Origin of the sequence: Marinobacterium ramblicola (assembly GCF_019084545.1) — a bacterium.
GTDB lineage: Bacteria > Pseudomonadota > Gammaproteobacteria > Pseudomonadales > Balneatricaceae > Marinobacterium_D > Marinobacterium_D ramblicola.
Genome location: NZ_JAHREP010000001.1, coordinates 257729 through 315399 on the forward strand (window position 1 = coordinate 257729; position 57671 = coordinate 315399).

The following is a 57671-nucleotide window of genomic DNA, read 5'->3' on the forward strand; positions in this document are numbered from 1 at the left end:
GACAAAGGCACCCATCTTGAACGGCATCAGTCCGGGGCTCTCCTGCAGGGTGCCTTCGGGAAAGAACAGCAGGCGGTGCCCCTTTTGTGCCAGGTTGGTGGCTTCGCGGGCGCCGTTCAGGCTCTGTTGTGGATCCTGGCGGTTGATGTAGCGCACCGCCAGCCGGTCCAGCAGGGTGCGCGGTAGCGGCTGGGTGCGCAGTTCTGCCTTGGCGACGAAGTGCACGGGGTGGGGCAGTGTCGCGATCAGCACGAAGGCATCCAGGTAGCTGGCGTGGTTGACGACCAGCACGCAGGGGGCGTCTGCCGAAATGTTCTCCAGGCCTCTGATGTGGAGCGGGGTGCGGGTCAGCCAGGCCCAGCATCGCGAGATCCGGTGCAGGGCGTACCAGCGCCGCTTCAGGTTGGGCAGCAGCAGTACGGCGATGAATGCCGCCGTGGTCAGTGTCAGCCCGGTCAGCAACGCATAACCCGCGAACAGGTGGCGGCCGAGGCTGCGGCGCAGGCGCTGCAGTTGCGGTGTGGTGGCTTTCAGCAGCATCCGGAGCAGCTGAAGGCCGGGCGTGCGGATGCGGTAGTCGCCGCGGATGTAGCGTTCGCGGCAGTCAGAGCGGCGCAGCTTTCCGCTGGAGGTCTTGAGCAGAATCCCAGGCGGAGTCAGTACCACCTCGTCGGGTGGTTCGCCGATCAGGCGGCTGACGGCGTTGGCCGCTTGGTGTCTGAGACGTTCGCGCTCGCCTTCGTCGTCGGCGCGTGTCTCGGCCATGACGATCAGCCGCTCGCTACCGCTGGCCTGGTCGCTCACGCCGAAGGCGGCGACGCGTCCGCGGCGTAGGCCGTCGATGGTGCCTACAGCCGACTCCAGCTCTTCGGGATAGAGGTTGCGGCCGCTACGGATGATCAGATCCTTGCTGCGCCCGGTAATATAGAGGCCCTCTTCGGCCAGGTAGCCCAGGTCGCCGCTGTCGAGCCAATCGCCGTCGAACAGGCGGGCGGTTGCCGAACTGTTGCGGTAATAGCCGCTGCACGCCGACGGACCCTGGAACTGCAGTCGGCCCTGAAATCGTGACGGCAGTTCACGGCCGCCTTCGTCGCAGATGCGGATCCGATGCGCCGGTAGTGGCTGACCGCAACAGACGAATTCGACGACCTCGGTGTCGGTATCCGATGCGGGCAGGGCGTGGCCGTCACGCATCAGGGGCGCGCGCTGCACACGATCGATGTGGGGTTTGCTGTCGGGCGCGGGAAAGGCCAGAGCCAGGCTGCACTCGGCCAAGCCGTAGACGGGATACATCGCCTTGGCGTCGAAGCCGCATTTGGCGAAGCGTCGGCAGAATCTGCGCAGGGTATGGGCATTGACCGCTTCGGCGCCGTTCATGGCGAGGCGCCAGTGGCTCAGGTCGAGTTCGTCCAGCAGGCTGTCGGGCACCTTGTTGAGGCAGAGTTCGTAGGCGAAGTTCGGTGCCGCCGAGAGGGTGCCGCCATGGCGGCTCAGCGCCTGCAGCCAGCGCGCCGGGCGGCCGAGGAAGGACTCGGGCGGCAGGCTTATCAGCAGTGCGGCATGGTAGAGACTGCCAAGCCAGGCGCCGATCAGGCCCATGTCGTGATAGAGCGGCAGCCAACTGACGCACACGTCGCGGCTGGAGGCGTCGATCGCCTTGCCGGCGGTACGGATGTTGGCCAGCAGATTGGCGTGGCTCAGGATCACCCCCTTGGGGCTACCGGTACTGCCGGATGTGTATTGCAGCAGGGCGATATCGTCGCGTTTCGGCATGACCGGCTTTTCGATCGGCTCTTGAGCGGGAGCCGCGTGCGCTGGCGACTGTGGGGCCATCACGTCCGCAAGGCTTGGCACCTGCGCCTTGAGTAGTCGGGAGAGTGCATTCGCTTCGGGCGGTGCGATCAACAGCCGGGCCTGACAGTTGTCGAGAATCGATGCCTGGCGGTTGAGGTGGTCCTCAAGCTGGCTGGGGCGCATCGGCGGGTAGATCGGGACAGGTATGGCACCGCTCATCAGAATGCCGAAGAAGCTGACGAAGTAGTCGCGCCCGGTCGGCAGCATCAGCGCCACGCTCTGGTCAGGCGCGAGGCCGTGCTGTAGCAGCCTTGCGGCGACGGAGCGGGCCTCCTGCCAGAGTTGGCCATAGGTCAGTTCCGGGCCGTTGCCCTGGTCATTGTAGAAATGGATATGGGGCCGGTCGGGATGACGCTCGACATGCCAGGCCAGTACCTCGACCAGGCTGAGGGCCTGGCTCGGCACGCCTTCGGTGGCCTCCAGTGGTGTCGCAGGGGCGGGGACCTGCGTTGGCGCGGTCGGGGAGGCCCGCTCCAGCAGACGCAGCAGATCGCGGGGTGTTTCGGCCTCGGCAAAGGTTCGCTCCGGCAGAGCGACCTGGAAGCAACTCTCGATGCGGGAGAGCAGCTCCGCACGGCTCAGGCTGTCGAACCCGAGATCGCCGTCGAGGGTGCTGTCCAACGTTATCGGATCGGCCGGTCGGTGGGAGCGTAGCTCCGCCCCCAGCTCTTCGATCAACTGCAGCAGTACCGCCTTTTGTTCCGGCACGTTGGTGCGCTCCGTCAGCATCACCGACCCCGGTGTTTTCTCACGTTATCTCTAGCATAGGCGATAGGGCGGCACGTCGGGTGCGAAGCGGAGCGTGTCGGCTATCCTTCAAAGCGTGCCACTGCTGTTTAGGCAGCAATAAACAGGGGAGTTCAACACCATGAAACACAAGGGAAGCTGCCATTGCGGCAGAATTGCCTTCGAGATCGAAGGCGAGATCGAGAGCGCAATGTCATGCAACTGTTCGATCTGCTCGCGCAAGGGGTCACTACTGTGGTTCGCCCCTCGGGAGAAGCTGAAGCTGCTTACTCCGGAGGATGATATGAGTACTTACATGTTCAACAAACATGTGATCAAGCATCGCTTCTGCCCGGTTTGCGGTATCCACCCCTTCGGCGAGGGTGTGGATCACGAGGGCAATGCGATGGCGGCGATCAACATCCGCTGTATCGAAGGGATCGATCTGTCGGATATTCCTGTACAGGAGTTTGACGGTCGGTCGTTGTGATGCTGCTCGATACGTGAAAGGTGCGTCATGCGGTTTATGACGCCAGAGCCAGAGGAGCCATCTAAGGCAGCAGCCGGTCATACTCCTGCTTGACCACGGCGTAGCATTCGCAGGTGCGAGCCTCCAGGCCCTGCCGGTCAAGCACTCTGATGTGCCCTCGGTGATACTGGATCAGGCCGTCCTCCTGCAACTGGTGGGCAACGGTGGTTACGCCTTCCCGCCGCACGCCGAGCATATTGGCCATCAGCTCCTGGGTCATGAACAGCTCGTCCGAGGGTAGTCGATCGTGGCTTAACAGCAGCCAGCGGCAGAGCTGCTGATCCAGCGAATGATGCCGATTGCAGACCGCGGTTTGTGACATCTGGGTCAGCAGTGCCTGGGTGTAACGCAAAAGCAGACGTTGCAGCGTGGTGTTGGCCTGAAACTCAGCTTTCAGGATCTGCTCGGGGAGACGGTAGGCGGTGCCCTCGCTCTGCACGACGGCGCGATTGGGCATGGTGTCGCCACCCATGAACAGCGCTATGCCGAGCACGCCCTCGTTGCCGACGACCGATACTTCGGCCGAGTCGCCGTTAAGTGTTACATAGAGCAGGGAGATGATGGAGTCGGTCGGGAAGTAGGCGTGGTGTAGTTCGCTGCCCGACTCGTGCAAGGTGGCGCCGAGTGACAGTTCTATCTCTTCCAGATGGGGCGCAAGACGACCGTATTCAGGAGCCGGCAAGGCTGCTAACAGGCGGTTTTGCTGCGGATTTGAAACTGTTTCCATAATCGTGCTCCAACGCTGTCTCCATACAAGGCCGCCGCCCGGTCAATGCTGTGGCAGGCTGGTTTTTAAAAGCAGTATAGGAAAGCAGGCGTGAAAACACTTACGGGAGCTGGTATCCGCACAGGCAAGTGCGTAAAGGGGAGGGCGGCGCTTATGAGCGCCGCCAAGGAGTGCATAGCTCAAAGTGACGATGAGGCGGTACAGGCGCTAACTGCGCCTGCACCCGAACCGGTTTAGCGTTTGATCAGGGAGATCTTGGTACCCTCGATCGTGATGCCGGCCATCAAGCCCTGTTGGTCGAATATGAACGCGTAGGCGTCCTCCTTCAGGGTCGTAGTCGAAAGGTTTCTGGCGATGCCTTCGTCCACCAGAACGACTGTAGGGCCTACGCCGAGCTCCCAGCCTTTCGATTTGTCGAGATAACTTACAGCGTCGTCGCTCATCAGGAATATGGCATAGCCATAGGACTGAGCACCGATCTGAAGTCCCCAGGAACCGCTGACCGAATTGTAATAATCGACCACGGTGGAACCCCTCATCAGAGCGCCTTCGCCGTAGGAACCGCCAAAGACCAGACCTGCCTTGATCATGTTGGGGAACACCAGAATGGCCTTCGCGTTATGTGAGAGGGTCTCGGCTACCGGTTGGACTCGATAGAGTATCTGCAGTGCCTGGCGGCAGTCCTCATTCAGATCCTCGGCCGTTGCCGCCTGTGCCGAACTGATCATGCCGATCGGCATTATGGAAACCATTACCAGCACGAACGCGAGTAAAAAACGTTGAATTATCAGCATTTCTTATCCTCCCGAATTGGGAGCAGTAACGGCAACGAGATAATGGATTAATAAGGGGTGCACTTCTCGCGAAGGCAACAGGTTATCGTTGCCATTGACTGCATCCAGTTTATCGTTACGCCTGCGTCACTCCAGGGTCTTGAAAGGACCAAGGTGCTCGACGCAACGGATGCTGATATCAGGGTGGGCCTTTTAGTCATCCTCCGTCTGTGCGGTAGCGAACATAGCCGCAGGGATCTGGTATAGCGCAGGAACGAAGTCAGCTGCTTCAGGGCATCCACGCGTCCGCGGCATACCGTAGATCCTGTACAGAAAAAAGCCGGTGGAGATCGTGCAATTCCACCGGCTTCTTTTAGCGTTGGCGCGGTCGCTCGCGCTGAGCTTATTGCTTAACCCTGCTCCGGCTCATACCCCAAATTGGGTGCCAGCCAGCGCTCCGCTTCCTCCATGCTCATCCCCTTGCGCTTGGCGTAGCTCTCCACCTGGTCTTCGCTGATCTTGGCCACGCCGAAGTACTGTGACTCGGGGTGGCTGAAGTACCAGCCGCTGACCGCGGCGGTGGGCAGCATGGCGTAGCTGTCGGTGATGGTCATGCCGGCGTTGTGCTCCACGTCGAGCAGTTCCCAGAGCAGGCCCTTCTCGGTGTGATCGGGGCAGGCGGGGTAACCGGGAGCAGGGCGGATGCCGGTGTACTGCTCCTTGATCAGTGCTTCGTTGTCCAGACTCTCGTCGGCTGCATAGCCCCAGAACTCCTTGCGTACCCGCTCGTGCATCCGCTCGGCGAACGCTTCGGCGAGGCGGTCGGCCAGCGCCTTGATCATGATGCTGTGGTAGTCGTCGTGGTCCGCTTCGTATTGAGCGACGATCTCGTCGATGCCGATACCGGCGGTGACGGCGAAGGCGCCGATCCAGTCCTCCTTGCCGCTCTCCTTGGGTGCGACAAAGTCGGTCAGGCAGAGGTTCGCCTTGTCGTTCACCTTCTGCATCTGCTGTCGGAGGTGGTGCAGGCGCATCAGTCGCTTGCCGCGGCTGTCATCGGTGTACAGTTCGATATCGTCATGGCCCACGGAGTTGGCCGGGAACAGGCCGATCACGGCGCGCGCCTTGAGCTTCTTGTTGGCGATGATATCGGCCAGCATCGCCTTGGCATCGGCGTAGAGCTTGCGGGCTTCCTCGCCGACGATCTCGTCATCGAGGATACGCGGGAAACGGCCGGCCAGCTCCCAGGACTGGAAGAAGGGGGTCCAGTCGATGTAGTGGCTCAGCTCCTCCAGATCGTAGTCGTCGAACACGTGGATGCCGGGCTGGATCGGCTGGGGCGGGGTGTAGCTGTCCCAGTCGATCTTGAAGCGGTTCTCGCGGGCGGCTTCCAGGGTGACACGGCGCTGGTCGTTCTGACGCGCGGCGTGACGCTCGCGTACCGCCTGGTAGTCAGCCTTGATCTCCGCGCAAAAAGTGTCGTGACGCTCCTTGGAGAGCAGGTTCGAGGCGACGCCGACCGAGCGCGAGGCGTTGGTGACGTGCACCACCTGGTTGTTCTTGTAGTTGGGCTCGATCTTCACCGCCGTGTGCGCCTTGGAGGTGGTGGCGCCGCCGATCATCAGCGGGATATCGAAGCCCTGACGCTGCATCTCCTTGGCCACATGGACCATCTCGTCCAGCGACGGGGTGATCAGGCCCGAGAGGCCGATGATATCGGCGTTCTCTTCACGGGCGGTCTTGAGAATCTTCTCCGCGGGCACCATGACGCCGAGGTCGATGATCTCGAAGTTGTTGCACTGCAGGACCACGCCGACGATGTTCTTGCCGATATCGTGCACATCGCCCTTGACCGTGGCTATCACCACCTTGCCGGCGGAGCTGCTGGCACTGCCGGCTTTCTCCTCCTCGATGAACGGCATCAGGTAGGCCACCGCCTTCTTCATCACGCGGGCGGATTTTACCACCTGGGGCAGGAACATCTTGCCGGAGCCGAACAGATCGCCGACCACGCCCATGCCGTCCATCAGCGGGCCTTCGATCACCTGCAGCGGACGTTCGTAGTTGTGGCGGCACTCCTCCACATCCTCGTCGATGTAGTCGGCGACACCCTTGACCAGGGCGTGGGACAGACGCTCGTTTACCGGCCAGTCGCGCCAGGCCATATCCTGCTGTACCGAGGAGGCGGAGGCGCCGCCGCGATACTTCTCGGCCAACTCCAGCATCCGCTCGGTGGCATCCTCGCGGCGGTTGAGCACGATATCCTCGACGTGCTCGCGCAGATCCTGCGGCAGGTCGTCGTAGATCGCCAGCTGGCCGGCGTTGACGATACCCATATCCATGCCCTGTTGGATGGCGTGGTAGAGGAAGACGCAGTGGATCGCTTCGCGCACCTTGTCGTTGCCGCGGAAGGAGAACGACACGTTGGAGACACCGCCGGAGATCTTGGCGTAGGGCAGGTGCTGCTTGATCCAGCCGGTGGCCTGGATGAAGTCGACGGCGTAGTTGTTGTGCTCGTCGATACCGGTGGCGATGGCGAAAATGTTGGGGTCGAAGATGATATCTTCCGGCGGGAAGCCGACCTTGTCGACCAGCACCCGGTAGGAGCGCTCGCAGATCTCGATCTTGCGCTTATAAGTATCGGCCTGACCGGTCTCGTCGAACGCCATGATAACGACGGCGGCACCGTAACGGCGGATCTTGCGCGCCTGGTCGATAAACTTCTCTTCACCCTCCTTGAGGCTGATCGAGTTGACCACGCCCTTGCCCTGGATCCGTTTCAAGCCCTCTTCGATTACCTCCCACTTGGAGGAGTCGAGCATGATCGGCACGCGGGAGATATCCGGCTCGGAGGCGATCAGGTTGAGGAAACGGCTCATCGCAGCGATGGCGTCGAGCATCCCCTCATCCATGTTGATGTCGATGATCTGGGCGCCGTTCTCCACCTGTTGGCGCGCCACATCCAGCGCGGTCTCGTAGTCGCCCTCCTTGATCAGGCGGCGGAACTTGGCCGAACCGGTGACGTTGGTGCGCTCGCCGACGTTGACGAACAGCGTCTCGGCGCCAATGTTCATCGGCTCCAGGCCGGACAGGCGGCACTCGACGGCGATCTCCGGGATCTGGCGCGGGGCCTGGTCGAGAAGACCTTCGCGAATGACGCGGATATGCTCCGGCGTAGTACCGCAGCAGCCGCCGACGATATTGACGAAGCCGGACTGCGCCCACTCGCGGATCTCGTCGCGCATCTGCTCCGGGGTCTCGTCGTACTCGCCGAAGGCGTTGGGCAGGCCGGCGTTGGGGTGCACGGAGACGAAGGTATCGGCGACGCGGGAGAGCTCCTCCACGTACTGTCTGAGCTCCTTCGGGCCGAGGGCACAGTTCAAACCGATGCTGATCGGGTTGGCGTGGCGCACCGAGTTCCAAAACGCCTCGGTTGTCTGGCCCGACAGGGTGCGACCGGAGGCATCGGTGATGGTGCCGGAGATCATCACCGGAAGGCGGATGCCGTGATCGTCGAAATACTGCTCCACGGCGTAGATCGCCGCCTTGGCGTTCAGCGTATCGAAGATGGTCTCGATCAGGATCAGATCGGCGCCGCCCTCGACCAGGCCGTCGACCGACTCGGTATAGGACTCCACCAACTGATCGAAGGTGATATTACGGAAACCGGGGTCGTTTACATCCGGCGAGATGGTCGCGGTACGGTTGGTCGGGCCGAGCACCCCGGCCACATAGCGGGGGCGATCCGGCGTCTGTGCCGTCATCTCGGCGCAGGCTTCTTTCGCCAGACGGGCAGCGGCGACGTTGATCTCGCGGCTCAGCGACTCCATCTCGTAGTCCGCCATCGCGATCTGCGTGGCGTTGAAGGTGTTGGTCTCGATGATATCGGCACCGGCCTTCAGGTACTCCAGATGGATATCGCGGATCAGCGTGGGCTGGGTGAGCACCAGCAGATCGTTGTTGCCCTTCACGTCCAGATGCCAGTCGGCGAAGCGCTTGCCGCGGTAGTCCGCCTCCTCGAGGCGGTGAGACTGGATCATGGTGCCCATGCCGCCATCGAGAATCAGGATACGGTCGGTCAGGGCTTTTTGTAGGGTGGTGGCCAGGGAGTTCAGCAAAGTGGTGTCGCTCACGTGTCGCTTTCCATCCGATTCTGTAAAAAGAGCATCAAAAGGGGGCTATTGTACTGCAATTGGGTTCGGCTAGCCCTGAGGGTGGCTCATCTTTCTTTGAATCCGGCTCATCTGTATCAGGTAGAGCTTCAGGTTATCTTTATTGAATAAAGACTGAAGTTGCCGCCAAAACTTGAACCAATCCGTCAGGATCGGCGATTTTCTGGAAATTTATACCGCATCCGCCTAACATACCGCCGGTTTGATTAAACCAAAGCGCGTGACAGCGCGAGCGTGCCATTACAACAGATCAGGGGGTAATAAGATGTTGCAGACCTTCCTCAAGGCCAAGTTGCACCGTGTCACCGTCACTCATGCCGAACTCCATTACGAAGGCTCCTGTGCCATCGATGGCGACCTGTTAGACGCTTCCGGCATCCGCGAATATGAGATGGTGCACATCTACAACATCAACAACGGTGAGCGTTTTACCACCTATGCCATCCGCGCCGAAAAGGGCAGCGGTGTCATCTCCGTCAACGGTGCCGCCGCGCACAAGGCGAGCAAGGGCGACCTGCTGATCATCGGTGCCTACGTGCAGCTGACCGAGAAGGAGGTTGATACTTTCCAACCGACGCTGTGCTATTTCGAGTACGCGCAGAACGACTGTGGTGTCGGGATCAACGATGACGAGTTGCGTGCCCGCAACAAGATGACCGGCATGAAATCCGCGATTCCGGTGCAGACGGCGGATATGTAAGGATCGTTACGCTGCCACTGGTTCCGGAAGCGTGCTCGGAAACATCCGTCTACCCCGACATAAAGGGGCAAGTGCGTCTTGGCCAACCATGCGTTGGGTGCCACCCGCCTGTCGCTTTGACACCACCTCATGCCCGTCTATGCTGATAACCATTGATAAAATGCGGTTAAAGCAGGGTCGGCGGCGATGGCATCCAGCATGCAAGAGAATGGCGGATTCGGGGTTGTCCAGGATAACTATCCGACCATACACAAGAGCCCTGGCGAGGGTGGTCCGACACCCAATTTGGCCGACTATGAAGCGACACGAGCCGCCTTTAGCTGGGATAAAATCCGTGAGGAACTTGATGGCCTACCCGATAACCAGGGCCTCAATATTGCCTATGAAGCGGTAGACCGCCACGTTGCCAAGGGGCAGGGCGACAAGATCGCGCTACGTTGGCTTGGTAAAATGGGCGAGAGCCGCGAGTTCAGCTTCGACGATCTGCGCCGCCAAACCAACCGTTTTGCCAATCTTCTGCAGACACTTCGCATCGCCGAGGGCGACAGAGTCTTTGTACTCTGTACCCGTATCCCCGAACTCTATATCGCGGCGCTCGGGACGTTGAAACACCGCGCCGTGTTCTGTCCACTGTTCTCCGCTTTCGGCCCCGAGCCCATCTCCGAGCGCGTCAATTCCGGGGATGGCCGAGTGCTGGTCACCACCCGACGGCTGTATGAGAAGAAGGTCGCGCCCTACCGCGACATCCTGCCCAATCTGGAGTTCGTGCTGCTGGTGGACGAAGAGGGCGGGGCGATCGATCTGCCCGGAACCCTGGATCTGGTGCGGCTGATGCAGGCGCAGAGCGATGAATACACCATCGGCCCCACCGACCCGGAGTCGATGGCGCTGCTGCATTTCACCAGCGGCACCACCGGCAAGCCCAAGGGCGCGATCCATGTACACCAGGCGGTGCTGATGCACTACATGACCGGCAAGTACGCGCTGGACCTGCATGACGAGGATATCTTCTGGTGCACCGCCGATCCCGGCTGGGTCACCGGCACCTCCTACGGCATCATCGCGCCTTTGCTACACGGCGTGACCATGCTGGTGGACGAGCCCGATTTTGACGGTCCGCGCTGGTACAGCATTCTGCAGGAGCAGCATGTGACGGTCTGGTACACAGCGCCCACGGCGATCCGCATGCTGATGAAACTGGGGCGCGATCTGGCCAAGCAGTACAACCATCCGCAGCTGCGTTTCGTGGCCAGTGTGGGCGAACCGCTCAACCCCGAAGCGGTGGTCTGGGGCCAGAAGGCATTGGGGCTGCCGATCCACGACAACTGGTGGCAGACCGAGACCGGCGGCATCATGATCGCCAACCTACCGGCGCTGGATATCCGACCTGGTTCAATGGGGCGCCCGCTGCCGGGTGTCACCGCCACCATCGTGCGTCGCCTGGAGGGTGGAGGGATCGAGGAGGTCACCGCACCCGATGAGGAGGGCGAGCTGGCGTTGAAACCGGGCTGGCCCTCCATGTTCCGTGGCTACCTGCATAACGAGGCGCGCTACAACCGCTGCTTTGTCGACGGCTGGTATCTGACCGAAGATCTGGCGAAGCGCGATGCCGACGGTTACTTCTGGTTCGTCGGTCGTGCCGACGACGTGATCAAGTCCGCCGGGCATCTTATCGGTCCGTTCGAGGTGGAAAGCGCACTGATCGAACATCCTGCAGTGGCCGAGGCCGGGGTGATCGGTGTGCCGGAACCGACGCTGGGGCAGATGGTCAAGGCCTTTGTCAGTCTCAATCCCGGCTATGAACCCAGCGAGGCGCTCAAGCGCGAGCTGCTCGGACATGCACGTAAACGTCTGGGGGCCGCCGTGGCGCCGAAAGAGATCGCCTTCGAGGAGAAGCTGCCGAAGACGCGCAGTGGCAAGATCATGCGCCGCTTGCTGAAGGCGCGTGAAACCGGCGAAACCCTGCGTGATACCTCAACCCTGGAAGACTGAATCCGTTTCTGCGAAATTGGAGAGCCGAGTCATGATCACAGCAGCCGAACCGCTACCCGATACTGTCGACGGCGAACACGCGCTGGTGCTGTTTACCCAGATGCTGCGGGTACGTCGGTTCGAGGAGAAAAGCGCCGAGATGTACAGCAAGGGCAACATCCGTGGCTTTCTGCACCTGTATATCGGCGAAGAGGCGGTCGGTACCGGTATCATGCAATCCGTGGCGCCGCAGGATGCGGTAGTGGCCACCTACCGCGAGCATGGCCATGCCCTGCTGCGCGGTATCCCGATGAACGCGGTGATGGCGGAGATGTTCGGTAAACAGGAGGGGTGCAGTCGCGGTCGAGGTGGCTCGATGCACCTGTTCGACAAGGCGACGCGGTTCATTGGAGGTAACGCGATTGTCGGTGGTGGACTGCCGGTAGCGGTCGGGTATGCGCTCGCCGCCAAGATGCGCGGAACCGATGCCGTCGCCTGGTGCATCTTCGGTGAGGGGGCAATGGCGGAGGGCGAGTTTCACGAATCCCTGAACCTGGCCGAACTGTGGCAGTTGCCGGTGGTGTTCTGCTGCGAGAACAACTTCTACGCCATGGGCACGGCGCTGGATCGCTCGGAGTCGGAAACCAGGCTGGTGGAGAAGGCGCGCAGCTACAGGTTGGATGCTGAAGTGGTCGACGGCATGGACGTGCTGGCTACCGAAGCGGCGGCACGCCGGGCGGCGGACAGCGCCCGATCCGGCAACGGCCCCTACTTCATTGAGTTCCAAACCTACCGCTTCAAGGCACACTCCATGTTCGACGCCGAACGTTACCGCAGCAAGGAGGAGGTGCACGAGCATGAACTGCATGGCCCACTGCGCACCTTCGCCGCCCGTTTGAGTGCATCCGGTCTGCTCGATGACGACAAGCGCGCCACGCTGGAGGCGGAGATCGCCGCCGAGATCGAGGCAGCGGTCGCCTTTGCTGAGGCCGGAACCCCGGAGCCGGTCGATGATCTGACCCGCTTCGTCTATTCGGAGGTGCAGCCATGAACAGCAGCGAGCCGACGGCCATGCGCGAGATCACCTACCGCGAAGCGGCACGGGAAGCGCTGCACGAAGCGTTGACTAACGACGAACGTGTGTTTTTGATGGGGGAGGACGTGGGACGTTATGGCGGATCCTACGCGGTGAGTCTCGGCTTTCTCGAGGAGTTCGGGCCAGAGAGGATCCGCGATACGCCGCTGTCCGAATCCGCTTTCGTCGGTGCCGGTATCGGTGCGGCCATCGGGGGCATGCGCCCAATCGTCGAGGTGATGACGGTCAATTTCAGCTTGCTGGCGGCGGATCAGATCATCAACACCGCCGCCACCTATCTGCATATGTCCGGCGGCCAGATCAACGTACCGCTGGTGATCCGCATGGCGACCGGCGGTGGATTGCAACTGGCGGCGCAACACTCGCACAGCCTGGAGAACCTCTACGCCCACATTCCCGGGTTGAAGGTGCTCACCCCGGCGACCGTGGAGGATGTTCGCGGCATGCTCGCCACCGCATTGGCCGACCCGGATCCGGTGCTGATCTTCGAGCATATCCTGCTCTACAACCGCAAGGGTCTGCTTGCTGAACAGGCCGGTGCCGTCGATATCGACCGTGCACGCGTGCGTCGCGAGGGTACGCATGTGAGCCTGATTACCTACGGCGGTTCTCTGTGGAAGTGCATGGAGGCTGCCGAGCTGTTGGCGCAGCAGGGGATCGAGGCCGAGGTGCTGGACCTGCGCATTCTGCGCCCCCTGGATGATGAAAGCATCATAGCGACGGTGAGCAAGACACATCGGGCGGTAATCGTCGACGAAGGCTGGCGCAGCGGCGGTATCTCGGCGGAGATCACCGCGCGGATCCATGAACAGGCGTTCTACGAGCTGGATCTGCCGGTACAACGCGTCTGCGCGGTGGAGGTGCCGATCCCCTATGCCAAACATCTGGAGGACGCCGCCTTGCCCCAGGTGGAGGAGATAGTCGCCGCAGCGAAAAAAGTGGTGAATGGCCATGACTGATTTCACCATGCCTGCGTTGGGTGCCGATATGGAGGAGGGCACGCTGGTCGAGTGGATGGTCAAGCCCGGCGACAAGGTGAAGAGCGGCGATGTGGTGGCCGTGATCGAAACGGTCAAGGGCGCGATCGAAACCGAGATCTTCGAAGAGGGCACCGTCGGTGAACTGCGGGTGAAGGTTGGCGAGACCGTGCCCGTGGGCACCGTGCTGGCGACGATCATCGGAACTAGCGCGGAAAAAGCGCCTGTTGAGCCGGCTTCCAAGGCAACCGAGGCGGCACCGGAGTCGGCTGCTGAAACCGAATATTTACCCGCTGCACCGGCGCCTGTCGAGGGCGTGGTTCGTGCATCCCCGGCCGCACGCAAGCTGGCTGGCGATCTGGGGCTGGCGTTGGCAGGTATCACCGGCAGTGGTCCGGGCGGTGCGGTTACGCTGGCCGATGTGCAGGCGCAGGCACCAACCATCTCGCCGCAGACGGCAAAACCCGGCACCAAGCGTGGGTTCGATCCGGACGCCATGCGGCGAGGCATCGCAGCGGCGATGGCGAAATCGAAGCGGGAGATTCCGCACTATTACCTTTCCACCCGGATCGACATGACACGCGCGCAGCAGTGGCTTGCCGAGGAGAACGCCAGGCGCCGGATTGGGGACCGATTGTTGCCATTGGTGTTGCCGCTGAAAGCGATGGCGCTGGCGCTGCACCAGGTACCGGAACTGAACGGCTTCTACATCGACGACACATTCACGCAGAGCGAGAAGGTCCATGTAGGCGTCGCGATTGCGCTGCGTGGCGGTGGTCTGGTGGCACCTGCGCTACACGATGTGGCGCGGAAAACGCTGGACGAGCTTATGCACGACCTCAACGACCTGATCACCCGCGCCCGCACCGGCATGCTGCGCAGTTCGGAGATGACGGATCCGACCATCACCCTGAGCAATATGGGTGAGACCGGTGTGGAGGATATCTTCGGCATCATATATCCGCCGCAGGTGGCGCTTGTCGGATTGGGCAAAGTGCTCGACCGGCCCTGGGTCGAAGGCGGCAGAATCGAGCCCAGGCCGATCATGCAGGTGTCCCTGTCTGCCGATCATCGGGTCAGCGATGGCCATCGTGGCGGCATCTTTCTGAATGCCTTTGACAAACTGATGCAGAAACCGGAGGCGCTGTGAACGACGCGAGCAAAAATCCCACCGTTGTCCGCGAGATACTGAAACGTGAGCTCTCCAACATTGCGCCCGAAACCGACCTCGATGCGCTGGAGTCGTCGGCGGATCTGCGTGAGGAGCTGGATCTCGACTCCTTCGACTTTGTGCGCTTCATCACCGCTGTATGTGCGGCGCTGGATATGGATGTGCCGGAGCAGGATTACATGCAGTTCTCCACGCTGGCGCAGGCGGAGCAGTATCTGATCGGCCGGGCCTGAGCCCGCGAATTGTCATCCATACAATCGATTGTTGTGCTGACAAAAATGTCGAGGTCTCGCCTCGACCCTGCCGTATCCCGCTTGTAAGCTCAAACCATAGGACATGACGCGAAGGCATGACGCGCCGAACCACGGGCGGACAGGGCGGGAGGCAGGAATGCGCAAGACGGAAAAGCTTTACTATCAGGACCCTTACCGGATCTCGACAACGGCGACGGTCGTCAGGATCGATGACGACGCGCTGGCGCTGGACAGAACGATTGCCTACCCCGAAGGGGGTGGACAGGAGGCCGAGATCCGCCGTATCGGCGATATCGCCAACCGTTATATAGAGGCGGACCATCCGATCCGCCTCTATGCCAGCGAACAGCACCCGGATGCGCGCTATTGGGAGTGTGCTGGCCAAGTGATGCCCTGTGGCGGCACCCATATCGAGCGTACCGGCCCTATCGGCCACCTGACGATCAAGCGCAAGAATATCGGCAAGGGCAAAGAGCGGGTGATCTGCATGCTGCCGGAGCTGGAGTACTCCGTCGCGCAGTATCGATAACAAGCCGTCAGATCAGTAGCACCGCCAACCCCAATGCATAGAGCAGCAGCACGGCCAGACTCTCGAATCCGATCCGGGCAAAGCCCCGCTCCTCGCGCCGGATCAATCCCATCATCAGAAAGGCTGACATCAGTAGCGTCAGAAGGGTCCAGGCCAGGGTCGTATCGGACATGACGTGATAGATGGAACCGTCACGGTAGGCGATATCGGAGGCGGCGGTAAAGAGCGTATCGAAGGCATTGCCGCCGATGATACCGCCCACCGCCAGCGTCAATGCGCCCCTTCTCACAGCGGCCAGGCAGGTTACCAGTTCAGGTAGCGAGGTGCTGGTGGCGGTCAGCAGTACGCCGATCAGCGTTTCGCCCAACCCGGTCTGCTCGGCAAGCGCAGAAGCGGCATGCTCCAACAGCCAGCCCGACAAGCCCAGTAGCAGCATCAAGACCAGAAAGTTCACCAGCAACAGCGGCAGGGAGAGCCGGGTGTTGCTGCTCTCCGGTATGTCCGGGCGGGTCGAGCGGGTCTTGGCTGCCCGCCATAGCGGTGTGTCGCGCACCCGTTTGACCAAACCAAGGCCGTAGAGGTACAGGAGGATCAGACAGAAGGTGAGCGGGTGGATCTCCCACAGCGTAAAATCAGGCAGAAGTGGCGCGAGTGCGATCAGTGCCAGCAGCGCAATCAATAGTGCGGTCTGCATCATGTTTTCCGCCGAGGCGGCGGCATGTTCCAGGTTGGCACGTCGATAGGTGATATCGGCAATTGCCAGGAATACGGTCTGCACAGCGATCCCGCCCAGCGCATTGCTGACAGCGAGTTCGGGATGACCATTCCAGGCCGCGGTCACCGACAGCACCGAGCCGGACAGCGAGGTGGCGGCCCCCATCAGCACGCCGCCCGCCAACGCCTCGCCGATTCGGATCCTGTCCGCCAGTTGGTCGACGATGCGGGTGATACGGGTGCCTGTGACCAGTATCGCCAGAGCACAGCCGGTGAACAGAGTCAGATTGAACCAGAGCGATCCCGTATCGATAACAGGCAAGCCGTGCCTCCCCCAATGATGTCAGATCCGGTTCAATCAAGTGTAGTCGCGACACAAACGTCCGTGCGCGGGCGGGGCGGAACCGGGACCTCCGGTTGTCGTCAAACGCTTGAAGTTGCATGCTGAGGGTTCATGCAGTGAACGGGTTGCCGGTGAGGTGAGTGCGGTGAGAAGAGTGGCTGAGTATTTACGTCTGGTGACTTTTGTGGCCGGCGTGCTGGTGGGGATCCAGTTGCCCGGCTTCGTCGACCAGTACGGCAAGGCGCTGCAGGCGCATCAGCGCGAGTCGGCCGCGAGCCTTAGGGAGTTTCAGGACGATGCGGAGCGCTATTTTGGCGGCAGTCTGGAGAGGCTGGCCGAGTATTACCGCAGCAGCCCCGATGAGGTGTTCAACGCAGGCGGGCTCAGTATCGGTGCCCTAGCGCAGCGCAACGAGGCGCTGACCCGCGCCGTGAGTCGTTTCTACCGATCCCCGTTCAGCCCCTATGTTCAGACCCTGCTCGAACCGGTCGACGAGATCAGGCGGGATGTGATCGAACGCTACACCTACACGGTCGTGCTCAACGGCTGGGCGATCGGTTTTGGCCTGCTGAGCGGCTTTGTTTGTGCGCTGGTGCTCGAGTTGCTGTGGGGTGGAACCGCGCATCTGACACGGCGCTGTTATCACCTCGCCAAAGGCTCGAATCGACCGGGCCGTCCTACCTAGTTATACCGAGCAACCCACCTCTTCCGTCTGCTCACTGACCCGGTTCCGGCCGTCGTTCTTGGCGGTCAGCAGGGCGTGGTCGGCGCGCTGGATCAACTCCTCCTGGGTATCCTGTTGCCCGAGCTCGGCGACGCCGAGGCTCAGTGAAACGCCGATCAACTGATCCTTTAGCTGCAACTGATGGGACTCAACCGCCCGGCGCAGCTTTTCCGCGAAGCGACGGGCCTGTGCCTGATCGCTGTTGGGCAGGATAAACAGGAATTCATCGCCGCCCCAGCGGCAGATCAGATCCGAGGTGCGGGTGATCGAGGTGAAGAGCCGAGCTATAGAGCGGATCAGCAGGTCGCCGGTGGGGTGGCCGTAGGTGTCGTTCACCTGCTTGAACCCGTCCAGATCGGCGATGACGCAACTCAAGGGTTCCTGGTTGCGGCGCGCCCGGGCGATCTGCTGCGGCAGCATCCGGTCGAGCATCTGGCGATTGGCCAGCCCCGTCAACTTGTCAGTGTGTGCCAGGGTTTCCAGGCGCCGCTGGAACCGACTGATCGTAACCCAGGCCAGCGACAGCACCACCAAGGTGATTACGGCTGCACCGGCTAGGTTCAGCAGCAGTGTATGGAATATCTTCTCATTCGTTGGACTATTGGTCTGTTCCACGATCAGGTACCAGTTGAACTCGGGGACCAGGCGGCTGTTGACATACACCGTCTCGCCGTCGCGCTCGAAATTGAACGCAGTGCTCGGCGACGTGAGGATGCGTGTGGCGTATAGCCCCAGGTTCGGGCTGTTGCGAATCTGCTCAGCGCCAGTGTAGGCATCACTGTGCATGGTGACGGTACCGAAACGGTTGACGAAGTATATCTCCCGGTTGAACCGGAGCTGGTAGTCGTCGATCAACTGTTTGACCATCGAGGTGGAGAGGCCGACGCCGGTGGCACCGATGAAGTTGCCGCTGTAGTCGTACACCTTGTAGTTGATGAACACGGTGAGGCGGCTGGGGTCGGCGGTGTCGCGATCGATATTGATCTCGTACGGTTCGACACTGTGCTTGAAATTGAAATACCAGGCATCCTGCGGATCGTGTTTGTTGACCTCCTTGATTGCGCCCTTGGGGTGGTAGTAAAGGCGAGTTCTGTCGGAGACGAAGAAGCTGGTCTCGGTGTCGTAGCGCTGCTGTATCTCCTTCAGGTAGCGAGTGACGGGGGTGCTATCCTGCTCACCATCGAGCGCCCAGTCACGCAAAAAGGTGTCGTGCGCCATCAGCGAGGAGATAAATATCGGACGCAACAGGTCGCGCTGAATTTCCGAGTAGATGTTGTCGCCGGTCAGCGGCAATGTGCTCTCTTCGATCTCCTGTGCAAGGCTGTCGTGGGCAGCGAAATAGCTGACCAGGCTAGTGCCGATAAAGGCGGTGAAGAGGATCAGCGCGAGGACGATCAGGATCTGGTATTTCTTGGTCACAGGGAATTCTCTGGATTACGACACCGGTAATGATAGAAGAACGGCGTTAGCCATAGAGAAACCTGCCGCCTGCCGCATTGGCAACCGTCACCAGACCCAGTATCAGATTGATGCCGACGATCTGGCGGATCTGGTTCAACGCCTTGCCGCCTGCGGGCCAGTCCTGCGCCGCCACCGCTTTTTTCAGGCGCTGAAACGGGGCGAAGTATAGATGCAGGAAGAGCAGAATCATCAGGTAGCCGGTCCCGAGCATGATATGCACATGGAGACCCGCATATTTGAAGCCGCCCATCAGTGCAATCATCCAGTGGCCGGTGACGGGCAGGGTGATGATGGCAATCCACACCCAGAGGAAAAAGCGAGTGAACAGATTCGACCAGAGCGGAAGCCGCTGAGCCGGCTCAAGCAGAGACCCCGCTACGGGCCGCAGGCAGACATACGCCAGAAACATACCGCCGACCCAGATTACGGCCGCCAGCAAGTGCAGTGATAACGCGAAAGCCATGGGAGTATCCCTTCTCAACCGATTGACTACTGATTCTAGCAGTAACCGCCGGAGTGGCAGAACCGGTTCCCTGACGATTACACCCTGCGTAGGTCTCGACTCTCATCGAAGGAGCTGCCTAGCTGGCGTCTGATCTCCTGCTCAATTTGCTGCTCTATCCGCTGACGCTCCTCATATGGTAGCGCCGCCAGCGTTTCCTCCGTCAGCCCCATATCCTTGAGCATCAGGTAGCGAATCCTCTCCGCAGAACTCATGCTGAGCAATTTGATCAACTCCTCCCGCGCATCGATCGGCTCTTCAGAGGTGGCGGGTGAGTATTCTGACCGTGAATGGTTATCCTGAGTCTGCTTTTGTCGATCGGGCTCTTTTCTTGCCGCTTCCTGTGCCAGTATCTCGGCAAAGACGCTGTTGGTCGGTGCCGTGCCGGATGATCCCCGGCCGGAAAGCGGCGAGGTATAAGGGGGCTTGGTTACCTTGAGCATGCTGCCTACCTCCTCCATCAGGATTGATCGGAAAGTATTCAGCAAAAGGTGTGCCTGCGCCCCGTGGCAAATGGTTTCAACAACTTAAATATGATTCTTAAACCCGATGCGGCAAAAGTGTTCCCCGTAGGTATGAATACCCTTGCCGCCAGTACAGGGAACTGCACAGAGATTCCGCATCATCAGGAGCATTCTCCAGGACACGGGCATTAGCAGATGGGAAAACCCTCGGCTGACTCGATAACCTAACGCTGTGGACGGGTCCGGATCAGTGATTGGTCAACCAGTCTTCGGTGCCGCCCTCGTAGTCGTATATGCTTTTGAAACCCGCTTGCTCCAGCGCGTCGGCCGCTTTATTTGAGACCGGACAGTCGAAATTAGCGCAATAGACCACTATTTTACGATCTTTATCTCCAGCCACGCTTTCGACAGTATCGATGAAATCGCTATTTTCATAAGGAATATTGATTGAAGTCCGTATATGTTGCTTCTCGAAAGTTTCTCGAGGTAACACGTTTATCAAGACGAAATCGTCTCGATCTATATCGTTCATCTGTTCTAGCTCTTGTCGGGTAATAGATTGCATGCTTCTCTCCTAAATTGTATTGAACTATTGATATTAAAATATCGATAGTGCTCTCTGGATCAGAGGAATGCATCGGGCTGCTTAGGCTCGATGGGTTGAAGGGTATATCGGTTATCAGGTGTGGAGCGTAGATAAAAATATTAAGAAACGCTCTTTATTTAGAAATGCTCTATATTTATAACTCCTCAATTTTATGACCGCTTATGGAATACCTTAACGCAGATTTAACTCACATCCCATTAATCAAGCATACAAAAATTCAAGGTATATCGGTTGAACCGGTTGGTGTTAATTGCGAGCAGAACTATACTTATAAATTGATAATGTTTTTTAAGAAAAAATCAGCTATGCAGGATGGTGATTTTGATGCGACCGACCTTTGGTGTCGGCGTCCCCGTTAAATTGGTACTGTGCTTGCTGCCTGTCTTTTTGATTGTGCTGGGGTTGGGTATCTGGTTCGGCGGCCTGGATTCAAATGCTCCAAGATACAGCGATGAGAGTTCAGTGCAGGTACTGAGCGATTCCCCCGCTGCCAGATGGCTGAGACTGCCTGCTGATGAACGGGCGAGTGCATTGACTAGTGATTTTGTTGCGGCAGACGATGCGTTGCGAGCACGCGTTTTGCAGAACCTCGGGGAGTTCCGAGCAGCCTATAAGCAGTTGGCGCCATTTATGAAGGTAAGCGCAGCCCCGGGAGGGGAGGCAGGCTTGCAACTGGCGCAGCGCATCGGTAGCTCGCTTGCACACTACGGATTGGGACGTGCCGTCAAGGCAGATTCCCGTTTGTTACCGGATCGGCAGCGAGCCACGCTGGTATTGCGCGGTGCTCGCGATGATGCGGAGATCATTCAGCATCTGCTGGCCGCTCTGTCGCCCTATCTCTCCGGCGACATCCTGGTACAGTTCGATGACTCCCGTCGTATCGACCAACTGGAGCTCTATCTGCTCGGCGAACCGCGCTTCACTGCGCAGGGCGTGGCACTGTTCAGTAATACCGGTGGTGTGGTTGGGGGCTCATCGTATTAGTGGTGATAACCGCCATAGATAGAGTTGGTCTGTGGCGGGAGTTCAGGCAAAGTGTTTGAACCTGTATTAACCCGGAAACCCGTATGAGCAATGCATCCCCCAAAGCCGAGATCCAGAACGCCTCGCTGGATGAGTTGGCCGATCTGAGCGAACTGTTCGATCTCTACCGAACCTTCTATGGCTATGCGCCGGACCTGGATAAAGCGGAAGCCTTTCTGCGCGAGCGCTTGGAACAGGGTAGCAGCATACTGTTATTGGCTCGGTTGCAGGGGCGCGCAGTGGGGTTCGTGCAGTGTTATGCCGGATTCTCGTCGTTGGAGTGCAAGCCGAGTTGGCTGCTGGGTGATCTGTACGTGCGCGAAGAGGCGCGGGGGCAGGGGATAGGCGCGTTGCTACTGGAGGTGACCAAACAGATGGCGTTGGAGGCCGGTTGCTGCGTGGTCGAGCTGTTCACAGCCAAAACCAATACGGTGGCGCGTGATCTGTATCAGTCCCATGGGTACCTGGAGGATCGCGACTTTCTACATTACGAGCTCTTTCTCTGAAGCGTTTAGACGTTTCGCGCGATCATGAACCGGTTTTTGCCGTTGTTCTTTGACCGGTACATCAACTGGTCGGCGAGTACAAGCAGTTCGCTGCCGTTATCGCCGTGGTCCGGATAGCAGGCGGCGCCGAGACTGAGCGTCACACTGATGTCGCGGTAGGTGGTAGCACCCTCCTGTATAACGCGCATCAGTATCTCCGACAGCATCTCGTCATCACCGCAGTTCGACAGGATAAATGCAAATTCATCGCCGCCGATACGGGCGAGCACGTCACAATCGCGTACCAGATCTTTCAGTCGGGCGGCCAGAGTGCGGAGCAGCTCATCACCAGCCTCATGACCGTAGGAATCATTGACCAGCTTAAATCCATCCAGATCGATGTAGACCACCGCCAGACGGTTACCGGCTCTCCTGCTTGAGGCGATGGCCTGGTTCAGGTGCTCCGAGAACAGACGACGGTTCGGCAGGCCGGTCAGCGAGTCGTGCATCGCCATGTGGCGGAGTTGTTCCTGCTGGCTTTTAATTTCACGTATGTCGGTGCAGACCAGGATGTAGTCCCGCATCTCGTCCTGCGTTGCGTCGACAGTGGATAGGGACGCCAGAACCGGGATGCTACTCCCTGTCCGGTGCCGAAGTCGCAACTCTCCCCGCCATTCGTCGTCGCGTAGCTGAGATGAGCTCATAAGGGTATTCAGCGACAGTGGGCCGTCGTCACGAGGATCCACGAACAGCTCGGTTGCGCTCATTGAGCTGACATCATCGGCGGAGTATCCGGCCATCTCCAGCAGGGCCGCGTTGGTGCGCAGCAGGTGCTGTCGCCGGTCGAACACGAGAATCCCTTCCGCGCAATGTTTGAATACCGCATCAGCTAACTGCAACTGTGCTTCCGCCAAGTGTCTTTCGGTGACATCGATAACGCTGCCCCACATATACTTGAGCTCGCCATGCTGATCGAGATGCAGGTAATTTCGCTCCAGCAAGTGGCGAATCTCACCTTCGCGCACAATTCGATAGTTGATCTCATATGGCCGCGTGGAGGATTGCGATTCCCTTATCGCTTGTGCGACACGAGCCCGGTCATCAGGGTGCACCACCTGCAGGTAGGCTTCATAGCTGGCTTCGAACTGTTGCCGATCAAGGCCGAACATCTCGTACACGCTGTTCGACCAGCTCAGATGATCCTTTTCGATATCCCATTCCCAGGTACCGACTCCGGCATCACGTTGCACCTGGGCCAGCATCTCATCGCTCTCTAAGGCCGGGTAAAGTACCGCCATGACGGTGTGTGGGGCGATATCCGTGTGAGTCAGAGGGACAAGTTCAATCCTAACCGGGATTGAGCGGCCGGATTTGTGGCGGGCTGCCAAAGCGTTGAGCTGGCCCATGGCTCTTGCCTTGCCTGACTGCACGAACATATTCCGCCAATGCTCGTGATGATGGCGCTGCTGCTCCGGTACCAGCTCCTCGACGCCAAGCCCGACTAACTCCTGTTCATCGTATCCGAGCAGGCGAGCTGCAGCGCTATTGGCATAGTGTATTGTGCCATCACGTTCGACGGTCAAAACGGCATTCGGCAATTGATCGATGAGTGCCGGAGACGTTGCGTTGGGGCGCCTATATCTGCTCCAGAACCAGAATTGCAGGAGCACAACCAGGACGAGGGCGCCCAAGGGTATCCAATCGGAAGACATCTTCTTTCGTAATAAACACTTCTGTCCGTGAAGTGCGGAGCATAGCCGTAAGGTTCAGCTTAGTACAACCTTACTGTGGGTTATCGGGAACAGGTTCTTCGTAGGGCTCGATCTGGAACGCCTCCAGTCGATAACCCGCTGTCCCGAGTTCGGTCGTGACGCGTTCGATCGTTAGCCGACCGGTAATCCATACCGCGTCGTACAGGCTTTCCAGCCGTGTGCCAGGCTCGTAATGGGTGTCGATGATCTGATTCGATGGTGGTGGGGGGCTGTGGATGCAGGCACCGAAGTAGGGCACCAGGAAAAAGTGGTCGATAAGCTGATCCTCTCCCCCGAGGGGGACGACAAAACCCGGAATGCGCACCATGCGGCCGTTCATCTCCTCGACCACAGGGGCGGAGCTGAGTACCTGCTGCATATGATCCAGCATCGACTGAGCGCTGCTGTCGTAGTCATCTATGTTGTTGATGTCTACATCAGATCCATAAAGATCTTCAACGGTGAGGGTATAGTCCGGCGGCATCAGCTCATCCCAAGTGATCTCAGTGACCGCCTCTCCGTTCAGTGTGGCCGCCTGGATCGATGTTGCCAACCATAAACTCAGGATCAGGGGTATCCAACTACGCATATCTTTTTACCTTCACACGACAGGTTTTGGGCTCAGGTTCTTGGGGTCAGTCCATCGGCCAGAGTGTAACGCCAAGCCTGCCAGGCGGGTAGAATACCGACCAAGGTCCCTGCAGCAAATACGAGTGCAAGTATCTGCCAGAGTTCCTTTGGCCAGCCAAGGGTCAGGTAAAGGCCGAAGGTTTCATACAGGCCCGTTTGCGCGAGAATAAGTGCGAACCAGAGCAGTGACAACCCAAAGCCGATACCGGCAGCTGTCAACAACATCGCCTCCATTACCACAAGACTCAGCAGGTGCAGAGGGGAAGCACCAATTGCGCGTAACAGAGCGAGCTCGCGACGCCGTTGCTGCAACCCGGTCAACAGCACGCCGAGCATGCCGGTCAACCCCGCCAGCACGACGCAAGCCGATATCGCCAGCATCGCCTTTTCAGCAGTGCCGATCACTTGCCACAACTCCTGCAGCGCGACGCCAGGTAGAATGGCGAGCAGGGGTTCACCTGAAAATCCATTGATCGCCCGCTGCATCTGGAACACCTGGGTTTTCGATTTCATCCCCAGCAAGACGGCAGTGATCTCCTTGGGTGTCAGCTCCATCTCTGCCAGTTTATTGGCGTCGACCGATAATCCAGGCATCGGCACGCCGGCACGCCAGCCAACATGGATCGCGGTGATCGATTCAAGGCTGACCAGCAGCGACTGGTCGACGGGTGTTCCGCTGGGGGCCAGTATGCCGACCACTGTAAATGGCTGGTCCTTATGCTGGGAGAAGCTCGTGCTGCCGAGGCCATGTGCGATGACCAGTTGATCGCCAACCTGGTAGCCGAGTCGGTTGGCAACTTCAGCGCCCAGCGTTACCTCGTGTATACCCTGAAAGGTACGGCCGCTGCTCAGCTGTAACTGGTGCTGATGACCGAAGCGATAACGCTCAAAAAACTCACTGCTGGTGCCGACGACGCGAAACCCCTTATGGGAGTCGCCCAGAGACAGCGGAACGGCCCATTCGACCGCGGAATCCCTGGCGATGCGCTGATAGCTTTGCCAGCGGATATTATTGGTGGCAGAGCCCAGGTGGAACACGGAGTAGAGCAGCAATTCGACCTGTCCTGTGCGGGCGCCAACGATCAGATCGGTGCCGGAGACCGTATTGAAAAAACCTTCACGCATATCCTGGCGGACCTTCTCCACGCCAGTCAGAAGTGCGACGCTGAGGCCGATGGTCAGCACGCTGAGCAAGACAGTGCCGCGTCGGTTCAACAGGCTGCGCCAGAGCAGATCGATCAGCATGTCAGAGCCTCCTCGCTATTGCCGGTAGTGGCGCCCAGTTCCAGCGTTCTGTCAAAGTGGCTGGCGAGGCTGGCGTCATGGCTGACAAACAGCAGGCTGGCGCCGCTGGCGCGGGTTTCCGCCATTAGCAGATCGATGAAGCGATCACGGTGCTCGCTGTCCAGCGCTGAGGTGGGTTCATCGGCGATGATAAGCTCCGGGTTGCCGATCAGGGCTCGTGCCGCGGCGACCCTTTGCTGCTGACCGATGGACAGTGACGAGGTTCTGCGCCGGCTTTCAACGACTTCGCCGAGGCCGAGTTCGCGCAGTAACCGCTCAGCCTCTTTAGCTACCGTACCGCCGCTCACTTTCGCCTTCTCGCGCCGACGTTTTGAGAAACGACAGGCTAACGCCACGTTTTCTATCGGTGACAGCCAGGGTAAAAGATTGAACTGCTGGAATATCAATCCTATGTGATCGGCGCGCAGCTGGTCACGCCGATGTGCGGAGAGCGTCTCCAGTCGTTCCCCGCAGATCGATATGGAACCCGAATAGCCGCCCTGCACGCCGGAGAGCAGGTTCAGCAATGTGCTTTTACCGCTTCCCGAGGGGCCGCGAAGAAACAGGCTACCGCCGGTCTCTATCTGCAGCCGAGGGATATCCAGTAGTGCTCGGGGCATATTGGGCCAGCCAAACGCCAGACGATCGATTTCAACAGTGTGAGAGGTAGTCATTTGAACCGCATGTAGGGGGTGTTCGCATTAAGCGTCTGGACCGACTGAGTCTGGGTAATGACCTGGGCGGTCAGCGATGTCAGGGCTGGGTAGCGGTCGAACAGCGCAATCCGGACGTTATCAAGGTTTTCTGGTGATGCACAGAGGAAACTGTAGTCGAAACGCAGATCCATATGCTCGTCGGCCTGGGCGCTGGCACCCTCTTCGTGCTCGTGCTCGTGCTCGTGCTCGTGCTCGTGCTCGTGCTCGTCTTCGTGCTCGTGTTCATCATGCGCCTCCAGGGACAGTTCATGATGCTGGCCAATCTCGACACTGCTGAGCGAACAGTCGGCGGAGGTAGGGATCTCGATCCAGTATTCAGGTGCCTGCATTGCGGACTCCAGCGCCTTGATGCTGGCCTTCTCCTGCTCGGTTTCTGGCGCATGTTCGAATCCGACCAGATTCATCGCAGGAGACTGCAGTGTGATAGTGAGTACCTGTCCCTCGAGGACTGTCTCCAGCAGCGCCTCACCGTGCACATGGGGGGCGAGTGACGATTGTGCGTAAACACCAGTTGTGACCATACCCAGTAGTGTGGCAGTACAAGCCAGTTTGGCGCGATTCATATGAGACTCCTTTTCTCTTAAGGGGCGGTTATCTGATGACGCAATGTTATATTATAACGTTTTGTTGTCCAAGGGTGCATGCGCCGCCTCACATTCTGCTCCCGCTAAAGGAGCTGGTATGAAGTGTCGACAATTGAGTCGTTAATGATTGAGTTTTGTTTACTGGCACAGTTCCTCTGTATATGCGGCAACTTATAGCTGTTTCAGGTCAATGGAATGGTGTGCTAGGGCTGTGGCTAAGCCTTTTGTCGTATCTCATTTGTCGACAGATTCGGCTAGAGTGACTGTCGATAACGGGGAAGTGTCAACAATAATCGATAAACCCCGAACCCCAAGCGACCACAAATTTCTAGAATAAAAGGACCTGTGCCATGTCCTACCAAGCCGAATACAGCAACTCCATCCAGAACCCGGAAGGATTTTGGGCCGAGAAAGCCGCTGATCTGCCCTGGTACACCCCGCCGCAACAGATACTCTCCACCGATGACAACGGCATCTACCGTTGGTTCGCCGATGGCGAAATGAACACCGCCTATATGGCGCTGGACCATCATGTCGAAAGCGGTCGCGGAGATCAGGATGCGGTGATCTACGACTCTCCGGTTTCCGGATCGAAGCGCAAGCTGACCTACCGGGAGCTGCGCGATGAGGTGGCCAAGTTTGCCGGTGTGCTCAAGGCGCAAGGTGTCACCAAGGGTGACCGTGTCGTCATCTACATGCCGATGGTGCCGGAAGCGTTGATCGCGATGCTGGGTGTGGCCCGTCTCGGTGCGATCCATTCGGTGGTGTTCGGCGGTTTCGCACCGCACGAGCTTGCGGTGCGTATCGATGATGCTGAGCCGAAAGTGGTGGTGTCCGCCTCCTGCGGTATCGAAGTATCAAAGGTGATCGAGTACAAGCCGATGCTGGACCAGGCGATCGAGCAGTCCGCCCATAAGCCGCAGGCGTGTATCATCCTGCAGCGCCCTGAAGCGAAGGCCGAACTGATCGAGGGGCGGGATATCGATTGGGTTGAGGCGATGGCCAAGGCTGAGCCGGCTGACTGCGTTCCGGTCAAAGGCACCGATCCTCTCTATATCCTGTACACCTCCGGCACTACCGGAAAGCCGAAAGGGGTGGTGCGTGACAACGGTGGCCATGCCGTTGCCCTGAAATACTCGATGAAGGCGATCTACAACATGCAACCGGGCGACGTGTTCTGGGCGGCGTCTGATGTGGGTTGGGTCGTGGGCCACTCCTATATCGTCTATGGGCCGCTGCTAGCCGGGTGCACCACCATCGTGTACGAAGGCAAGCCGGTGCGCACACCGGATGCCGGTGCGTTCTGGCGTGTGGTTCAGGAGTACAAGGCCAAGGCGCTGTTCGCCGCGCCGACCGCTTTCCGCGCCATTAAGAAAGAGGATTCGGAAGCGCAGTTGCTGGCCAACTACGACATATCCTCGCTGGATACCATCTTCATGGCCGGTGAACGGCTTGACCCGCCGACCTATGACTGGACCGTGGGCAAGACCGGCAAACCGGTGGTCGACCACTGGTGGCAGACCGAGACCGGTTGGGCGATCTGCGGCAACCTGATGGGGATCGAGCCGAAAACGCCGAAGGCGGGCTCTTCAACCCTGCCGGTACCGGGCTTCAACGTACAGATTTTGGGTACCGATGGGCAGGAGCTACCGCCTGGCGAGCAGGGCTCTATCGCGCTCAAGTTGCCGCTGCCGCCGAGCTGTCTGCCGACCATCTGGGGTGATTTCGAGCGTTTCCGTACCGGCTACCTGTCCGATTTCCCCGGTTACTACACCTCCGGTGATGGCGGTTACAAGGATGAGGAGGGGTACGTCTTCATCATGGGCCGCACCGACGACGTGATCAACGTGGCCGGTCACCGCCTCTCCACCGGTGAGATGGAGGAGATCGTCGCGGCCCATCCGGCGGTTGCGGAGTGTGCCGTTATCGGCGTCAACGATCCGCTCAAGGGGCAGGCGCCGATCGGGCTGGTGCTGCTGAAAGACGGCGTAGAGGTGGAAGAGGACCAGCTGCAGGGCGAGCTGGTAGCGATGGTGCGCAAGGAGATCGGTCCGATCGCCTGCTTCCAACGCGCGATCATCGTCCAGCGTCTGCCGAAGACCCGTTCCGGCAAGATCCTGCGCAAGCTGCTGCGCCAGATCGCCGACGGTCAGAGCTATACCGTACCGTCGACCATCGACGATCCGGCCAGCCTGTCCGAGATCGAGTCGATCATGGACAGTCATGGTCTGGTGCAGCGTAACGGTTAAACCTGACAGTTCACTAAAAAAGAACGAAAACTCCAACGGCGTCAGGTTGCAATACAGGGATGTAAATTACCCCTCCCGCGTATGGATGCGTGGGCGGGGTACATGGATGTTTTCTGGCCGGACAGAAAATCACCCGCGCATTCGGTAGCCGACTCCACGGATGGTTTCGATCCGTTCAGCCCTGTCACCCAGCTTACGGCGCAGGCCGCCGACCACTGTATCAACAACGTTGGAGCCGCCCTCATAGCGTGTTCCCCACACCTCGCGCAGCAGTTCGCCTCGGGATACCGCGCGCCCACGACAGGTGAGCAGGTGTTGCATGACGCCCGATTCCAGCGGTGTGAGTGATACCGCCTTTCCGTCAAGCATCAACTCATGGGCCGAAGGGTCCAGCTCCGATGAGCTCGTTATTAAGCCCAGCTCCCTGGCCGCCAAGTCGGAGAGCCAGCCATCTACCGATGCGGGGCCGAAATCGAGTACTGCACTGTGGTAGGTATGACCGTCGAGCCTTACCTCCTGACCTGTAAGAACCTCAAAACCCAGGGTTTGTGCTACAGGTGCATAACGCTGAAGATCCCGCACGGTCAGGTAGACCCTGCGCAGATTGGGGCGCAGTTCAAGATAGGTGCGTTTCAGGTCCAGCCAGAGTGAGGCCTGTTCAGCGCCGGGCGCTTCGCCATCTTGGGTGCTGAGCCAACGGCGGCAGAACAGGGCGGTCTGCTGCTCGGGTATCGGATTGCGTTGCAGGTGATCATGCCATTCTCGGGTGATCGGGTCCTGCTGCAACCACTCGGGTTCGACTCGTCGACTGTCAAGTCGACAGCAGAGTCCGTTGGGGCGGTGATTCTCTCCACGCACCACGACAAACGACTGCGGCAGGCGTTTCCACCAGGACAGCAGTATCCGAGCGGCCTGAGGGCCTTCGTGGTAGTGGATTATCTCGGCGATATCCCCAGTATCACCGGAGGTTGCGGGCTCAACCGCCTGTCGCGTGGTGCCGCTGGGAAAAAAGGCTTCCCGGGTAACCGGGTTTTCGATCAGATAGAGCATATCGGCTGTGTAGCGCCAGAGTTCGCCCGTTGAGGCGCTGCCCAGCTCATCCATCAGCTGCTGCCAGGCTCGCCGTTTGTAGGTACGGGCGCTGTCAGGATCGCGGGCCTTGACGGAGTGCAGGATCGCTTCGCGCACCGCGTCGTGTACCACCAGGCCATCGTTGCCGAACTCGACGTAGGCCAGGCGGGACAGCCGCTCGTAAAGGTCCTGTGGCGCCTGTTTGGGAAACAGGGCGCGTAACAGCGAGAGTGTGACACGGCGGGTCACGCTGACGGCTTCGAGTGCTTGCCGGGTTTGCGGATCCCGCACATCCTCAAGAAACATTTGCGTCAGAGTTTCGAGCACGTGCTGAAGTGAGTTGTCATTTAATCGCAGATCCAGGCGCTCCAGCATTGCTGACGCGGCCAGTTGCAGCGCCAATGGGTGACCCTGCAAGATCGGCGCGATCTCGTTCGCACGCTCCAGGGGTAAGCCGAGCCGTTGCAGTAGTTCGACTGCGTCTTTCTCAACCAACGCGCCAAGTTCCATGGCCTTGAACAGCTCGTGCCATCCAGCGGTTGTATACCATGCCGTAACTGGCCGTTCACGGCCGAATAGAAATATGCGGACATTGTCCGGCAACTGCGGGATGAAAATCTGACGCAGCCAGGTATCCAGTAGCCCGAAGCGCTCATAGGTATCCAGCGCCAATACAACGCGAGATCCCAGATCGATCAGGCGATCGGCTATGGTGCTCAAGGAACTTCCGTCACAACCTGCCGCCTGGCTCAACTCCCTCAGAAAGCCTTCGGCGGTAGGTTCTATCCGGCGACAGTCCAAACGCAACAGGGTCACGCCGTTTGCTCGCGAATGTTCGGCGAACATCGCCAGCAGCGTGCTTTTGCCGATACCGGCAATACCGTGCAAATGGACAACTCTTGGCCCGTCTTCCGCAAGGGCTGCACTGAGGTGAGCCAACTCCTTTGGCCGAAGGATGCGGTCATACCGCGCGTTTGCTGCGATCAGATCTCCAATCTGTCGGGCCATCGTTGGCACTCCGGTCACTTCGGTTACAGATTGTACAAAGTACAGCACAGGCTGCCGGATCCTGCTGGAAGGAATTCTCATTCAATTCTCATCGTTTTCTCAGGATAGCGGTAAAGCCAACTGCTAAACCTTGAATCAGGCAGCACTGTTTGCCGATCACTCAATAGAGGAGGATATGCGATGAGTACCGAGTGGAAGCTTGAGGGCGACTACATGGAAAGTTGCACCTGCCGTGATGCCTGTCCCTGTCTGTTTATGGGGTCGCCCACAGAAGGTAGCTGCGATGCGCTGGTGGGATGGCACATAAACAAGGGCCAGTTTGGCGAAACAGCTCTGGATAACCTTAACGTAGTGGTGGCGTTGCACTCACCCGGCCACATGGCCGAGGGGAATTGGAAGGTCGTACTCTATGTGGACGAGCGCGCGGACCAATCCCAGAGGAATGCGCTGGGTGGAATCTTTGGCGGACAACAGGGTGGACATCCGGCGATGCTGGCCAGCTTTATCGGCGAGGTGCTGGGTATGGAGTACCTGCCGATCAGCTACGAAGGTGGACAGGGTGCACGTGTGTTCAATGTCGGGCGGGTCGCGCAGGCGAAACTCAAGGCGATGGAGGGACAGGGAGGCGCTGAGGTTCAGATCCTCAACCACCCCCTGGCTGTGGCGCCCGGTCAAAAACTGACGGTGGCAAAATCCGAGACGTTGAAGCACGGCGCCTACGGACTCGATTTCGAGTTCAGTGACAGGATGGCGTTTTACTCTCCCTTTAACTACACCAGCGCAGCTTGAGTGAGGCGAGGAGTATGAGAGGTTTAACGCTTGAGTCGCTCTGGCGGCTTGATCAGCTGGTGATACTGCTGGCAATTATCGTATTGGCGTCGTTGGGATGGGCCTATCTGATCGGTTTCAATGGTGCAGGTATGACGATGCAGAGCGAGGCGATGCCGGGACCTTTGGCGCTGTTAGGCCTGAGCGCATTGATGTGGTCGGTGATGATGGTGGCCATGATGCTACCATCGGCCACACCGATGATCCTGACCTACGCGCGAGTGCAGAGCCGTCAGGGGTTGAACAACACTTCGTCGCTGACACTTTTCGTGGCCGGGTATCTGCTGGTCTGGAGTGTTTTCAGCCTGGTGGCGGCGATGTTACAGACACTGGCTTACAACCTGGGGCTACTCGCCTCGCTAATGGGTGCTACAGGCAAGAGCGCCGGTGGAGTGTTGATGATAGTGGCAGGGTTGTACCAGTGGAGCTCCTTGAAAGATGCCTGCCTGACCCAGTGTCAGACTCCACTTGGGTTTCTGTTGAAGGAGTGGCGATCTGGGCGCGGCGGAGCACTGCTGATGGGGGTGAAACACGGCGCGATCTGTGTCGGATGTTGCTGGGCGCTGATGCTGTTGATGTTCGCAGGCGGTGTCATGAACCTGGCCTGGATGGCGGCGCTGACCGTGTATATGCTGGCCGAAAAGGTGGTGCCGCACGGGCGGAGATTTGGCCGCCTCACCGGTGCTGGACTGGTGGTGGGCGGCCTTCTGCTTTTGGCAGGTGTGCTCTGATTCAGGCTGTAGAGCTGAGTTAAACCTCAGCTCTCTCCAGAACCAGTCCGTCCTCATCTTCAAGCGCCTCATGCTCATGCTGGCGCGCAATCAGCATGTAGAGCGAGGGCACCACGAACAGGGTGAAGATCGTGCCGATCGTCATGCCACCCACCAGCACCAGGCCGATAGAGTTACGTGCTGCCGCTCCCGGGCCATCGACCAGCGTCAGCGGGAAGTGACCGGCAACCGTGGCGATGGAGGTCATCAGCACCGGTCGCAGTCGGGTCATCGAGGCGTGGCGAATCGCATCAAGCTTGGCCTGCCCCTGCTCCTGCAGCTTGTTGGCGAACTCGACGATCAGGATGCCGTTCTTCGAGATCAACCCCACCAGCGTAACCAGGCCGACCTGGGCATAGATATTCATCGTCGTGGTCCAGCCATCGGTCCAGAACGGGATATCCGGGTTCGGCATCTTCAGCACCGTGAAGGTGAGGGCGCCGAACATCGCCAGCGGCACCGAACCGAGCAGGATCACGAACGGGTCGCGGAAGGAGTTGAACTGTACCGCCAGCACCAGGAAGATCATCAGGATCGCCAGCCCCAGCGAGGGCAGGAACTTGTTGCCCTCGGTACGCAGCTGGCGCGACTCGCCGGTGTAGTTGACGGTGTAGTTGGACGGCAGCAACTCCTCGGCGGAGCGCTCCAGTACCTTGAGCCCCTCGTCGATCTGCGCGGTCATGCCGGAGAGCTTGACCGCATTGAGCTGCTGAAAGCGGTTCAGCGAGCGCGGTACCGTGGTGTCGCTGAGCGTGGCGATTGAACTCAACGGGATCAACTGGTCGCCAGGGCCGGTGACATAGATCTGGCTGAGCTGTTCCGGATTGAGTCGGTCGATGCGGGCGATCTGCGGAATCACCTTATAGGCGCGCCCCTCTACGTTGAAGCGGTTGACATAGTTCGCCCCCAGCGCGGCGCCCAGGTCCGCGCCGATCTGAGCATTGGTCAGCCCAAGCGCCGCGACCTTCTGGTGATCGATGACGATCTCGGACTGCGGCTGGTCGAACTTCAGGTCGATCTCCGGCGGGAAGTAGAACAGGCCGCTCTCCATCGCCTTCATCTGCAGCTGTTGCGCGTATTCGAGCATCTGCTTGGGATCGTCGGTGGAGGTGATGACGAACTCAACCGGGAAGTTGCTGCCGCCGGGCAACGCAGGTGGCTGAGTGACGAAGATCTGCAAACCGGGAATGGTCGACAGTTGTCCCTGCATCTCCCGCACCAGCTGATTCACCGACTTGTCGCGCTCATCCCAGGGCTTGGTGACCATGCCGCTGAAACCGCCGATACCGAGCGCCGCTGCGAACGGATCGGAGGGGGCGAGCAGGATCTGGAAGGTAAGTTCGCGGTCGGGTGAATTGAAAAACATCTGCTCGGCCGTCTTGCCGAAATGCACCTTTTGGTCCGCCGAGGCGTTGGCCGCATTGTTGATGATGCCGAACATCACGCTCTGGTCTTCCAGCGGTGCCAGCTCCTTCGGCGAGAACATGTACATCGGCACCACCATGATGCTGAGTGCGAGCCAGACCACGTAGACCACGGGGCGTACGTTCAGAATGCGCTGGAGCAGGGCGCCGTACCCATCGCGCAGACGATCGAAGAAGTGGTTTACCCGGCCGGTCAGGCCATGCTCCTCACTCTCGGCGCTCTTCAGCAGGTGTCCCGCCATCATCGGCGACAGCGTCAGAGCGACGATGCCGGAGATGGTTACCGCCCCGGCCAGGGTCAGCGCGAACTCGCGGAACAGGGCGCCGGTCAGACCACCCTGCAGGCCGATAGGGGTATACACGGCGGCCAGGGTGATGGTCATCGCAATTACCGGGCCGATCATTTCACGGGCGCCGACCAGCGCCGCCTGCATAGGTGTGCGGCCTTCGCGCAGGTGGCGTTCTACGTTCTCCACCATCACGATGGCGTCATCCACCACCAGACCCACCGACAGCACGATCGCCAGCAGCGTCAACAGGTTCAACGTAAAGCCGAACACCTGCATCAGGAAGATGGAACCGATCAGCGACACCGGAATGACGACTATCGGGACCAGCACCGAGCGCATGGAGCCGAGGAAGATGAAGATCACCAGTACCACGATCGCCAGCGTTTCGGTCAGTGTACCGACCACTTCATGGATCGCATCGTTGATATAGGCGGAAGCGTCATAGCCGATCTCAGCCTCCATACCTGCCGGAAGACCCTGCTTTATCCCCTCCAGATCCTCGCGCACCAGACCGATGACGTCGATGGTGTTGCTGTCGGGTAGCGGGAATATGCCCATGAACACGGCGTTCTGGCCGTTGAAACTGACATTGGTCTCGTAGTCTTCGGCACCCAGTTCAACCTTGGCGATATCGCTGAGCCGGATGATGGTGTCGTTGCGGTTGCGCACGACCAGCTGCGCGAACTCCTCCTGCGAGTGCAGATCGGTGTTCGCGGTCAGGTTGACCTGAACCATATTGCCCTTGGTGTTACCTACCGCCGCCAGGTAGTTGTTGGAGGCCAGCGCTCTGCGCACCTCCATCGGGCTGATATTGAGCGCTGCCATGCGGTTCGGGTCCAGCCAGATCCGCATCGCATAGGTGCGCGCACCGAAGATATCGGCTCTCTGTACCCCCTCCAGTGCCGACAGGCGAGGCTGCACGACCCGCACCAGATAGTCGGTGATCTGGGTTTGCGACAGGGTGTCTGAAGAGAAACTGAGATAGGCGGCCGCAAACTCGGAATCCGCCGACTGGATGCTGATCGACGGCACCTCGGCTTCTGCCGGCAGCGAGTTGCGGACCTGATTCACCTGGGCGGTGATATCGGTCAGCGCCTTGGTCGGCTCATAGTTCAGCTCCAGGCGAGCGGTGACCATCGACAGCCCGAGCAGGCTCTTCGACTCCACATAGTCGACCCCCTGAACGGCGCCGATGGCGCGCTCTATCTCGGTGGTGACAAACCCCTTCACCACCTCGGCGCTGGCGCCGATGTAGGGTGTGGTAACGGTAATGGAGGCGTTTTCGCTCTGCGGGTACTGACGTACGCTAAGCGACCACCAGGATTGCACACCCGCAATGATGATGACGACGCTGACCACGATGGCAAGCACGGGGCGGCGTACAAAAATATCGGTAAAAGCTTTCATGATCGATTGTTCCGGCGCAGTAACAAGTTAAAAGGCGCAGGCTCAGCTATCGCTGCAAGCCTCAGCTATTGCCAGGAGCCTCAGCCATTATTAAGAGCTTCAGCTATTATTCGGAGTCGGCTCAAACTTGAACTCTGGCGCGAGGCTGTTATCAACCACAACGGCCATGCCCGGGCGCAGTTTGAACACGCCGGTGGACACAACACGATCACCCGCTTTTACCCCCTGCAGCACCTCGACGAAGTCGCCCATATGAGTACCCAGGGTCACGCTCTGCTGCCTGAGCACCAGATCATCCGGATTGTCCTTGCTGCTCTCAATCACAAACAGCGTCGCGCCATAAGGACCATACTGGACGGCCGTGGCCGGAAGCATCAGCACCTTTTCGGTCATCCCCTTGAGGACCTCAAGCGAAACGTACATACCGGGGCGCAGCAAACCCTGCGGGTTGGGCAGCGTCGCCTGAACGCGAATATTGCGTGTGGTCGGGTCCACATCCGGGTTGAAGGCGGTGATGCGGCCCTCGAAGGCGTGCATGGGGTAGGCATCGGCGTTCACCTGAACCGTGAGCCCCGTCTGCAGCTCACCCTGGCGCTGTTGCGGCAGTGAAAATTCGACATAGACCGGATCGAGCGACTGCAGAGAGACGATCTGGTCGCCCTTGTTCAGGAACTGACCGACGCTGATCTGGCGAATACCCAGGGTACCGGAGAAGGGGGCACGGATGGTTTTCTTGGCGATCACCGCACGCATGTAGTCGACCTGAGCGTCGGCCTGCTTGACACCGGTGCGGATGGAGTCGAACTCCGACTGTGCAATGTATTTGCTCTTGCGCAGCTCCTGCGCGCGCTTGAGTGAGATACGTGACAGCTCTGCCGATGCTTCCGCCTCGCGCAGTTGAGCCTGTTCAAGCTCCGTATCCAGGCGCGCCAGCGGCTGCCCTGCTTCGATATGGGTGCCGGGTTCGAACAGGATCTCACGTACCACACCCTCGGTTTCGGTACGTACCAGGGTGCCCTGTACCGACATCACCGTACCGACAGCCGGAATCTGCGGCTGACGCGTGTACTCGAATACCTCGGCAGCATTGACGGGTTCGGGCGGCATGGCCATATCGGCGAATGCTTTGCCCATGGTATCGAACTGCAGCAGTTTAATACCTGCCAGACCTGCGACCATCGGCAATGCGATTACCACGCCAAGTAGTACCAGCAGTAGTTTCCTTAACATCTAATTACATCCTTTTTTTGGTCAAAACTGCGGGATGGACCCGACAACTCTATACCAGGATTCCTTCCCAATGGTGACATCATAAAGGGAATCCAGGCTGTGAAAACGGTATCAAATATATGGATATTTGAAGCGTGCTGATTTGCTTGAGGATTTGGGAAAGGTGTTCCGTTTCGGCATCAAATAGATCAGCGTACCCGAGCGCTTATCATATCTGATCAAAGGGTCAGATACTAAAGCCCTCTATACCTCCCTAATTTTAGAAGGCGCGACGCCGGTCTGCTGGCGAAAGCGGTTGCTGAAGTGGCTGGAGGAGTTGAACCCGCAGCGCAGTGCTATCTCGGTCAGCGGCAGGCTGGTGGTGAGGAGCAGTTGTTTGGCGCGCTCGATTCTGCGATTGGTCAGATACTGATGCGGTGGGATCCCCAGGCTCTGGCGAAACATCCGCGCAAAATGGTATTCGCTCAGCCCGGCAACGGCAGCCAGATCCGCCAGTTGTATGGCGCGATCCAGATGCGCCTCGATATAGTCGACGACCCGCTTCCGCTGAACCGGGGCGAGCCCGCCACGGACCTGGATCTCGTGCCACTCCACCTGGGTGTAGGTTTTCAGCAGGTGCGACAGCAGCAGATTGGTGGCGCTGCTCAGTTGCAACTGATCGCCCGGGTCTGCCCAGTTGCTCTGTAGCAGGAATTGGCGGTAGATGGCCGTTATGCGAGGGTCGTCGATAAATATCTGCTCATCGAGACTGATCTGGGCGGGCGACTTGTCCCATGTCTGCTCGGCGATGCGGCGTAGATGGGCATCGTCGAAGTACAGGTGGACAAAGGTGAGGGGGCCGCGAATATCCCAGATGTTGGCACTCTGCTGCGGCATCAGGCAGGCACGGTCCGGCGCACCGCCGTTATGCCAACTGCTGCCGGTTTTGCGGTAGCTTTCATACCCATCTGCTACATAGAGACTCAGCGTATGATGCGACGCCTGCGCCTGGGTTATCTGGTCCCGCGCATTTTTCCATAACGCCAACTGCATGCCGGAGGGCAGGCTGGTGCTGTTCAGCAGTTGCGCATTCGAGTGCTTCAGCGTGTCAAACAGACGATACGAGGAGGACACCTCGAACTCTCCACAAACATGTAAACCATAGTCAATTGATCAACGAGCCTCGGCTGCCAAGCGATCGGGGGCAAATGCGGTATTCGGTGCAAGTTTACAGGTATTCGGAACCTGTCCAAGGTTCAAATACTAGCCAGTGCCTCTGCGCACTGCCAATAGCGCCACTCAAAACCACGCAATAAAAGCGCAAGAATCTGCAACTCCAGCAGTTTTTATCAAGCTCGGAGGTTATCAAACCGCTAGTTTCTACAGCTCATAGGTAGTGGAACTTTCGATAGTTCGATAGTGGAACTTGGGATTTAAAAGAATGAATGCACTGCTCTACTCGCTGACCGTACTGATCTGGGGTACGACCTGGATCGCCATCGCATTGCAGGCGGGGGAGGTGGCAACCCTGGTGTCGGTGTTCTATCGCTTTGCGCTGGCCGCCTCTCTGCTGTTTTTGGGGCTGCTGCTCAGCGGTCGATTGCGCAGGCTGGACCGCAGCGATCATCTGTTCTGCCTGCTCCAGGGCTGCTGCGTCTTTGGCTTCAACTTCTACTGTTTCTATACCGCGGTCGGTTACATCAGCAGCGGCCTGGAGTCGGTCATTTTTTCCATGGCGGTGGTGTTCAACGCCATCAACGGCGTTATCTTTTTCCGCCAACCGGTGACTCGCCGTTTGCTGCTGGCGGCACTGCTGGGTATGACCGGCATGGTCTGCCTGTTCTGGAGGGATATCCTCAGCGATAGCCTTAATCAAAATATACTTCCCGGTGTCCTGCTCAGCCTTATCGGCACCTACGGCTTCTCCCTCGGCAATATGATCAGCGCGCGTCATCAGAAGCGTGGCCGCGACGTGATGACCACCAACGCCTGGGCGATGGGCTACGGTGCGCTGATCATCGGGGCACTGGCCGTCGCCAGCGGCGCCGAGTTCAGGTTGGACTCCTCACCCTCCTACCTACTCAGCCTGGTGTATCTGTCGGTGGTGGGATCGCTTGTCGGTTTTGGCGTCTACTTTGCTCTTATCGGGCGCATCGGAGCAGGCAGGGCGGCCTACGCAACGGTGCTGTTTCCGCTGGTCGCGTTGACCATCTCGACGCTGTTCGAGGGCTATCAGTGGAGTGGAACCGGCATGGTTGGGTTGGTGTTGATACTACTCGGCAACCTGGTGATGTTCCTGCCCCGCATTCCCGACTTCCACTCAGATCTGTTTAAAAGGATTGGGCGAGGCAAGCAGTTTGGTCAGTTCATTCGCCGGTAGGGGGCGGCTGAAGAGATACCCTTGCACCAGACCGCAGCCCTCATTGCCAAGAAACTCGGCTTGCTGTTTTGTCTCAACGCCCTCGGCGATGACATCGATATTGAGGCGGGCGGTCATGGCGATGATCGCCCTGGTGATCTCGACGCTGTCCCTGTCATCCGGGATATCGCAGATAAAACTCTGGTCTATTTTGAGCATATTGACCGGGAAGCGCTTTAAATGGCTGAGACTTGAGTAGCCTGTGCCGAAATCGTCGAGGGATATCGATACCCCTTTGTCGCGCAGGCGCTTGAGGATTGGCAGCGCGGTGTCCGGGTCCTGCATCAGGGCTGTTTCGGTAATCTCTATCTCCAGCCGGTGCGGCGGGAGCTGTAACCGTTCCAGTAGCGCTTCGACACTTTTTGCCATATCCGGTTGGCGGAACTGGAAGGCGGAAAAGTTTACCGCTACTCTGATGTTTTGTTCGCCGTGCCGAACCGGCCAACTGTTCGCTTCCCGACAGGCTTGCTCCAATACCCACTCTCCGATAGTAAGAATATGGCCGGTCTCCTCGGCAATGGGGATAAACTGATCCGGGCGAATGCTGCCGTGCTCGGGGTGGTGCCATCTTATCAGGGCTTCTGCGGCGACAATTCGTCGACTGGAGAGTTCGATCTGCGGTTGATAATGCAGGGTGAATCCGTTGTTCTCGGTAACCGTGCTCAGCTCCCGTTCCAGGTTCAGCCGTTCGTCGCGCAGGCGTCTCAGTTCCGGTGAGTAGAACAGATGGCTGCTTCCGCCACGCCGGATAACCTTCTGCATCGCCAGCGCCGCATTTCCATGCAACCCTTCAGGCTTGTCTGCATCGTCCGGGAAGAGACTTATGCCGACACTGGGGTTAATCCGCAATGCGTAACCACTGACTTCAACCGGCTCCGAAAACCGGTGGTAGAGGCTGATGCAGCCGGCAATCAGTTCGTCGCGCCGGGTCTGTCCGGTCAATATGACTGCGAACTGATCGCTATCCAGGCGGGCGACGAAACCGCGGTGAGCTACCGTATCTTCGAGCCTCTTGGCGAAGGCTCTGAGCAGTTTGTCGCCACTCTGTATTCCCAGACTGCTACTGAGCTCATGGAAGCGATCAAGCCGGATCAGTACCAGACCAACTCGCTGCCCGTCTTGATCGGCCTGGGTCACTAATTGATGCAACCTGTACTGATACAGATTTCGGTTCGGCAGGTTGGTAAGCTCATCGTAGTTGGCCAGGTATTGAATATGCTGCTCGGCTTCATGCTGCTTGCGGTGTATCTCGGCCTCCCGCAACTCTCGCGGGACAGCGGCCGAGAGGCGTGTGAGGTTGTCTTTCAGTATGTAGTCCTGCGCGCCGGAGCGTACCGCCCTGACAGCGAGTTCTTCACCAATGGTGCCGGATACGAAGATGAAGGGTACGTCTTTGTCGTAGCGGCGCACCATCTGGAGGGCAGCCATACCGTCGAAAGAGGGCATGGTGTAATCGGAGAGTATGATCTGCCAGGCTGATGAGGTCTGTAAGGCGCGCTCCAGCGCCTCGGCGGTATCGACATGGGCTTCATCGACCTCATAGCCGCACTTACGGAGCTCACGCAGCAACAGGGCGACGTCATCCTCTTCATCTTCGATGATCAGTGCGCGTAGGGGTTGGTTTGCCATTAACCTGTACTCTCCTTAAACGTACTCTATCGATCAGGTCCGGCCATGCGGCTCCGGGAGTTCATTGAGCAGCAGCCAATACATTCCGAGTTGGCTGACTGCATGGGCAAACTCATTGAAGTCCACTGGCTTGCGAACATAGCTGTTGGCGCCAAGCTCGTAACCGGCGAGGAGATCCTCTTCATGCTTTGATGAAGTCAGTATAACCACGGGAAGCGTTTTGGTTTCCGGGTTGTCGCGAATTCGGCGCAACACCTCGAGTCCGCTGATTTTCGGCAGGTTCAGGTCGAGTAGCACCACGGCAGGAAGTTCTTGATGGACAGGGTCATCTCCTTGACCGAGCAACAGATCTAGCGCCTCAGCGCCATCGCGTGCTATCCATAGCTCGTTGCTGATATTGCATTTCTTGAAAGCGCGCAATGCCAGCGCTTCATCGTCTGGGTTGTCTTCAACCAGCAGAATCGGACGGCGTGTCATGTTTGAGCTCCTCGGCTGGGTTCAGGGTGAAGTAGAATATGCTGCCTTTTCCAGGCTCGGATTCGGCCCAGATATGGCCACCGTGACGACGGATAACCCGCTGTACGGTAGCCAGTCCAACGCCGGTACCCGGGAACTCCCGGCTATCGTGTAAACGCTGAAAGGGGGTAAACAGCCGATCTGCGTACTTCATATCGAAACCGGCACCATTGTCGCTAACGAAGAAGCTAGGCTGTCCGTCGATCTCCATCTGGCCAAAACGGATCTCGGACGTTTCCTGTTTTGCGGTGTATTTCCAGGCATTACCGAGCAGGTTTTCCAATGCAACTTGTAGCAACCGCGTATCGCCATAGGCCAGCAAATCCTGGTCGATATCTATCCGTACCTGTCGTTGCGGCTCGGCGCTCTGTAGATTCGCAAGGATCTCCGTGGCGAGTTCGCTCAAATTCAATGGCCGCCGGACCAGTTCCATGCGACTCACTCTGGACAGGTTGAGCATGTCATCGATCAATCGTCCCATCCTCTGCGCGCCGTTGCGCACCCGGTCTAGATAGTCCTTTGCAGTGGTGTCGAGCTGGTGGCCATAATCCTCCAGCAGAGCCTGGCTGAAACCGTCGATCGAGCGTAGCGGTGCGCGCAGATCGTGGGATACCGAATAACTGAACGACTCCAGCTCTCTGTTGGCATTCTCCAGCTCGGCGGTCCGCTCCCGCACTCTGTGCTCAAGCTCGGCATTCAGGCGTGTGATCTCTTCGGCCGCCTGTGTCCGTTCATGGATATCGTCAACAATCCCCATCCACTCCAGTGTTCGGCCGTTTGAGTCGATCAGCGGGGCTGCACTGAAGTTGACATAGCGGTACTCCTGTTCGGGGGCGTACCAAAGTCTGAATACCTGTTTGAATGGCACACTCTCTTCGCAGACCTGATTCCATAGCAGGTTGATCTGCTCTCTGTCATCGGGGTGGACCGCCTGGAGCCAGCCGCGCCCTGAGTGGCTAATCGGCGTCTGCCCGGTAAAGCTGTCCCAGGCGGTTTGTGCCGCGGTAAAGTCACCGTTGGCGTCCGCCCTCCAGGTCAATGCCGAAAGCGTGGTGATCAGCGTGCGGTGGCGATATTCGCTCTCGCGTAGCGCGTTTTGGGCCTGCGTGCGTTCGCGTATCTGCAGACTCAACTCTTCGTTCGAGCGTTCCAGTTCTGACGTGCGAAGCCCGATCTGCGACAGCATCTGGTTGAATGCATCGACCAGAAACCCGACCTCGTCGTCGCTGTTCCTGCGTGCGCGCAGGTCATAGTTGCGTTCGGTGACCACCTGCCGTGCGAGTTCCGTTACCTCCATGATCGGATGAGTGATACGTGCCTGCAGCCAGGAGGAGAGTAGGGTGGAGGCGAGCAGCGCCAGAACCGCGATCGAGACAAATATCAGCATCACCTTGACGGTGCGTGCACTCACGCCGCTCTGAGCCAGCAAAAAAACGCTGCCTACAACTTCCTGGTCACTATAGATCGGTCTGAACAGCCGTACAGTCTCTGAGCCGACTTCGATACCCTGGCGCTCTCCCTGAACCGGTATGTCGACGATATGGGCGGGCACCGAATAGTAGCGCGCGAAGAGCTTGCCATCTTTATCGTAGATCGCAGCGGCACTGATCTCGCGTCGCAAACGGAGCGAGGAGAGGGCTTGCCTGGCTGTCTCCCGGTCCTCGAACTGCAGGGCAGCCGTACTGCCCAGGCTGATCAGGTCGGCTTGGGTGATCAGTTCGTCAACAATACGATTGCGATAATCCTTCAGGTCGTAGGCGATGAAAATGGTGCCCAGGATCAACAGTGCCGTTGCCGTTGTCAGTAGCACACCAGCCAGCAGCTTGTGGCGGATAGAGCGAAGGGTAAAGATGGCTTTCATGGTGCGGCCCCCTCTATGCGCCTTGCCACTGCAAGAAGCCGCGAGCTTATCTTAAGCCGGTTGGTCTGGGCGGAGGTCAGCGAGATATCGAAGCGGATACGCTCATCTTCACGGCGGAAATTGATGCTGCTGCCGATCTCAAGCCCTTGTGCCTGATCGGTGACAATCAGCACCGGCTTTCCTCTGAGGGCTGTTATTTGATCGTGGATCTGTCGGCTCTTGCCACCCAGGTAGAGTACATGTACGCCTGTGACCTGGTCGGTTTCATCCGGCAGTATGCGGATCTCTACAGGCCGTTTCCCCACCTGACGATCCCTGACGGTTTCCTTCAGCAGCCGAGCCATCGAGGCATCTCGCTCCAGGGTGCCGATCACGATCGGCGAATCGGGCGAGGAGAATAGCTCGCGGGGCCACTCTACATAGCTGCAGAACTTGAAGATGAAAGCTGCCTTGACCTGGTCTGCCAGCGACTTGGCGTCGTCGTGGTCGGCGTTGGCGATCGATCCCTGGAGTACAAGGAGCGTTAGGAGTATCTGGACTGCTCTCATCACTGCTCTCATCGTCACCTCAATACCTGTGTACGAGTTTGAGGAGCAGGCTGCGATCGACTTCGCGCCGTGATGCGGTGGAGCCAAACTCGGGGTGTCGTGGATCAAGCAGGTTGTAGCCGGACAGGGAAAGTTCGGTCCCCTCACTGAGGCGCCAGCCCAACCGCATATCAAAGGCGGTGTAGGCGGGCGCGCCGCCGTTCGACATATCGCCCACCCGGCGTAGCGTCAGATCGAGTTCGGTTTTGCTGCCGATATCGAAACGGGACCCGATCCGCCACTGGTAGTCGGGGTCCTCGCCGGATCCGCCATCGCCGGCGTCGGCAGTTTTGAACTCCAGGTCACGATCCATCAGCGTAAAGCCGGCATTGAGACGCCAGCTTTCGGTGATCTGGGCGACTCCCCATGCCTCCAACCCGTGTACTCTGGCCTCCATGTTGTTGCCGATTATGAAGGCGCCACCTGAAGATGGGTCCAGCGAACGAATATCGTCGTAGTCGTGATAGAACAGGGTCAGGTTGTAGTTCAACCTTTTGCCCTGCTGAGCGCGATACCCGACCTCGACGGCGTTCAAGGTTTCGGATCTGAATCCGGGGCCTCCGGCAAGCATGGATCCGTCGGCCGGCACGTAGAACTCGCGATCGAGCCGAGAGGGGGTGCGTACGGCCCTTGAGACTGCCGCCCAGAGCAGTCTATCGTCCGATATATGCCAGGCAAGACGGGCGCTTGGCATCAGCTCCACGCCGGTGTAGCTGTTATCCTCAAGGCGCCCGGCAAGGGTCAGCAGCACTGCGTCGCTCAACTCGATCTTGTCCTGCACAAAGAGGCTGCTCCAGGTCAGTCGCTTGTCGGCAGGCAGGAATGCCAGGTCGGGCGTGTTTTCCAATTTATCCCAGGCCGTACGATATCCGATACCCCAGATCACCTGCTGCCTGGCTGTCGGTTGCAGAGTGTGCTGCAGCTCAAGGTTCAATATATCGAGCGTCTCGTTGTAGGTTCCGGGAAAGTCGCGCTCACGATGATCAAAATAGGCGCTCAGCGTTAACCGCTCATCATCTTCAAACGGTTGCTCCCAGCGTGTCATCAGGTTGACGCCACTTATTCGGGCGTCGCCGGCATTGCCGTTATCGAGCCGACCGCTGTAGGCATCGCCCTGGAGACTGAGCCCTTCGTCCGCATCGCCGTCCAGACGAAATCCAACCTGCTGACTGGACCAACTGTCGTTGGCGTCCTCTCCCATCTCGGTGTTGCTTTCGTTGTCATGCGAGGTCCGGGCATAGACGCGATAGTGCCTGCCGGATTCGAGTGCACCGCCATGACGATAGGCTGCATCCTGAGCGCTGTTGCCGCCTTGAAGGGCAACCAGGCCTCCCTGGGTATCCTCCGCTCGACGGGTGATGATGTTGATGACACCGTTCACCGCGTTGCTGCCCCAACTGGCCGACGCGGGGCCGCTGATCACCTCGATACGCTCGATATTCTCGAGCATGATCGCCTGCTCGTCCCAGAACACGCCGGAGAAGAGCGGGGTGTAGACGATACGGCCGTCGATCAGCACCTGAAGCTTATTAGCGATAGTGGAGTTGAAGCCTCGGGCACTGATGGCGTAGGTCTGTGCATCGACACGCGCCACCTGGAGGTTGGGCGCCAGCCGCAGCAGCTCCGGCAGACTGCGTGCACCACTGCGGCGGATATCCTCGGCGCTGATGACGAAGATCGACGCGGCAGCAGCGGATAACTTCTCCTGTTTACGCGAGACGGAGGTGACCTGGATTTTGCTCAGCTCCTCAAGGCTCAGGTCGGCCAGCTCGGTCGTCGATGTGGCAAACACGTATTGTACAGGGGAGGCTAGCAGCAGAGCTGCGAGCAGGAGCATAGGCCGACGCGGTCGTATCTGGGGAGTGGGCAGAGCGTTGTGGGTGGAATACGGCATAGCACTCATCCTGTGGCTATCGACCGGTCAGCGCGGTTATCGATGTGGGCTGACCGCCAGTACCTCACACCAAAGGGGCCCTTTGGCTTGGCAATCGGGCAAGAAAGGCTTTTCCGACTAATTACCTCAGGATAATCAAAAAACGGCAAGTTTGCGTAGAGGCGATGAAAATATATGTGGTAGCGCGGGCTCAGCTGTTTTGGCCGAGGCTCAGGCAGGATTCTATGCGCTGAAACAGCGCGTCAAACAGCATCGCCATCAGCGCGACGATAACCCCGCCCTGCAGAATGAAGGAGAGGTTGTCGGTTAGCAGGCCGGCGATGATCACCTCACCCAGCCCCTTGGCCGCCACCGTCGAACCGATGGTGGCGGTGCCGATGCTGATGATGACGGAGAGGCGCACACCGGTGATAATGACCGGCAGTGCCAGCGGTAGTTCGACCCGCCACAACACCTGCATCGGCCCCATACCTATCCCTTTCGCAGCTTCCTTGATCTCTGGCCGGACCTGGCTAAGACCGGCCAGGGTGTTCTCGAAGATCGGCAGCAGACCATATAGGAACAGAGCGATCAATGCGGGCCAGGAGCCGAAACCCACCGCCGGTACCGCCAGTGCCAACACCGCCACCGGGGGCAGGGTTTGACCCAGGTTGGCCAGCGAGCGGGCCAGCGGCAGGAAATCGGCGCCGCTGGGACGGCTGACCAGTATCGCGGCGGTGATCGCGATCAGCGACGCGGCGGCGATCGATAACACCACCAGCAGCAGGTGCCAGCCGATCAGGTTGATAAAGCTGTCGCGGATGTAGATCACCGGGGCGCCCACCGGGGTCAGCGATTGCAGCAGCGGCGTGAGGGTCGAGGTGAACAGTGCCAAGTAGAGCAGCAGGAGTAACGGGATCAGCACACCACGCCAGGCGAGCAGGAACCTGAACGCATTGGGCGTTGCGGTGGCTGCGAGAGCAGGCATCAGTTGCCGCCTCCCGCGCTCAGCAGCTCCTGCACACTGATCGCGCCGCAGGTCGCGCCATTGGCATCCACAACCCTCAGCACCGGGCTGCGCTGCCAAAGCTGGCGCGCCAGGGCATCGCGCAGCGTCAGGTGGGCGTCGATAGAGGGGGTGTCCTCGTTCAGCTCGAACAGCTCCGTGGGCTGCACCAGATCGGCAATGGGGCTGAGCGAGAGCAGCCGCAGCGCACGCTCCTCGCCTCCAACCAGCTGGCTGACAAACCCCTCCCGTGGGTTGCGCAGCAGTTCCCGGGGGCTGGCGGCTTGCAACAGCTTGCCGCCATCCATCACCGCGATCTGGTCGGCGAGCCGGATCGCCTCTTCGATATCGTGGGTGACCAGAATGATGGTGATGCCGAGCATACGCTGGATCTGCTTCAGTTCGCCTTGCAGCCGCTCCCGGGTCAGCGGGTCGAGGGCACCGAAGGGTTCATCCATCAGCATCAACTCCGGGCGGGCGGCCAGGGCGCGGGCGACGCCGATGCGCTGCTGTTCTCCGCCGGAGAGGCGGTGGGGGTACTGATGGGCGAAGGTATCGAAATCCATCTTCAGCAGGTCGAGCAGCTCATGCACCCGCTGATCCACCTGCTCGCTGCTCCAGTTCAGCAGCCGCGGCACCGTGGCGATGTTGTCGTAAACGGACCGGTGCGGGAACAGGCCGATGCCCTGAATCGCATAGCCGATGCGACGGCGCAGCTGCTCCGGTTGCTGGTTGCGGATATCCTCGCCGTTGATCAGCACCGTGCCGCTGGTGGGCTCGATCAGGCGGTTGATCATCTTCAGCGTGGTGGACTTGCCGCAGCCAGAGGTGCCGATCAGCGCGCAGATCTGCCCGGACTCCACCCGCAGGTTCAGGTTATCGACCGCCGTGCGTTCGCCGAATACGCGGGTCAGCCCCTGGAGTTCGATCATCGCGCCTCCCTCTGTGTCATCGCGATCAGGGTATCGATCAGCAGTGCCGCCAGAAAGGCGAGCAGAATCGTGGGCAGGGTGCCGAGCAGCACCAGATCTGTGGCGGTCTGTCCCAGCCCTTGAAAGATATAGGTACCGTAGCCACCGCCACCGATCAGCCCGGCCACCGCCACCAGGCCGATATTCATGGTGACGACGATGCGCAGCCCCGACAGCATCACCGGCAGTGCCAGTGGCAGTTCGATCTGCCACAGCATCTGGCGTCGGCTCATCCCCATGCCGCGAGCCGCCTGCAGCACCGCCGGATCCAGGCCATCAAATCCGGCCGCGGTGTTACTGACGATCGGCAGCAGTGAGTAGAGAAACAGCGCCAGTACCGCCGGTGCCACCCCTATGCCGCGGATACCGAATTCCGCGAGCAGCGGAAAGGAGAGCGCCAGCAGACTCAGCGGGATCATCAGCAGGCCGAACATCGCCAGGCTCGGGATGGTCTGCAGCAGGCTCAGCACTGGAATCAGTGCGGCGCGTACCCTGGGCGAGCGGTGACAGCGGATACCGAGCGGCACACCGACAATCAGCGCCGGCAGGATACTGCCCAGTGCCAACAACAGATGGCGTACTCCCTGCTGCCAGAACGTGGGCTGGTTGTGGTACTCCAGCATCAGCGACAGCCGGTCCCAGAGACCATTGGCGAGCAGGGCAAACAGCGCGGCCAGATACCCGACAATCAGCAGCAGCCGGAGCAGCGCGCCGAGCTCCAGCTTGATCAGCGCATCGGTCATCATCAGCCCCAGCAACAGCAGCAGAGCCCAGAAACCGCTGCCCAGCGCCAGACGGGCGAATCCGCTACTGCCCGCCAGCAGGGCGTCGCTATCCGAACCCAGAGCATAGATCAGTACCAGCAGGCTGAGTGCGCTGAGCCCCAGCTTGAGTGCGGGGTGAACCCTCAGGCAGACGAGAATGGCCGTTGGGATCATAAGCAGGATAAACCGCTGCGCGCCCGGCTGGGCTATCAGTTCGCCGAGCGGCACGCCGCTGCCGGGCAGGATACGGTTGGGTTGCAGGTTAAGCAGCGGCAGCAGCACCAGTACCAGCGCAACCGCTACTGCCAGCGTCAGACCCAGCCGGTCGATACGAAAGGGCATGGGGCGATATCGTGGTTAAAGCCCCAGTTGCTCAAGATAGCCGGCTGCCACATCGCTGGCGTTCTCGCCGCCGATGGCGATACGCGCGTTCAGCGACTGCAGCGTTTCCAGATCCAGCGAGCTGAACACCGGTTTGAGCAGCTCATCGATCTCCGGATGGGTCTTCAGCACCTCTTCACGGATGATCGGCGTTGGCGCGTAGACCGGCTGCACTCCCTTGTCATCCGCCATCACCACCAGGCCCACCGCCGATATCGCCCCGTCGGTGCCGTAGACCATCGCGGTGTTGGTGCCGTCGGTCTGCGTTGCCGCCGCCTTGATCGTGGCCGCGGTGTTGCCGCCGGAGAGTACCAGCAGCTGAGACTCCTTAAGCGTGAAGTCATACACCTGCTGGAAGGCGGGCAGTACCGCCGGGCTGGAGACAAACTCGGCCGAGGCCGCCAGTTTGATATCGCCGCCCTCGCGCACATAGGTGCCGAAATCGGTCATGGTCTTGAGCCCGGCTTCATCCGCAATCTCCTTGCGCACGGCAAGCGCCCAGGTGTTGTTGGCGTTGGCCGGGGTCAGCCAAACGATCTTGTTGGTGTCGTAATCCAGCTGTTTGGCTTTTTCGTACCCGTCCTGGAACGACTTCCAGACCGGATCCTCCGGCTGATTGAAGAAGAACGCCGCATTGCCGGTGTACTCCGGGTAGATATCGATCTCGCCCGAGGTGATCGCCTTGCGCACGATCGGCGTACCACCGAGTTGGACGCGGTTCTCCACCTCCAGCCCAGCTTTCTGCAGGCGCTGGAAGATCATATTACCGAGCAGACTACCCTCGGTATCGATCTTGGAAGAGACAACGATGGGGGCGGCGTGGACCGACAGAGTGAACAGTGCACAGAGCGTAACTAGCAGCCGGATCATGGTGGGAGCTCCGAAGTCAGGTTCGATTGAGACTGTCTCATAAGCCTAACACAGAGGTTGAAATTGTGCGGGGAGGACGGCAGGTAACGCGAAGGTCGTTTTATTCAGCCCGATTTGCCTGGTGGAATACGGGATGCGAGTAAATAGATACCCCTATAAAAGATCATGATGCTTGCGCAAATACGTCAGTCGAATTGAGCGTTAGGGTAATTGCTTATCAGGGCGGAATAAGTAATATAAGGGAATGTGCTTATTTTTGGTGGGTCGTGCTTAATCGGCAATCGCGTACCCCGTAACATAATGATTAGAAGAGGTTTCTGCTGATGAAGGTACTCGTAGCCGTCAAGCGTGTGATCGACTACAACGTCAAGGTACGCGTCAAGTCGGACAACACCGATGTGGATCTGGCCAACGTCAAGATGGCGTTGAACCCCTTTTGTGAGATCGCCGTCGAGGAGGCGGTACGGCTGAAAGAGGCCAACGTCGCCACCGAGGTGGTGGTGGTCTCCGTTGGACCCAAAGCCTGCCAAGAGCAGATCCGCACCGCACTGGCCCTTGGCGCCGACCGCGGCATCCACATTGAAACCGATACCATGCCGGAATCCCTGTCGGTGGCCAAGCTACTGGCCAAGCTGGTTGAGCAGGAGCAGCCTGGCCTGGTAATTCTCGGCAAGCAGTCGATCGATTCAGACAACAACCAGACCGGCCAGATGCTGGCGGCGCTGACCGGCATGTCCCAGGGTACCTTCGCCTCCAGGGTACAGGTGATCGACGGCTCACTGAACGTTACCCGCGAAGTGGACGGCGGCTTGCAGACCCTGGCGCTGAAACTGCCCGCCGTGGTCACTACCGATCTGCGTCTGAACGAGCCGCGCTACGCCAAGCTCCCTGACATCATGAAAGCGAAGAAGAAGCCGCTGGATGTGAAAACCCCGGCCGATCTCGGTGTTGAACTGCGCGATCACACCCGCCTGCTGAAGGTGGAAACGCCCCCGGTACGTCAGGCAGGGATCAAGGTCGCCAGCGTCGATGAACTGGTCGAAAAACTGAAGAACGAAGCCAAGGTAATTTAAGGGGTGATCTGATGGCTATTCTGGTTATTGCGGAACATGACAACAGCACCCTGAAGGGTGCAACGCTGAACACACTGGCAGCAGCCACCCAGATCGGCGGCGACATCCATCTGTTGGTGGCCGGCAGTGGCTGCCAGGCGGTCGCGGAGCAGGGCGCTGCGGCGGCGGGCGTGAACAAGGTTCTGTGCGTCGACGCCGCGTTGTATGAACATCAACTGGCCGAGGATCTGGCGCTGCTGGTCGCCGAGTGCGGTCGCGATTACAGCCATATCCTGGCGCCGGCTACCACCAATGGCAAAAACCTGATGCCTCGAGTGGCGGCGCTGCTCGATGTGGCGCAGATCTCCGATATCATCGCCGTCGAAAGTGCCGACAGCTTCCGCCGTCCGATCTACGCCGGTAACGCCATCGCCACCGTGCAGTCGCTTGATCCGATTAAGGTGATCACCGTGCGCGGTACCGGTTTCGATCCGGTGGCGGCCAGCGGCGGCAGTGCCGAGGTGGTTACCCTGAGTGCGGTGTCCCCGGCTGGGCTCTCCAGCTTTGTCAGCGAAGAGGTTGCCGAGTCCGAGCGTCCGGAGCTGACCTCTGCACGCGTGGTTATCTCCGGTGGTCGCGGTATGGGTAATGGCGAGAACTTCGCATTGCTGGAAAAAGTGGCCGACAAGCTCGGTGCCGCTATTGGCGCGTCACGTGCGGCGGTGGACGCCGGCTTCGTGCCCAACGATATGCAGGTGGGCCAGACCGGCAAGATCGTCGCGCCGGATCTCTATATTGCAGTCGGTATCTCCGGTGCGATCCAGCATCTGGCCGGTATGAAGGACTCCAAGGTGATCGTGGCGATCAACAAGGATGAGGAGGCACCGATCTTCCAGGTTGCCGACTACGGCCTGGTGGCGGATCTGTTCAGCGCCGTGCCGGAGCTGGAGCAGAAGCTGTAACCCGATCTCGGCTAGTCGATAGCAGGGCGCTTAGGCGCCCTGTTTTGTCAGGAGAATAACAATCATGATGAACTTCGATGAACTGGTCGCGTTCCTGAACGAACACTTCCCGCAGGGCGCGCAGTACGGCGAGCTGATCGAGCTTGGCGAGGGCTGGGCGAAGATGCGCCTGCCGGTGGACGATCAGCACCTGCGGCCCGGAGGCACGGTATCGGGCCCGGCGATGATGGGGTTGGCCGATGTGGCGGTATATGCCGCGCTGCTCAGTCGGATCGGCCCCGTGCCGCTGGCGGTGACCACCAGCCTTAATATCAATTTCCTGCGCAAGCCTCGTTCCGGCGCGGACATTATCGCCTACGCCAAGATGCTCAAGGTGGGCAAGCGTCTAGGCGTCGGCGAGGTCTATATCAGCTCGGATGGTGACGAAGAGCCGGTCGCCCACGCCACCATGACCTACTCGATTCCGGAGCGCTAAGTGTGACTATTCAGTTTGAAGAGCTGATGCTGCAACTGCCGGATGGCGTGCAGATACATGCCCTGCATGGGCGCCATCCGCAGGGTGCGGGGCGGCCGACGCTGGTGTTCCTGCACGAAGCGCTGGGCCATATCCGCATGTGGAAGCAGTTCCCCGAACAGCTGGCCGAACGCTGCGGGTGCGATCTGCTGATCTATGAGCGTCAGGGTTACGGTGGTTCGACGCCGATCGAACTGCCGCGCGGCAACGACTACCTGCTGGTAGAAGGGGAGCAGTACCTGGCACAGGTGAGCGAGGCCGCCGGTATCGAGCATATGATCCTGATCGGCCATAGCGACGGCGGCAGCATCGCGCTGCTCGGCGCCGCCTGCCTGGGTGACCGGGTGCGCGGCCTGATCACCGAGGCCGCCCATATCAACGCCGACGAACTGACCCTGGCCGGCGTGCGTCAGGCGGTGGACATCTACCGCACCACGGATCTGCACCAACGGCTGGAGCGCTATCACGGCGATCGTACCGAGCTGCTGTTCAAGGCCTGGACCGAAACCTGGCTGCGTGAGAGCTTCCATCTGAATATCGATCTCAGCCCCTGGTTGTCGCAGATCCGCTGTCCGGCGCTGATCATTCAGGGCAGGGATGACCAGTACGGCCTGCCGCAACAGGTGGAGGATATCTGCCGGGGGATCGGTGAGCACGCGCAGGCGGCGTTTATCGACAACTGCGGTCACATTCCGCATCTGGAGAGGCCGGATGCGGTGTTTGATCTGATGGTGCCGTTTATTCGCCTTCTGATCGACTGAATGATCGATCCGCAGATTAGGCGCTCGGATTAAGCACCTGGATTAAGCCGAGCCGCCTGCTGCACCAGTTCCGCGATGCTGCCCGCCCGCATCTTGCCCATCACCCGTGAGCGGTGCACCTCGACCGTCTTCGGGCTGATGCCGAGGGTTTCGGCGATCTCACGGTTGGACTGCCCCTCGACCACCAGCGCCATCACCTCCTTCTCGCGACGGCTCAACTGGGCATAGCTGTCGTGGATCTGGCTGTTCTGCGCCTGGGCCTGCTGCTGCTTTGCCGCCTGGGCCAGTGCCTGGTTGACCAGCTGCAGCATCACCTCATCGTCGAACGGCTTCTCGATAAAATCCATCGCACCGTTCTTCATCGCGCTGACCGCCATCGGGATATCGCCGTGACCGGTCATGACGATGGTGGGCAGGCTGATACCGCGCATGCGCAGAATCTGCTGTAGCGCCAAGCCGTTGATCTCCGGCATACGCACATCCAGCAGCAGGCAACCGAGCTCTCCGTCGTAGGCATCGAGGAACGCCTGGGCCGACTCGAAACCGGAGACCTTGAGGCTGGCCGATTCCAGCAGCCACTGCATGGAGTCGCGGAAATCCTCGTCGTCATCGACGATAAAAACGGTGCCGGGGGCAGGGTGCAGCATCATGTTTCCTTCAACGGCAGTTTAAGGTGGAAGCGGGTGCCGGAGTGACCGTCGCTCTCGGCCCAGAGCTGCCCACCGTGGGTTTCAATAATGGTGCGGGAGATCGGCAAGCCCATGCCCAGACCGGTCGACTTGGAGGTGTAGAAGGGCTCGAACAGCTGACTGAGCGCCTCGGCCGAGATCCCCTTCGCCTGGTCGGTGACGGTGATATGCAACTCGCCTTCGTTCCTGCGGGTAGAGAGGATAACGGGTCGCGGGGCCTTGCTACAATCATCGCCACGATCGTCACAATCGTTATACGCCTCGATGGCGTTGCGCATCAGGTTCAGCAACACCTGTTCGATCTGGATCTTGTCCGCCAACAGCGTTGGATTGGATGTATCGAGATCCATCTCAAAGCGGATATTGTGGTCGTGCGCCTCCTGATGCAGGAATTTGCTGACATCCACACAGGCCTCGTTGATCGGGAAACGCAGGCGTTGGTACTCGGTCTTGCGCACAAAGCTGCGCATCCGCTTGATGATCTCGGCGGCGCGCCTGGCCTGGCGGGTGATCAGCTCGATCGCCTTGTTGGCGGTGCCGACCGGATCCGCGCAACCCTCCTCAAGACGGCGTTGCGCACCGCTGCTGTAGTTCAGAATCGCCGCCAGCGGCTGATTCAGCTCATGCGCCAGTCCCGTGGCCATCTCGCCGACGCTGAGCAGGCGCGACATATGTGCCATCTCCAACTGATGGCGTTTGACCTCCTCCTCGGCCTTGCGCTTGACGGTGACATCCCGCGCGATGATCGAGTAGTACTCCACCTTCATGTTCTCGCGCCGGTTGCGGTGGGCGATGATCTCGCGCACCTCGGCGTTGCGCTGCTGCGTCGGCAGATGCATCTCCAGCGTACCCTCCCAACTGCCGGTCTGAGCGGCCTGGTTCAGCGCCGCCTGCAGCTCGCCCTCGGCGATAGCCGGGGTAAACAGCTCAGGCAGATGCAGAGCCCCCGGGTTCTCAGGGCGCACCCCCAGTGTCAGGCAGGCGGACTCGTTCAGATAGGTCAACTGCAGCGCATCGGGGCTGCAGAACAGAATCATATCGCTGGATGCCTCCACCACGCGGGCCAGACGGCGCATCGACTGCAGCGCCCGTTCACGCTCGGTGACATCGCGCGTAACGCAGATGATCTCCAGCGGCTGCCCCTGCTCATCGCGAATGGTGCGGCTGGTGGTCTCCAGCCAGACGTAGTGCCCCTGCTTATGGCGATAACGGTAAACGTTGGTGTACATCCCCCGGTCGTAACGCACCGACTCGGCACGACGCTCAAGGTTGTCGGCATCCTCCGGGTGGAACAGATCGCGCCCGCGGGTACCGATCAGCTCCTCAGGCGTATAACCGAGCAGACGCTCGACCGCCGGGCTGACATCGATATAGGTCCAGTCCGGCGCCGGCGTCTGGCGCGAGATCATATCGGTGGACTGCTCGGCCAGCAGGCGATAACGATCCGCTTCGGCGCGGCACTGCTCCAACTGGGCTGGCATTGGCACAGACATGACACCCCCTCGGGTATACCCGGAGTAAGCTCCGGCATTTCAATTACATGACTGTAGAATACTGCAAAAAATAGGTGAAAACACTTATCAGGGCCAGGGGCCGGATATCGAATGCAGATAGGGCTTGTACGGTTATTCAGACAGTAGCAAACTTGGGGAAAGCGTCAGACAGGCAGTAGACGCATGCGCTAGCTCGCAGAAGATCCGAAGGGACTGATTATGGATGCTTACAACCTTTTAAAGCCTACTTTGAATTCACGGAACTCTTCCAAATGCACGTTTGCGTGGAAACAGCGAGCACCGTCGCTACGCGTGGGTACTGTAACTTGTCCGTCTGGCGTCCACTTTCCTGAGGTAGTCTTTCATGAGGGATTGGTTGGGTGAACGTTAAAAATATAGATATATATTTCTTGAAATAATAACATGTAAATTAAATTTGGCATGTGATATAGGATATGTAAAGGTATAAATATTGAGTTATACGTCTCAATATAATTTCGGTAACGGCGATAAATAACTAGCGTTAACCTTATTTTAATGTGGATTTTTGACTTATTTGCAAAAAAAAACTGTCAGAGACTATGGTTTTATAATTCAAGATTGTATACTGCCTATAAAGGTCAATGCTATTTCAATGTTTATTAATAACTGGTTTATAGAATCGGAATTGATAATTAATTCTAATGCCAGTGCTCCAGTAATTGTTGTCTTGGAACTGGATTTGGCGCTAAAAGAAACGGATTGGTTGATATGAAAAGGGCGGTTTATGATACGCCAGTGATAATAAATAATATTCGAGTTAAAAAATAAAAATTTATTAAATAATTAAAAACTCCGATTTTTATAAATATTTTCCGTATAGGTTCGGGTAATGATCGGGAAAACGAAATTTTAGGAAACTGAAAACTGAGGCTGATTTAAGTTTATGAATGAATCCGTCAATTTAGAGCTCGTGGATATTGCCTTAGATAAGGTTGAAGGCTTTGCTTTTGAAAGGTTTTCGCAAAGCTTTTTTTCAGCACTAGAAGGAAGAGAGTTCGTGCCGCTTGGTGGAGTTAAAGATGGCGGCGCAGATGGAATATATGAGTGCGGAAAGTCTGGTACATTTTATCAGTTCACAAGAGTAAGTGATCATAGAGCCAAAATTAGAGGGACATATAAGAGGCTTAAGGAATTTGGGCGAGATGTCAGGGTGATTATTTATATGACTCCTCGCGCTGTTTCACATATAGATAGGGAAGAGGAGTTATTAACTGAAGAGTTGGATGTGATTGTTAGGATTAGGGATAAAAAATATATATCTAGTCATATAAATGACACAGTTGGAACGATATCTGCCTACCATAATAATTTGGCGACTTACACTCATTACTTGGAATATGTTCCAAAACAAAAAGGAATCCAGCCATCAGGTCATGTAAACGATCCTTCGGCATTTGTCTTTCTACAACACGAAGTTACCAACAGACTAGGTAACAGGAAGTTAGTGCACTCTGTTACTGATACTTTGATATTGTGGGGTCTTTCTGAAACAGACCCAGATAAGAATATATTTATGACGGAGAGTGAAATATATTCGAAAATAACTAGTAATTTCCCTTGGGCAGAAAAAATAATTAAACCTCATTTGTCAAAACGTCTAGAAAAAATGAGAACAAAGGATGAAATGGGGAGGGAGGTAAGGTACTACGGTAAAAAGGGCAATAAGTACTGCCTACCTTATGAAACGAGAAAAGTTATAAAAGAAGAGAATAGTGAGGATGAAAGTCTTAAAATCTGCTTTCTTGATGAGATTAGATCAATCGCTTCTGAAGATTCTTCTGTTGAACCAGACGTTTCGAATGAACTGGCTGAGCTTACTTTTAATATAGTCCATTCGATATTTGAAAGGCAGGGATTGCTTTTTTCTCACTTCTTGTCCACTGATGACGAAACAGATCCTCCTCCAATCGTACATGATTGCATTGATGATGCGTTGGTAAGTGCAAGGGTGAATGCGTCGAAAGTAGAGTATTATAGGGAAAAGCTTGAATTAATAATACGAAGGATATTTTATAAGGCTTCACCAAAGCAACGAGAATATTTTAATAATCTTTCTCGGACCTATGTGCTTCTTTTTTCTCTTCAAACAGAACCTAGAGTTGTTGAATATTTTAGTAATTTAAGTGCCTCTTTTAGACTTTTTTTAGGTAGCGACATATTGGTAAAGGCCTTATCAGAACGGTACCTCGACAAAGAAGATCAGGTTGCAAGAAACCTTTTACGTGTTGCTATTGATTCTGGAATGTCGCTATTGCTAT

49 protein-coding genes (2 of these 49 running past the window's edge) are annotated in these 57671 nt (G+C 58.6%); 20 read left to right on the forward strand and 29 right to left on the reverse strand.

Annotation, left to right across the window (positions count from 1 at the left end):
- Positions 1 to 2583 carry the 5' portion of an AMP-binding protein gene (locus KQ940_RS01035; RefSeq protein WP_217410844.1) on the reverse strand. Its footprint begins 228 nt before the window's first position, so the window shows 2583 of its 2811 coding nt (coding positions 1-2583); its start codon is at positions 2581 to 2583; its stop codon lies off the left edge, out of view.
- A gap of 139 nt (positions 2584 to 2722) precedes the next feature.
- Here KQ940_RS01035 and KQ940_RS01040 point away from each other — a divergent pair, with 139 nt between their 5' ends.
- On the forward strand, positions 2723 to 3070 hold the full coding sequence (locus KQ940_RS01040; protein ID WP_217410845.1) for a GFA family protein: 348 nt from the start codon (positions 2723 to 2725) through the stop codon (positions 3068 to 3070).
- Between the two features lie 61 nt (positions 3071 to 3131).
- On the opposite strand, the gene KQ940_RS01045 is transcribed toward KQ940_RS01040, so the two are convergent.
- The 3 genes from KQ940_RS01045 to metH form a co-directional block, all read right to left on the reverse strand.
- Positions 3132 to 3836, reverse strand: coding sequence for a Crp/Fnr family transcriptional regulator (locus KQ940_RS01045; protein ID WP_217410846.1), 705 nt, complete (start codon positions 3834 to 3836; stop codon positions 3132 to 3134).
- Between the two features lie 233 nt (positions 3837 to 4069).
- Positions 4070 to 4630 carry a lipid-binding SYLF domain-containing protein gene (locus KQ940_RS01050; protein ID WP_217410848.1) on the reverse strand — a complete coding sequence of 187 codons (561 nt, stop codon included), beginning with the start codon at positions 4628 to 4630 and terminating at the stop codon, positions 4070 to 4072.
- Between the two features lie 389 nt (positions 4631 to 5019).
- Entirely contained in the window at positions 5020 to 8742 is a 3723-nt protein-coding gene (gene metH / locus KQ940_RS01055; protein ID WP_217410849.1) for a methionine synthase, read from the reverse strand.
- Positions 8743 to 9046: 304 nt separating this feature from the next.
- On the opposite strand from metH, the gene panD reads away from it, so the two are divergent.
- The 7 genes from panD to KQ940_RS01090 all read left to right on the forward strand — a co-directional run bounded on the left by panD (position 9047) and on the right by KQ940_RS01090 (position 15479).
- A complete protein-coding gene (gene panD, locus KQ940_RS01060) occupies positions 9047 to 9481 on the forward strand; it encodes an aspartate 1-decarboxylase (protein ID WP_217410850.1) in 435 nt (144 codons plus the stop codon).
- A gap of 186 nt (positions 9482 to 9667) precedes the next feature.
- Positions 9668 to 11473 carry an acetate--CoA ligase gene (gene acsA / locus KQ940_RS01065; RefSeq protein WP_246589577.1) on the forward strand — a complete coding sequence of 602 codons (1806 nt, stop codon included), beginning with the start codon at positions 9668 to 9670 and terminating at the stop codon, positions 11471 to 11473.
- A 31-nt stretch (positions 11474 to 11504) separates the two neighbouring features.
- Entirely contained in the window at positions 11505 to 12503 is a 999-nt protein-coding gene (pdhA, locus tag KQ940_RS01070) for a pyruvate dehydrogenase (acetyl-transferring) E1 component subunit alpha (RefSeq protein WP_217410851.1), read from the forward strand.
- The gene (locus tag KQ940_RS01075) at positions 12500 to 13507 is read left to right on the forward strand and encodes an alpha-ketoacid dehydrogenase subunit beta (RefSeq protein ID WP_246589578.1); all 1008 of its coding nucleotides are present in this window, start codon (positions 12500 to 12502) and stop codon (positions 13505 to 13507) included. Before pdhA ends, KQ940_RS01075 begins: the two co-directional genes overlap by 4 nt.
- Positions 13500 to 14675 (forward strand): dihydrolipoamide acetyltransferase family protein, encoded by a 1176-nt coding sequence (locus KQ940_RS01080; RefSeq protein ID WP_217410852.1) that lies wholly within the window; start codon positions 13500 to 13502, stop codon positions 14673 to 14675. Before KQ940_RS01075 ends, KQ940_RS01080 begins: the two co-directional genes overlap by 8 nt.
- Complete coding sequence (locus KQ940_RS01085) at positions 14672 to 14929, forward strand: acyl carrier protein (RefSeq protein WP_217410853.1); 258 nt, start codon at positions 14672 to 14674, stop codon at positions 14927 to 14929. Before KQ940_RS01080 ends, KQ940_RS01085 begins: the two co-directional genes overlap by 4 nt.
- 157 nt (positions 14930 to 15086) lie before the next feature.
- Positions 15087 to 15479 (forward strand): alanyl-tRNA editing protein, encoded by a 393-nt coding sequence (locus KQ940_RS01090; RefSeq protein ID WP_246589579.1) that lies wholly within the window; start codon positions 15087 to 15089, stop codon positions 15477 to 15479.
- 7 nt (positions 15480 to 15486) lie between these two features.
- Here KQ940_RS01090 and KQ940_RS01095 read toward each other — a convergent pair whose 3' ends face one another.
- On the reverse strand, positions 15487 to 16515 hold the full coding sequence (locus tag KQ940_RS01095; protein ID WP_217410857.1) for a sodium:calcium antiporter: 1029 nt from the start codon (positions 16513 to 16515) through the stop codon (positions 15487 to 15489).
- Positions 16516 to 16690: 175 nt separating this feature from the next.
- Here KQ940_RS01095 and KQ940_RS01100 point away from each other — a divergent pair, with 175 nt between their 5' ends.
- Positions 16691 to 17221, forward strand: coding sequence for a DUF2937 family protein (locus tag KQ940_RS01100; RefSeq protein ID WP_217410859.1), 531 nt, complete (start codon positions 16691 to 16693; stop codon positions 17219 to 17221).
- Here the strand turns inward: KQ940_RS01100 and KQ940_RS01105 are convergent, their stop codons facing one another.
- The 4 genes from KQ940_RS01105 to KQ940_RS01120 all read right to left on the reverse strand — a co-directional run bounded on the left by KQ940_RS01105 (position 17222) and on the right by KQ940_RS01120 (position 20252).
- The gene (locus tag KQ940_RS01105) at positions 17222 to 18679 is read right to left on the reverse strand and encodes a sensor domain-containing diguanylate cyclase (protein ID WP_217410861.1); all 1458 of its coding nucleotides are present in this window, start codon (positions 18677 to 18679) and stop codon (positions 17222 to 17224) included.
- A gap of 46 nt (positions 18680 to 18725) precedes the next feature.
- Positions 18726 to 19184 (reverse strand): CopD family protein, encoded by a 459-nt coding sequence (locus KQ940_RS01110; protein WP_217410863.1) that lies wholly within the window; start codon positions 19182 to 19184, stop codon positions 18726 to 18728.
- A gap of 77 nt (positions 19185 to 19261) precedes the next feature.
- On the reverse strand, positions 19262 to 19666 hold the full coding sequence (locus KQ940_RS01115) for a hypothetical protein (protein ID WP_217410864.1): 405 nt from the start codon (positions 19664 to 19666) through the stop codon (positions 19262 to 19264).
- Positions 19667 to 19934: 268 nt separating this feature from the next.
- Positions 19935 to 20252 (reverse strand): rhodanese-like domain-containing protein, encoded by a 318-nt coding sequence (locus KQ940_RS01120; protein ID WP_217410865.1) that lies wholly within the window; start codon positions 20250 to 20252, stop codon positions 19935 to 19937.
- A gap of 708 nt (positions 20253 to 20960) precedes the next feature.
- On the opposite strand from KQ940_RS01120, the gene KQ940_RS01125 reads away from it, so the two are divergent.
- Entirely contained in the window at positions 20961 to 21278 is a 318-nt protein-coding gene (locus KQ940_RS01125; RefSeq protein ID WP_217410866.1) for a hypothetical protein, read from the forward strand.
- An 83-nt stretch (positions 21279 to 21361) separates the two neighbouring features.
- Positions 21362 to 21823 carry a GNAT family N-acetyltransferase gene (locus tag KQ940_RS01130; RefSeq protein ID WP_217410867.1) on the forward strand — a complete coding sequence of 154 codons (462 nt, stop codon included), beginning with the start codon at positions 21362 to 21364 and terminating at the stop codon, positions 21821 to 21823.
- Between the two features lie 5 nt (positions 21824 to 21828).
- Here KQ940_RS01130 and KQ940_RS01135 read toward each other — a convergent pair whose 3' ends face one another.
- The 5 genes from KQ940_RS01135 to KQ940_RS01155 all read right to left on the reverse strand — a co-directional run bounded on the left by KQ940_RS01135 (position 21829) and on the right by KQ940_RS01155 (position 26746).
- On the reverse strand, positions 21829 to 23514 hold the full coding sequence (locus KQ940_RS01135) for a diguanylate cyclase domain-containing protein (RefSeq protein ID WP_281419150.1): 1686 nt from the start codon (positions 23512 to 23514) through the stop codon (positions 21829 to 21831).
- A 70-nt stretch (positions 23515 to 23584) separates the two neighbouring features.
- A complete protein-coding gene (locus KQ940_RS01140) occupies positions 23585 to 24142 on the reverse strand; it encodes a DUF3299 domain-containing protein (RefSeq protein WP_217410871.1) in 558 nt (185 codons plus the stop codon).
- Positions 24143 to 24174: 32 nt separating this feature from the next.
- Positions 24175 to 25428 carry an ABC transporter permease gene (locus KQ940_RS01145; RefSeq protein WP_217410873.1) on the reverse strand — a complete coding sequence of 418 codons (1254 nt, stop codon included), beginning with the start codon at positions 25426 to 25428 and terminating at the stop codon, positions 24175 to 24177.
- Positions 25422 to 26141 (reverse strand): ABC transporter ATP-binding protein, encoded by a 720-nt coding sequence (locus tag KQ940_RS01150; protein ID WP_217410875.1) that lies wholly within the window; start codon positions 26139 to 26141, stop codon positions 25422 to 25424. The genes KQ940_RS01145 and KQ940_RS01150 overlap by 7 nt, the downstream gene beginning before the upstream one ends.
- Positions 26138 to 26746, reverse strand: coding sequence for a ZrgA family zinc uptake protein (locus KQ940_RS01155; protein WP_217410876.1), 609 nt, complete (start codon positions 26744 to 26746; stop codon positions 26138 to 26140). Before KQ940_RS01155 ends, KQ940_RS01150 begins: the two co-directional genes overlap by 4 nt.
- A gap of 371 nt (positions 26747 to 27117) precedes the next feature.
- Here KQ940_RS01155 and KQ940_RS01160 point away from each other — a divergent pair, with 371 nt between their 5' ends.
- Entirely contained in the window at positions 27118 to 29016 is a 1899-nt protein-coding gene (locus tag KQ940_RS01160; protein WP_217410877.1) for a propionyl-CoA synthetase, read from the forward strand.
- A gap of 129 nt (positions 29017 to 29145) precedes the next feature.
- Here the strand turns inward: KQ940_RS01160 and KQ940_RS01165 are convergent, their stop codons facing one another.
- Positions 29146 to 31095, reverse strand: coding sequence for a winged helix-turn-helix domain-containing protein (locus KQ940_RS01165; protein ID WP_217410878.1), 1950 nt, complete (start codon positions 31093 to 31095; stop codon positions 29146 to 29148).
- Between the two features lie 180 nt (positions 31096 to 31275).
- On the opposite strand from KQ940_RS01165, the gene KQ940_RS01170 reads away from it, so the two are divergent.
- Both KQ940_RS01170 and KQ940_RS01175 read left to right on the forward strand, forming a co-directional pair.
- Complete coding sequence (locus KQ940_RS01170; RefSeq protein WP_217410879.1) at positions 31276 to 31884, forward strand: DUF1326 domain-containing protein; 609 nt, start codon at positions 31276 to 31278, stop codon at positions 31882 to 31884.
- A gap of 14 nt (positions 31885 to 31898) precedes the next feature.
- On the forward strand, positions 31899 to 32654 hold the full coding sequence (locus KQ940_RS01175) for a DUF2182 domain-containing protein (RefSeq protein WP_217410880.1): 756 nt from the start codon (positions 31899 to 31901) through the stop codon (positions 32652 to 32654).
- A gap of 19 nt (positions 32655 to 32673) precedes the next feature.
- Here the strand turns inward: KQ940_RS01175 and KQ940_RS01180 are convergent, their stop codons facing one another.
- From KQ940_RS01180 to KQ940_RS01190, 3 genes are all read right to left on the reverse strand, one after another.
- Positions 32674 to 35814 carry an efflux RND transporter permease subunit gene (locus KQ940_RS01180; RefSeq protein ID WP_217410881.1) on the reverse strand — a complete coding sequence of 1047 codons (3141 nt, stop codon included), beginning with the start codon at positions 35812 to 35814 and terminating at the stop codon, positions 32674 to 32676.
- A gap of 99 nt (positions 35815 to 35913) precedes the next feature.
- Positions 35914 to 37044 (reverse strand): efflux RND transporter periplasmic adaptor subunit, encoded by a 1131-nt coding sequence (locus KQ940_RS01185; protein WP_217410882.1) that lies wholly within the window; start codon positions 37042 to 37044, stop codon positions 35914 to 35916.
- A gap of 243 nt (positions 37045 to 37287) precedes the next feature.
- Positions 37288 to 38157, reverse strand: a complete 870-nt coding sequence (locus KQ940_RS01190) for a helix-turn-helix domain-containing protein (protein WP_217410883.1) — start codon at positions 38155 to 38157, stop codon at positions 37288 to 37290.
- A 307-nt stretch (positions 38158 to 38464) separates the two neighbouring features.
- On the opposite strand from KQ940_RS01190, the gene KQ940_RS01195 reads away from it, so the two are divergent.
- Positions 38465 to 39403 (forward strand): DMT family transporter, encoded by a 939-nt coding sequence (locus KQ940_RS01195; protein WP_217410884.1) that lies wholly within the window; start codon positions 38465 to 38467, stop codon positions 39401 to 39403.
- Here KQ940_RS01195 and KQ940_RS01200 read toward each other — a convergent pair.
- The 9 genes from KQ940_RS01200 to osmF all read right to left on the reverse strand — a co-directional run bounded on the left by KQ940_RS01200 (position 39344) and on the right by osmF (position 49900).
- The gene (locus tag KQ940_RS01200) at positions 39344 to 41071 is read right to left on the reverse strand and encodes a putative bifunctional diguanylate cyclase/phosphodiesterase (protein ID WP_217410885.1); all 1728 of its coding nucleotides are present in this window, start codon (positions 41069 to 41071) and stop codon (positions 39344 to 39346) included. The genes KQ940_RS01195 and KQ940_RS01200 overlap by 60 nt on opposite strands.
- Before the next feature lie 33 nt (positions 41072 to 41104).
- Entirely contained in the window at positions 41105 to 41548 is a 444-nt protein-coding gene (locus tag KQ940_RS01205; protein WP_217410886.1) for a response regulator, read from the reverse strand.
- Positions 41520 to 43448, reverse strand: coding sequence for a sensor histidine kinase, YfiR-like protein-associated (locus tag KQ940_RS01210; protein ID WP_217410887.1), 1929 nt, complete (start codon positions 43446 to 43448; stop codon positions 41520 to 41522). Before KQ940_RS01210 ends, KQ940_RS01205 begins: the two co-directional genes overlap by 29 nt.
- On the reverse strand, positions 43445 to 43996 hold the full coding sequence (locus tag KQ940_RS01215; protein ID WP_217410889.1) for a TOL_0243 family YfiR-like periplasmic protein: 552 nt from the start codon (positions 43994 to 43996) through the stop codon (positions 43445 to 43447). The genes KQ940_RS01210 and KQ940_RS01215 overlap by 4 nt, the downstream gene beginning before the upstream one ends.
- Positions 43997 to 44015: 19 nt before the next feature.
- A complete protein-coding gene (locus tag KQ940_RS01220) occupies positions 44016 to 45872 on the reverse strand; it encodes a TOL_0244 family TonB-dependent receptor (RefSeq protein WP_217410892.1) in 1857 nt (618 codons plus the stop codon).
- 247 nt (positions 45873 to 46119) lie between these two features.
- The gene (locus KQ940_RS01225) at positions 46120 to 46896 is read right to left on the reverse strand and encodes an ABC transporter permease (protein ID WP_217410894.1); all 777 of its coding nucleotides are present in this window, start codon (positions 46894 to 46896) and stop codon (positions 46120 to 46122) included.
- Positions 46896 to 47846 (reverse strand): ABC transporter ATP-binding protein, encoded by a 951-nt coding sequence (locus KQ940_RS01230; protein ID WP_217410895.1) that lies wholly within the window; start codon positions 47844 to 47846, stop codon positions 46896 to 46898. The genes KQ940_RS01225 and KQ940_RS01230 overlap by 1 nt, the downstream gene beginning before the upstream one ends.
- Positions 47843 to 48991, reverse strand: a complete 1149-nt coding sequence (locus tag KQ940_RS01235) for an ABC transporter permease (protein ID WP_217410896.1) — start codon at positions 48989 to 48991, stop codon at positions 47843 to 47845. Before KQ940_RS01235 ends, KQ940_RS01230 begins: the two co-directional genes overlap by 4 nt.
- Positions 48992 to 49006: 15 nt before the next feature.
- Positions 49007 to 49900: a glycine betaine ABC transporter substrate-binding protein OsmF gene (osmF, locus tag KQ940_RS01240; RefSeq protein ID WP_217410897.1), complete on the reverse strand. Its 894-nt coding sequence runs from the start codon at positions 49898 to 49900 to the stop codon at positions 49007 to 49009.
- A gap of 323 nt (positions 49901 to 50223) precedes the next feature.
- On the opposite strand from osmF, the gene KQ940_RS01245 reads away from it, so the two are divergent.
- From KQ940_RS01245 to KQ940_RS01260, 4 genes are all read left to right on the forward strand, one after another.
- Positions 50224 to 50973, forward strand: a complete 750-nt coding sequence (locus KQ940_RS01245; RefSeq protein WP_217410898.1) for an electron transfer flavoprotein subunit beta/FixA family protein — start codon at positions 50224 to 50226, stop codon at positions 50971 to 50973.
- 11 nt (positions 50974 to 50984) lie between these two features.
- Positions 50985 to 51914 (forward strand): electron transfer flavoprotein subunit alpha/FixB family protein, encoded by a 930-nt coding sequence (locus KQ940_RS01250; RefSeq protein ID WP_217410900.1) that lies wholly within the window; start codon positions 50985 to 50987, stop codon positions 51912 to 51914.
- Between the two features lie 64 nt (positions 51915 to 51978).
- On the forward strand, positions 51979 to 52389 hold the full coding sequence (locus tag KQ940_RS01255) for a PaaI family thioesterase (RefSeq protein ID WP_217410901.1): 411 nt from the start codon (positions 51979 to 51981) through the stop codon (positions 52387 to 52389).
- Positions 52390 to 52391: 2 nt separating this feature from the next.
- On the forward strand, positions 52392 to 53189 hold the full coding sequence (locus KQ940_RS01260) for an alpha/beta fold hydrolase (RefSeq protein WP_217410902.1): 798 nt from the start codon (positions 52392 to 52394) through the stop codon (positions 53187 to 53189).
- Between the two features lie 29 nt (positions 53190 to 53218).
- Here KQ940_RS01260 and KQ940_RS01265 read toward each other — a convergent pair whose 3' ends face one another.
- Positions 53219 to 53836 carry a response regulator transcription factor gene (locus KQ940_RS01265; RefSeq protein ID WP_217410903.1) on the reverse strand — a complete coding sequence of 206 codons (618 nt, stop codon included), beginning with the start codon at positions 53834 to 53836 and terminating at the stop codon, positions 53219 to 53221.
- The gene (locus KQ940_RS01270) at positions 53836 to 55371 is read right to left on the reverse strand and encodes a PAS domain-containing sensor histidine kinase (protein ID WP_217410904.1); all 1536 of its coding nucleotides are present in this window, start codon (positions 55369 to 55371) and stop codon (positions 53836 to 53838) included. Before KQ940_RS01270 ends, KQ940_RS01265 begins: the two co-directional genes overlap by 1 nt.
- Before the next feature lie 925 nt (positions 55372 to 56296).
- Between KQ940_RS01270 and KQ940_RS01275 the strand changes: the two genes are divergently transcribed.
- Positions 56297 to 57671, forward strand: the 5' portion of a protein-coding gene (locus KQ940_RS01275; RefSeq protein ID WP_217410906.1) for a hypothetical protein. Its footprint extends 815 nt past the window's final position; the window shows 1375 of its 2190 coding nt (coding positions 1-1375); it begins with the start codon at positions 56297 to 56299; its stop codon lies off the right edge, out of view.

What these genes read in the sequence shown, in the direction of transcription:
- KQ940_RS01040 (WP_217410845.1), top strand. Translation starts at nt 2,723, where the DNA reads ATGAAACACAAGGGAAGCTGCCATTGCGGCAGAATTGCCTTCGAGATC.
- KQ940_RS01045 (WP_217410846.1), bottom strand. Translation starts at nt 3,836, where the DNA reads ATGGAAACAGTTTCAAATCCGCAGCAAAACCGCCTGTTAGCAGCCTTG.
- KQ940_RS01050 (WP_217410848.1), bottom strand. Translation starts at nt 4,630, where the DNA reads ATGCTGATAATTCAACGTTTTTTACTCGCGTTCGTGCTGGTAATGGTT.
- panD (WP_217410850.1), top strand. Translation starts at nt 9,047, where the DNA reads ATGTTGCAGACCTTCCTCAAGGCCAAGTTGCACCGTGTCACCGTCACT.
- acsA (WP_246589577.1), top strand. Translation starts at nt 9,668, where the DNA reads ATGGCATCCAGCATGCAAGAGAATGGCGGATTCGGGGTTGTCCAGGAT.
- pdhA (WP_217410851.1), top strand. Translation starts at nt 11,505, where the DNA reads ATGATCACAGCAGCCGAACCGCTACCCGATACTGTCGACGGCGAACAC.
- KQ940_RS01075 (WP_246589578.1), top strand. Translation starts at nt 12,500, where the DNA reads ATGAACAGCAGCGAGCCGACGGCCATGCGCGAGATCACCTACCGCGAA.
- KQ940_RS01080 (WP_217410852.1), top strand. Translation starts at nt 13,500, where the DNA reads ATGACTGATTTCACCATGCCTGCGTTGGGTGCCGATATGGAGGAGGGC.
- KQ940_RS01090 (WP_246589579.1), top strand. Translation starts at nt 15,087, where the DNA reads ATGCGCAAGACGGAAAAGCTTTACTATCAGGACCCTTACCGGATCTCG.
- KQ940_RS01110 (WP_217410863.1), bottom strand. Translation starts at nt 19,184, where the DNA reads ATGGCTTTCGCGTTATCACTGCACTTGCTGGCGGCCGTAATCTGGGTC.
- KQ940_RS01115 (WP_217410864.1), bottom strand. Translation starts at nt 19,666, where the DNA reads ATGCTCAAGGTAACCAAGCCCCCTTATACCTCGCCGCTTTCCGGCCGG.
- KQ940_RS01120 (WP_217410865.1), bottom strand. Translation starts at nt 20,252, where the DNA reads ATGCAATCTATTACCCGACAAGAGCTAGAACAGATGAACGATATAGAT.
- KQ940_RS01130 (WP_217410867.1), top strand. Translation starts at nt 21,362, where the DNA reads ATGAGCAATGCATCCCCCAAAGCCGAGATCCAGAACGCCTCGCTGGAT.
- KQ940_RS01135 (WP_281419150.1), bottom strand. Translation starts at nt 23,514, where the DNA reads ATGTCTTCCGATTGGATACCCTTGGGCGCCCTCGTCCTGGTTGTGCTC.
- KQ940_RS01140 (WP_217410871.1), bottom strand. Translation starts at nt 24,142, where the DNA reads ATGCGTAGTTGGATACCCCTGATCCTGAGTTTATGGTTGGCAACATCG.
- KQ940_RS01145 (WP_217410873.1), bottom strand. Translation starts at nt 25,428, where the DNA reads ATGCTGATCGATCTGCTCTGGCGCAGCCTGTTGAACCGACGCGGCACT.
- KQ940_RS01150 (WP_217410875.1), bottom strand. Translation starts at nt 26,141, where the DNA reads ATGACTACCTCTCACACTGTTGAAATCGATCGTCTGGCGTTTGGCTGG.
- KQ940_RS01155 (WP_217410876.1), bottom strand. Translation starts at nt 26,746, where the DNA reads ATGAATCGCGCCAAACTGGCTTGTACTGCCACACTACTGGGTATGGTC.
- KQ940_RS01160 (WP_217410877.1), top strand. Translation starts at nt 27,118, where the DNA reads ATGTCCTACCAAGCCGAATACAGCAACTCCATCCAGAACCCGGAAGGA.
- KQ940_RS01165 (WP_217410878.1), bottom strand. Translation starts at nt 31,095, where the DNA reads ATGGCCCGACAGATTGGAGATCTGATCGCAGCAAACGCGCGGTATGAC.
- KQ940_RS01170 (WP_217410879.1), top strand. Translation starts at nt 31,276, where the DNA reads ATGAGTACCGAGTGGAAGCTTGAGGGCGACTACATGGAAAGTTGCACC.
- KQ940_RS01175 (WP_217410880.1), top strand. Translation starts at nt 31,899, where the DNA reads ATGAGAGGTTTAACGCTTGAGTCGCTCTGGCGGCTTGATCAGCTGGTG.
- KQ940_RS01180 (WP_217410881.1), bottom strand. Translation starts at nt 35,814, where the DNA reads ATGAAAGCTTTTACCGATATTTTTGTACGCCGCCCCGTGCTTGCCATC.
- KQ940_RS01185 (WP_217410882.1), bottom strand. Translation starts at nt 37,044, where the DNA reads ATGTTAAGGAAACTACTGCTGGTACTACTTGGCGTGGTAATCGCATTG.
- KQ940_RS01195 (WP_217410884.1), top strand. Translation starts at nt 38,465, where the DNA reads ATGAATGCACTGCTCTACTCGCTGACCGTACTGATCTGGGGTACGACC.
- KQ940_RS01200 (WP_217410885.1), bottom strand. Translation starts at nt 41,071, where the DNA reads ATGGCAAACCAACCCCTACGCGCACTGATCATCGAAGATGAAGAGGAT.
- KQ940_RS01205 (WP_217410886.1), bottom strand. Translation starts at nt 41,548, where the DNA reads ATGACACGCCGTCCGATTCTGCTGGTTGAAGACAACCCAGACGATGAA.
- KQ940_RS01210 (WP_217410887.1), bottom strand. Translation starts at nt 43,448, where the DNA reads ATGAAAGCCATCTTTACCCTTCGCTCTATCCGCCACAAGCTGCTGGCT.
- KQ940_RS01215 (WP_217410889.1), bottom strand. Translation starts at nt 43,996, where the DNA reads ATGAGAGCAGTCCAGATACTCCTAACGCTCCTTGTACTCCAGGGATCG.
- KQ940_RS01220 (WP_217410892.1), bottom strand. Translation starts at nt 45,872, where the DNA reads ATGCTCCTGCTCGCAGCTCTGCTGCTAGCCTCCCCTGTACAATACGTG.
- KQ940_RS01225 (WP_217410894.1), bottom strand. Translation starts at nt 46,896, where the DNA reads ATGCCTGCTCTCGCAGCCACCGCAACGCCCAATGCGTTCAGGTTCCTG.
- KQ940_RS01230 (WP_217410895.1), bottom strand. Translation starts at nt 47,846, where the DNA reads ATGATCGAACTCCAGGGGCTGACCCGCGTATTCGGCGAACGCACGGCG.
- KQ940_RS01235 (WP_217410896.1), bottom strand. Translation starts at nt 48,991, where the DNA reads ATGCCCTTTCGTATCGACCGGCTGGGTCTGACGCTGGCAGTAGCGGTT.
- osmF (WP_217410897.1), bottom strand. Translation starts at nt 49,900, where the DNA reads ATGATCCGGCTGCTAGTTACGCTCTGTGCACTGTTCACTCTGTCGGTC.
- KQ940_RS01245 (WP_217410898.1), top strand. Translation starts at nt 50,224, where the DNA reads ATGAAGGTACTCGTAGCCGTCAAGCGTGTGATCGACTACAACGTCAAG.
- KQ940_RS01250 (WP_217410900.1), top strand. Translation starts at nt 50,985, where the DNA reads ATGGCTATTCTGGTTATTGCGGAACATGACAACAGCACCCTGAAGGGT.
- KQ940_RS01255 (WP_217410901.1), top strand. Translation starts at nt 51,979, where the DNA reads ATGATGAACTTCGATGAACTGGTCGCGTTCCTGAACGAACACTTCCCG.
- KQ940_RS01265 (WP_217410903.1), bottom strand. Translation starts at nt 53,836, where the DNA reads ATGCTGCACCCTGCCCCCGGCACCGTTTTTATCGTCGATGACGACGAG.
- KQ940_RS01270 (WP_217410904.1), bottom strand. Translation starts at nt 55,371, where the DNA reads ATGTCTGTGCCAATGCCAGCCCAGTTGGAGCAGTGCCGCGCCGAAGCG.